The organism is Heterorhizobium halophytocola (assembly GCF_017873095.1).
GTDB lineage: Bacteria > Pseudomonadota > Alphaproteobacteria > Rhizobiales > Rhizobiaceae > Allorhizobium > Allorhizobium halophytocola.
In genome coordinates, this window is the sequence record NZ_JAGGJU010000003.1 from 1 (window position 1) to 57,671 (window position 57,671).

Sequence of the window (57,671 nt, forward strand, 5' to 3'; positions counted from 1 at the left end):
CGACCCGATACGACAAAACACGGAAATCCTTCTCAGCATTCCTCGCTCTGGCCGCCGCAAAGATTTGGCTGCCATACTTTGTCAACAGGGCCTAGTCAATTTCTTAAGCCAACCCTCAGTCATGAATTCCCCCAGCTAGTGATCTGAAATCTATTGCTTACTGCCCAGCAACTTGTCTAGGGGGATTAGGTTGAGACTCGCTTGAACGGGCAGAATGGCAGCGGCCGGGTTGTTGCGACATGAAACATCCCAGGCAATTCCGACCAGCAGGCGCGCCGACGCGGCAAGAGCAGAAGCAGCAAGCCGATAAATGGCGAGGTAATGCCAGCGCACGCGGCTACAACAGCCGATGGTCAAAGGCTCGCATCACGCATCTGAGCCGAGATCCGATATGCCGAGGCTGTGAGGCCGAAGGCGTGATCGTCGCAGCCACTGTCGTCGACCACGTCGATCCTCACCACGGCGATCCCGATAAGTTCTGGGACACGAGCATGTGGCAGTCGTGCTGCAAGTGGCATCACGACAGCGTCAAGCAGCGCCTTGAGCAGCTCTACGCCCACCGCAAGGCGACACTGGATGACCTGTGGCTCGACAGCCCCATGGCCGTCAGGGTCGCGAGGGGCATACGGGCCGATGAGGCCTGACCCCCGGGGGGTGGGCAAAAGTCTGCAGCATGCCGGAAGGAGACCGGCGGCCTCACATGCAAAAAGTCGGCGCGGTATTTTCGGCGATATCTTTTTTTTCTGTACCCGCGAGGGTCTGTTTGACGCTGCCATCGAGGCGGGCGGTCTGGATGCGAGCGATCGGATATGGGACGGCGCAAGGATGATCCGCTGCTGCAGGCAGCCAAGGGGTTCCCCGGCCGCCGTAAAGGCAAGGTCGAAAAGGAAATCGAGGCCGCGGCGCAGGCCGCAGAGGCCATGCCGGCCACGTCTGACAACCCCTATCCGCTGCCGGCCGAGTTCAAGCGGGCGCCAGCCTATTGGTCGCGGGCCATCCAGATCTGGGGCGAGACTTCCGAGGTCCTGAAATCGGCCGGGCGCCGGCGGCCAGGCTACCGCAACGCGCTGACGCGCTATTGCATCTGGACCCAGCTCTACCTCGCCAGCGCCGAACAGGTCCGCAAGCAGGTGCCGAACGGTGGCACTACGGTAAAGGTGAAGCTCGGGCACGGCGAGTACGTCTACCGCACGCATCCGTCGATCGATTTCATGGCCAAGGCCGAGACGGCGCTGCGCCTGCTCGATGCGGAGTTCGGATTCACGCCGATGCGCGATGCTGACCTGGTCAAGACCGAAAGCTTCAATGCCGGGCAGGGACGTCTGCCGCTGGGTGGAAGCGCCACGGGCCAGAAACCGGAACAGCCGACGGCGGCCGGCAGTGACCCGATGGACCTGATGAACAGCGCTGACAGCCCGCCGCCCGGAGCCCTGCCAAACTGAGGACAGCCATGGCCGCGCAATATCCGCTGGCCGTGCCTTATCCAGACTGGCTGGCCGAGGTCGCCGACGATCCTGACTATGCCTGGGCCGTGTCCGGATGGGATCGGGCTGCAGCGGTCGAGGGGGCATGGTTCGATCACGCCAAGGCCGCCAAGGTCGTCGAGCGCTGGCCGAAGATCTTCCGGTTGACGAATGACCGCTTTCGCGGCGTGCCGTTCAAGCTGGTCAAGTGGCAGGCGATCACGGTTCGGCTTCTGGTCGGGTGGAAGAAGCCGATCGAGGTCATCGACCCGTCAACGCACCAGCCGTCGGTCGAGCACGTCAGAGTGTTTCGCCGGCTTGATCTGTGGATACCGCGCAAGAACGGGAAATCCGAATTCCTGGCCGCTCTCGGCGTGTTGTTCTTCGTGCTGGAGCGGGTCAATGGTGCCGAGGCCTATGTCTTCGGGCGCAATGAAGACCAGGGCAGGGTACCGTTCGGCAAGATGCAGGACATCATTCGGGAGGCCGACGGTCTTCTGGAGGATGCCCACGGAAATGAGCGGATCTCGTTGCACGACAAGAGCATCTTCCTGCGCGAGACCACGTCGCTCTGCCAGCTGCTGACAGGGGCGCCGGACGGAAAGCACGGACGTTCGCCGACCGTCATCGTCGGTGACGAGATTCACGAGTGGAAGACGCGCGAGCTCGCAGACACGCTGCGGCAGGGCACGGGCGCCAGGCTGCAGCCGATCGAGCTCTACGCTTCGACCTCTGGTCGGAAGCAGAACCGCACCGGCTTCGAGTGGTTCGAAGAGTCGATGTCGATCATGCGGGGCGAGATCGACGATCCCTCGACGCTGGTCGTGTTCTTCGGGATCGCCGAGGAAGACGATTGGACCGACGAGACGGTCTGGCGCAAGGCCAATCCGAGCCTCGGCCTGACGCCGACGCTCGACTACCTTCGAACCGAGTTCAAGAAGGCCAAGGGCCGTCCGGCGCAGGAAGCTGTTTTCCAGTGCTACCACCTGAACCGGTGGGTGGATCAGCTCTCCGGCTGGCTGCCCCGGTCGAAATGGGCCGAATGCACAGCGGACAAGCAGTCCTGGCCGCGCCTCTGGGACAAACACAAGGGTCGCAAGGCTTACCTGGCCTGCGATGTCTCCTCGACACGGGACCTGACCGCGCTGGTCGCGGTGCTTCCGCCCGACGATGAACACGAGAAGTGGGTGATCATCCCGCTTTTCTGGGTCCCGGAGGCCACGCTCGACGAGCGAGCCGAGCAGGATCGCAGGGTCGACTGGAAAAAATGGGTGAAGGACGGGGCGCTGCGCACGACACCGGGCGACAGCGTCGACCAGAGTTTCGTGCAGGTGGCGATCGCCGAGGCCTGCGGCCAGTTCGACGTGCAGGCCTTCGGCTTCGACCCGTGGAATGCCCGCAAGCTGGCCGGGGACCTGCAGCTCGACGGCATGGATGCCGAATTGCAGATCGAGATGCGGCAGGGGCACCAGACGCTCGGCGGGCCGACGAAGGAATTCGAGCGGTTGGTGTTCGCCGGCAAAGTCGAACACGGCGGACATCCGGTCCTGGCATGGATGGCCGGGCACTGCTCGGTCCGCTTCGACGCAAACCTGAACTATGTGCCGGACAAGAAGAACTCGCTCGACAAGATCGACGGCATGGTCGCCACGGTCATGGGTGTTGGGCTTGCCATGGCGACCGAAGACGAAGCTCAAGCCACAATCGAGGTGCTTTGAATGAACTGGCTCCGGGCTGTCTTTGGCGGCGGAACACCGAAGGCTGCAACCCAGAGCGCGAGCGGTGGTCAGTCCTACAGCGCGACCGATCCGGCCTTCCTGGAGGCGATCCGCCGCGGACTGGCGTCGGGAAAGTCTCCTGAGATCCTGCGCAATGGCGCGGTCAATCGGGCGGTGCGGCTGCACTGCGAGAGCATCGGCATGCTTCCGCTGCATCTGATGTTTGCGGACGATGCGAAAGGCAAGGCCACCGATCATCCGGTGTTCAAGGTGTTGCATCGCAAGCCGAACAACTGGCAGACGCCGTATGAGTTCAAGCGCCTGATGCAGGTCATGCTGCTCAAGAATGGTGCGGCCTATGCCCAGATCGTTCGTTCGCGTGATCGTGTCTATCAGTTGCAGCCGCTGGCGAAGTTTCGCGTCGAGCCGAAGCAAAATCGGGACTGGTCGATCAGCTACGAGGTGACCAATTCGAACGGCGTGAAGAGCACGCTGCGCCAGTCTGATGTTCTGGCCATCCGCGATCTGGATATTGAGGACGGAGTTTCAGGCTCGTCACGGATCGATCAGGCCCATGACGCGATCGGGATCACCTCCAGCATCAAGAAGGCAGTCCAGAAGCTATTCGACAATGGCCTGCACGCCGGCGGCGTATTTGAGAGTGGTGAAACCAAGCTCACGACCGAGCAAAGGCAACTGGCCAAGGACCAGATCGAGGAGCGCAGTGGGGCGGTCAATGCAGGGCGCTGGCTAATCCTCGAAAACATGAAGGCCAAGCAGTTCGAACTCAAGCTCGGCGACAACCAGCAGGTCGAGAACCTCGGGTTCCAGATCCAGGAGGTCGGCCGGATCTTCGGTGCGCCTCGGCCGCTGCTGATGATGGACGACACATCGTGGGGTTCCGGCATCGAGGCACTCGGGCAGTTCTTCGTCACTTACGGCCTGGCGCCGCAGTTCACCAACTGGGAACAGGCCATCAGCCGGGACCTTCTGACAGACGACGAGCGGGACGAATACGACCCCAAGTTCAATGAGCGGGCGCTGCTGCGCGGCTCGATGAAGGACCAAGCGGACTTCTTCACCAAGGCACTGGGCGCCGGCGGCGGTATGCCATGGATGACCGTGCCGGAAGTGCGCGGGCTTTCAGATCTTCCGAAGAAGGGCAGCGACGAACTGCCGGAGCGCCTGGGCGCCACAACAGGAGCGACCAATGACCCTCAGAAACCTGCCTGAAGCCAAGACGTTTCAGCGCCCGCAGAACTTCCAGTGGGATGCGCCGAGCGATGTCATGGCACGCTGGGCAACGACGCCGATGGCGGCCGACAGCTCCGGCGACAATGTCATTACGATCTTCGACGTGATCGGCGAGGACTATTGGTCCGGCGGCGGATTTACCGCAAAGCGCGCCTCCGCGGCGCTGCGGTCGATCGGCGAGCGGGACGTGCGGGTGCAGGTCAACTCGCCTGGCGGGGACATGTTCGAAGGCATCGCCATCTACAACATGCTGCGCGCCCACAAGGGCAAGGTGACGATCGAGGTCATGGGCTGGGCAGCCAGCGCGGCTTCCATCATAGCCATGGCCGGTGACGAGATCGTCATGGGCCTCGGTTCGTTCATGATGGTGCACAATGCCTGGGGCATGGTCGTTGGCAATCGCCACGACATGCGCGAGGCGGCCAGTATGTTCGACGGCTTCGACTCCGCAATCGCCGATATCTATGAGGCCCGTACCGGCGCCAAGCGAAATGATATTGAAAGCCTGATGGATGCGGAGACATTCATGGGGGCAGGCGATGCGGTGAAGTCGAAATTTGCGGACCGGGTCGACGAGAGCCTGAAGCTCGATCAGAGTGAGGCGAACAACAGCGTCGATCGCGACAGCATCAAGGCCCGCCGCCAGGTGGAAGCCGCGCTGGCGCGTTCCGGCTTTTCCAGAAATCAGCGCTCGGACCTCCTGTCCGAGCTTGGTGCAAATCCCGGGGCCCGGCGCGATGCAAGCCCCAATTCCGCCGCGCGCGATGCAGGCGAAGACGTCGCTGCCTATCAGCAGCTTATCGACATCCTCAAATCCTAAAGGAGCGAGCCATGAACATGGTTCTCAATACCCGCGCGCGTGGTCTGACCGGCATCGTGCGCGCCGAAGGCGATGCGGCCACGAAGATCCTCAATGAGCTGAAGAAGACCTTCGAGGACTTCAAGGCCGCACGCGACGAGGAACTGAAAGGCATCAATGCCAAGTTTGCCGACGTCGTACAGACGGAAAAAGTCGACCGGATCAACGCTGAGGTCGCCAATCTGCAGAAGGCACTCGATGACACCAATGCGCTGATCGCCGCTGCGCAGCTCGGCGGCGCCGGTGGCGATGCTCTCAGCCCTGCCGCCAAGGAACACGCACAGGCCTTCGACAAGTGGTTCCGTAAGGGCGTCGACAACGATCTCGCCGGACTGGAGGTCAAGGCTTCCCTGACGACACAGTCGGACCCCGATGGCGGTTTCCTTGTGCCGAAGGAAGTCGAAACCACGATCGACCGCGTGCTTGGTGTCATGTCTGTCATGCGTCAGATCGCGACCGTGATGCCGATCGGCACCGATACCTACACGAAATATGTCAGCATGGGCGGCGCCGGCGGTGGCTGGGTCGGCGAAGAAGAGGCGCGGCCGGAAACGGGCACGCCGACGCTGCGCGAAATCGTGCTGAACGTCATGGAATTGTACGCCAACCCGTTCACGACGCAGCGCATGCTCGACGACGGGATCATCGACATTGCCGCCTGGTTGGCCGACGAGGTCCAGATCACCTTTTCCGAACTCGAAGGAACGGCCTTCGTCTCCGGCGACGGTGTGAAGAAGCCGCGCGGCGTACTGGCCTACAACGCGGTCGCCAATGCCAACTGGGAATGGGGAAAGCTCGGCTACATCCCGACCGGTGCAGCCTCGGCCTTCGCGACTGAAGCGCCTGCGGACGTGTTCATCGACACCTATTACGGGCTGAAGCAGCAGATGCGCAACAATGCGAACTGGCTGATGAACGACGCCACCATGGGCACTGTCCGCAAGATGAAGGACGGCGATGGCAACTATCTGTGGGCGGCGCCTGCAACAACAGCCGACGTGCCGACGATCCTCGGCAAGCCTACCTACACTGACGACAACATGCCGGGCATCGGTGCCAACGCCTTCCCCGTCGCGTTCGGTGATTTCAAGCGCGGCTACATGATCGTCGACCGGATCGGTATTCGTGTCCTGCGCGATCCCTATACCAACAAGCCGAAGGTCGGTTTCTACACGACCAAGCGCGTTGGCGGTGGCGTCACGAATTTCCAGGCGATCAAGCTGGTCAAGGTCGCGACCTCCTGACCGGCGCCGCCGTCGCATCAACCGGCGGCTAAGCGGCCGCCGGATCTTCCATTTCAATTCCCGAAAAGGAGCGGTCCCATGAAGGATCTGCATTCTCACGTCCTGGTCGCAACCGCGATCGGCGCGGCGGTATTGTCCGCCGATAACACGCCTTCCGCCATCGATCTGCGGGACTACAATTCCGCCGAGATCATTCTCGCCATCGGTATCGGCGGCATCACGTTTTCCGGCACCAACAAGATCGAGTTCAAGCTCACCCATTCGGATGACGACGTCACCTACGACGCCGTCGAAACCGATGACATGCTCGGGGTCACGGTGGCCGACGGCGGCATCATCAAGTCGCTGGTCGCAGCGCACGCGGCGGCGGCGACCTACCGTGTCGGCTACAAGGGCGGGAAACGCTACCTGAAGCTGCTCGCCGACTTTTCCGGCACGCACGGCGCCGGCACCCCGATCGCAGCCATCGTGCTGAAGGGGAATGGTAGCGACAATCCGCAGGTCGACCAGGCCTGACGGCAGAACCGGACGGGACGACTGACCGGCCGTCCCGCCACTTCCTTTGATCGGAGACAATCCCATGCGTGCCAAGGTGACGAAAGAATTTCCGGGGCGTCCGGATGATGCAGTGATGACGCGACAGATCCTCGTCGACGAAGAGATCGTTGGCGATCTCGCTCGGGTGGCCATCGATAACGGTTGGGCCGAGTGCATCCATGCCGAATCCGTCGATCAGGATGGTGACGGCCTCGATGACCTGACCGTCGCGCAGTTGAAGGTGAAGGCGGCCGAGACGAAGGTCGATCTCGGTGACGCGTCGAAGAAGGCGGACATCATCGCCGTTCTTCGCGCCGTCCAGACGGCGGCCGAGTGAACCATGCATCGTCCTGTCCTCATCACGCCGCCGGCGCCGATCGTGACCGTCGAGCAGGCCATGGCGCAGTGCCGGATCTCGGCGGATGCGCTGGATGCCACGGCGCAAGCCGAGGTGGCGGCGCTGTTGACCGGCTATATTGCGTCGGCGACGGAGATGCTGGACGGGTATGGCGGCCTCCTCGGCGGGCGGTGCCTGGGCGTGCAGACATGGCGAGAGGATTTCGATTGCTTCTCGCGCTGCATCCCGCTCGCGCTTGGGCCGGTCAAGGAAATCACGTCGGTGACATTGCGCAACAGCACCGGCGTTGAAGAAACCGTCGATACAGGCGATTTCAGCCTGCGGACGGATGGCGGTGGCCGGGCGTTCTGCCGTTTCCGGAACGATTATTCCATCCCCGGCGATCTCGATGAGGTCGGCGCTGTCAGCGTGACCTATGAGGCCGGCTCGGACATCGTGCCCTATCGAGCGATGCAGGCTATCCTGCTGATGGTCGGCGCCTGGTACGAGAACCGTGAAGACACCGTCATCGGTGTTTCGGTGGCATCCCTCCCAGTCTCGGCCAGTTTCGACAACCTGGTCGGTCAGCTGCGGCGGAGTGGTCTCTGATGCGGGCGGGAAAGCTCGATCGGCGGCTGTCTCTGCTGGAATGGCGCGAGACAGGCCGCGATGAACTCAATCAGCCGATCGAGGATTGGGTGGCGGTCAAGACGGTCTGGGGCCAACAGCGGCCGGAGCGCGGCGCGGAGCGCTTCAGCGCCGCGCAGATCGCCGGCTCGACGGTGCTGACCTTCCATATCCGCTATTTCGGGACGATTAGCGTGCAGGACCGCATCCGGTACGAGGGCAAGGACTATGAAGTCAGTGCCCCAGCGCGCGAGCTCGGCCGCCACGTTGGTCTTGAGATCGATTGCATTGCGGTCGCGGAGTAGCCGACGTGTCCAGGGTCAAGGTCAAGGTTGAGGGGCTGCGCGAGCTTGAAAAGGCGCTGAAGGAACTGCCCAAAGCGACAGCAAAGAATGTCGTCCGAAAGGTGCTGAAGGCTGCAGCTGAGCCGATCGCAGAGGCGGGTCGCGCAAACGCACAGGTCAGGGAAGGGAACCTGAAAGCATCGTATGGGGTAGGCACGAAGCTCACAAGGCGCCAGCGTAAGACCAGCAAGAAGGAAAGCCCGGTCGAAGTGTACGCCGGGCCAAATGATCCTGCCGCTATTCAGACCGAGTTCGGCAACGAGCACCAGGCGGCAGAGCCGCATCTGCGGCCGGCCTGGGATGCCAACAAGGCGAAGGCCTTGCAGCTCATCAGCGACGGACTGGCGCTCGAGATCCAGAAAAGTACCGACAGGCTGGCACGCAAAGCGGCGCGTGAAGCCCGGCGCATCGCGCGAGGCAGATGATCCATGGAAGAGGCTGTTACGGAGCTGCTGCTCTCTGACGCAGGACTGCGATCTCTCGTGTCCGATAACGTGTTTTGGGGGCGGTTGCCACAGAGTATCAAGGCGCCGGATTATTGCATCTTCCAGCTTGTTGGCGGTGGCCCGGACTACGTCTCTTCCGGCCGGTCGGGGCTGGAGCAGAGCCGCCTGCAGATCGATGGCTACTCAAAACAAGCGTTCAAATGCCGCGACATCGCCAATGCCGCAGCGCGCGTGCTGGATCTTCATCGGGGCACAGTCCTCGGTGTGCGTTTTCAAGGCGGATTCATCGACACCCCGAGAGATTTTCAGCCTGAGACGGCTGGTAATGCGAGCGCTCTTTTCCGGCGTTCGCTCGACATTTTGCTCTGGCACTCATCCTAAGGAGACAATCCCATGCCGGATACCGAAGCCCGTATTGGTTACGGGATCACTTTCGAGATGGCGGACATCGAAACGCCGACGGTCTTCGTCTATCTGGCGGAGGTGTTCGACGTCACGCCGCCATCCGACAGCACCGACACGCCGGACGCCACCCATATGCAGTCGCCGAACAAGACGATGGAATTCATCGACGGCCTGACCGATCCCGGCGAGGCGTCGTTCTCGATGAACTATGTGCCCAATTCGCCGTCGGACAAGGCGCTGAGGGCGGCAAAGGGCAGACGGAAATGGTGCCGCACCACATTCCCGAACGGCGTTCAGTTGCTGTTCCGGGGGACGCGCAGCGGATACGAGATCAGCGCCCCGACCGACGACAAGATGACCGCCGATGTGACTTTCAAGGTCTCCGGTGAACCGGTGATGACCGAGCCGACTGCCCCGCGCAACCTGGTGGTGCCTGTCGTCGCCGGCACCCCCGTCGTCGGCGCCCCCCTCGTACTCGATCCCGGGGTCTGGGCCGGCGCGCTGGAATTGGAATACCAGTGGCAGGTGGACGGCGCCGATGTCGTCGGCGCAACGGGCTCCAGCTATGTGCCGGTGACCGCCGATATCGGCAGCGCCGTGACCTGCATTGTCACCGGCATCAACGACGACTTCGATACGGATGCGACGACCGTCGCGACCGCAAACGTCGCGACGTGAGGTGATCCATGACGAACCAGGTGCGAGGCATTATCACCCGCGAGGTGGCCGGCGAGACGCTTTCCTTCCGGATCTCGGCCAATGAATGGTGCGAGCTGGAAGACGAGCTCGGCAAAACGACCGACCAGCTGCTGAAGGACTTCTTCGAGAAGGCGCAGGCCGAGCAGCTCGATATGCGCTATCTGCGCGGCTATTTCCGAGCCGCACTTTCCGGACACCGGCCTGACATCACCGATCGGGAGGCCGGCGAGATCATGGCAGACATGGGCATGATCGACGCGGTCAAGACGCTCGGCGAAGTGATCATGGCCTCCGTTCCGCAGCCCGAGCCGAAAAAGGCGCCGAAAGCGGGAAACGCGAAGAGGACGGCGGCACGCGTATAGCCGACTTGCTGTCGTCCTGGATCGAATTCGGTCAGCCCCGTGCGGATTTCTGGGGGTTGACGCTTCGGGAAATCAAGCTGGTGCTCGATGCCTGTGCCGAGAAGGCTAGGCGTGAACACGACGAACGTGCCTGGCTTGCCTGGCACACGGCCCGGCTGACGGCCTATGCGCCGGAAAAGCCGCGAAACTTCATCAAGCTGGAAAAGCTCTTCTGGCGAAAATCCTCCAAGAACCAATCCAGCGGCCACGACTGGCGAGCGGTGCTTGCCAAGGTACAGGGCTGGGTCAACCGGTAGATCATCATGGCAGGTAATGCAGTCATCGGTGCCCTTCGCGTCGTTCTCGGCCTTGACACCAGCGCCTTTGAGGACGGGTCTAAGTCCGCGAGCGCGAGCGTCGCCAAACTTGGGAAGGGGTTACAGAAGGCAGGCGTTTCGCTTTCGACCTACCTGACCGCTCCATTGGCTGCGGCAGGCGCCGGGCTCGCCGCCGCGATGAAGGGCGTCGCGGAGGGCGTGCAGGAGACGGTCAAGCAAGCGCAGGTTTCGAATGCGGGATTCGAAACCTTCCAGCGTCTGGCGTATGCTGCCAAGAGCGTCGGTGTCGAGAGCGACAAGCTCGCCGACATCTTTAAGGATGTGAATGAACGGGTCGGCGAATTCAGCCAGACCGGCGGCGGTGCGATGAAGGATTTCTTCGACAACATCGCGCCGAAGGTCGGGCTGGCTGCTAATGCCTTCAAGGATCTGTCCGGCCCGCAGGCGCTGCAGCTCTACTACGACAGCCTGAAGAAGGCAGGCGCCAGCCAGCAGGAAATGACCTTCTATCTGGAAGCTCTTTCCTCGGATGCCACGCAGCTGATCCCGCTGCTTGAAAATAGCGGCGAAGGGTTTCGCAAGCTCGGCGAGGGCGCCGCGGTCATTACCGAAGACAAGGCGTCGGGCCTGAAGGCTTATAACGACGCGATGCGCCAGTTGAGCGAGGCGGTGAAGGGCGTTGCGATTGCACTGGCAACCAGCGGCCTGATCGATTTCGTGACGCAGGTGGCCACCAAGGCCTCCGAATGGATAGCGATGCTTTCGCAGACCAATCCCGAGATCCTGAAATGGGGGACTGTGGTTGCTGGTCTTACCGCTGCGCTTGGTCCCGTTGTTGTCGGCCTAGGGCTCGCAGTGTCCGCGATCGCCGCAATAGGTCTACCCGTGGCAGCTGCTATCGCTGGCGTCGCCGCATTGACCGCCGCGGTCATCGCCTTCTGGCCGGAGATCCAGCAGGCGGGGACAGTTGTCGCGGACTTCGTGTCCGGAGCTTGGGCAAGCTTCGTCTCGGCCTGGGACGGGATGGTCGAGAAGCTCGGCCGCGTCTCCACCGCGGTCAAGGAATTTTCCCGCGACATCTACCAGGCCTTCGCCGACCTGCCGGGCAAGATGCTGGAAATCGGCGGTCAGATCATCGAAGGGCTGTGGAATGGGATCAAGGCCAAGTGGGATTCTGTGAAATCGGGCGTATCCAACATCGCCGGCAGCATCACGTCGAGTATCAAGTCGACGCTGGGTATTCACTCGCCATCACAGGTCATGCACGAGGTTGGCGTCAACGTGATGCAGGGTCTGCAGAACGGCATGGACAGCCTGCAGGGCAATGTCGTGGCGTCGGCCACCACAACGGCGGAAGGTGTACGCGGGGCGTTCAGTGGTCTGAAGGATGTCGGGTCCGATGTGGGGCAGGGCATTCAAGACGCGTTTGAAGGTATCGGCTCGTCGATCGCCGGGGTGATCGATGGCACGAAGACGTGGCGCGACGTCGCGCTCGACGCGCTGAAGAGCATCACCCAGAACCTGCTTTCGAGCGCCAACTTCGGTGGCGGTGCCTTTGGCGGGATTTTCAAGGGGCTGCTCGGCGGGTTGTTCGGCTTTGCCAATGGCGGATCGTTCAATGTCGGCGGCGCTGGCGGTGTCGACAGCCAGATCGTGGCGTTCAAGGCCTCGCCAAAGGAAAATGTCAGCATCACAAAGCCGGGGCAGGAAGCCGCGAGCCACAGCGGCGGCATTGCGGGGATCCGGGTTTACGTCGACGAGGATGGCAACTGGCGGGCGGCGGTCCAGAACGAAGCCTATGGGGTGGCGCAACGCGTCACCAAGGCCGGCATCCAGAAATATGATAGCGGGCTGGCCGGTCGCATGCAGCAGGTCACGGAGCGCAACGGCTGATGGCGGTTTTTCTCGATTTCCCGGTCTCCAGCCTGAAGATCCAGAACCCGGCGGTGGCGTTGACCTACAACACCCGTCCCGGCCAGGAGGCGACAAACGGAATGCGCCGGTCGCGCGGCTATTCCGGCGCACAATGGCGTATGAAATTCGACGTGCTGGTGCATGACGAGCAGAGCGTGCGGGCGATCCGCGCATTCCTGTTCAGCATGGAGGCGGATAGCCAGCTGGTGCGCATCCCGATGCCGGACAGATACGCCATAGACGGCCCTTTCGCGGAGGCTACGGCTGATGCGAGGGCGCAATATCCGGGTGGTATCCCGTTCGCCACAGACGCGATGTTCGCGACGGGCGTTGGTCACGCCGTGCCGACGCTGGAGACGTATTTCAGTGAGGCAGCAGCGCTCAGCGATCGCATTCTTTACGTCAGCCAGGCCGATGAAGTGCCGGCGGGATGTGCGATCTCCATCGACGAGTTTTGCTATGGGGTCGCGGGGTCCTGGATCGAGGATGGACAGCAGCGGATTAGGATCAGCCCGACACTGCGCAAGCCGGCAGCCAGGGGGGACACAATCTCGCTGGCTCCCGTGTTTGTCGGTTACTGCGTGACCGAGAACCCAGGCTATGACGCGCTGGTGGCGGGCTATTACGGGACGCATACACTCGAATTCGTCGAGGATCTGACACGTCTTGTCGAGGATGTGGACTGATGCTCTCAGAAACGATGCGGCTCCATGCCCGCGGCCATCGGGTGCATTGCGTCTATCTGTGCGAAATGCGGTTCAAGTCGACGACGATGTATCTGCATAACGAAGGCGGTGTGCTGCGCAGCCGAAAAGCCAGCGGCGAAATCGAGACAATTCGCTGGCTGGGACTTCAGGGGCTGGCGAATGTCTCGAATCTCGGTGCGTCGAAGGTCGGCAGCTCCAGGCAGGTGACGTGCTCGCTCGACATGGACGACGGGAAGATCAAGGAGTTCTTCTTCGAGAGCGATCAGCGGGAAATCAAGGGCCAAAAGTTCATCTTCTGGCGCCAGTTCTATGACGATGATGGAAACCCGCTCGACTACCGGACTCATGTCTATACCGGGATCGGAGACAAGCTGCGGATGTCGAAGTCCGGCCCTTCGTCCCGTTCGATCGAGCTTCTGCTGGAAGACAAGATTGTTCGCCGCAGGCGTTCCGCCAATTCGATGGTGACCCATAGCGACCAGCAGAGACGCGATCCCACCTCAACCGGATTCATCTACGTGCAAAAGATGGTCGATCAGAAACTCAACCTGTTCGATGCGCGAAACTGACGAGCTCGACGACTATCTCGCGCAAGAGCGGGCGCAGGCCTTCGAGTGGACTGGCCAGCGCAACGGCGATTGCCAGCTTTTCCCGATCGGGTGGGCGGAGCGGATCGGGTGGCCGCTGGCCGGCGCCAGCTGGCGAGGCAGATATTCCAGCGAGGAGGAGGCGAGGGCACTCGTCGATCGTCGTGGCGGCCTTGTTTCGGCCGGATGCGAGCTCTTCGGGCCTCCGCGCATCGGCAGTGCGGCCCAGCGCGGCGATGTGGGGCTGCTGGCCGCCGAAGGCTGGCATCTCGGCATGATCTGCACGGGATCGATGTGGGTCATTCGCGCGGGCGACCGTGGCATTCGATTTTGCCGGCGCGAGCCGGACATCATCTGGGATCTGAGGTTTCGAGCTTGAAACGTGGTTTCTACTTCATCGGCGAAAACCGCATCGGCGCGCGCAAAATGCGGATGCCGCAGGCCATCGCCGGCTTCATTCTGGCTTATCTGACGCCTGTATCGGTCGGCCTGACGCTTGGTCTGGCGGCAAACACGATCGCGCTCGGGATCGGCTATGCGGTGACCGCCGCTGGTGCGTTTCTTCTGAACAAAGCCCTACAGGAAAAGCCGGCTTCGCCGAAGCCGTCGGATGTGCAATCCAACATCAAGCAGGAGATCAGTCCGCGCCGGCGGTATTACCACCGCAACCTGGCCGGATCGGTCATTGTCTTCGGTTTCCGGCGGGGCGAAAAAAGCTATCTGCTCCACTATATCTGCGAGGGGCCGATCGAGGGCTTTGTGTCCTTCAGGCTCGACAGCAAGCCAGTCACCCTCGACGCGAACGGCTTCGTTACCACCAATCAATATGTCTACAAGGGTCGTTCGCGGGTTCAGCTGCTGACAACGCTTGGCACCATGTTGGACGAGCCATTTGCGGAACTGCTGGCCGCATTTCCCGAGCTTGATACACCTCTGACGCCTTTTCGCCATCGCGGTTGCGCCATGGTGCTGCAGATTGTCGAGCAGGTGCCGCAATCGAAGCTTGCCGATGTCTACCCGAACAATATGCCGACCCTGCAGGTCGTGATCGATGGGTGGCGGGAGGTATATGACCCACGGAGCCACACCTTTGGCTTTAGCGGCAATGCCGGCAGCTGCCTGCTGACTGAAGTTGCAGACGTCTACGGTCTGAACCCGGATGACGAAGACGAAATCAATCTTCGGAGCTTTGCGGATTTTGCCGACCACTGCGATGAGAACGTGGCGCTGAGAGGGGGCGGTACGGAAAAGCGCTATCGCTGTGCCGGCATGCTGTCGCTTGATGCGGAGAACGAAGCGCGGCTGCTGGAAATCGCCAAGATCTGCAATGCCGATGTCTATCTCGACGAGCAGGGCCGGTTTGCCGTCCGCGAAAAGATGCGCTCGACGCCAGGGATTGCCCTGCGCGCGCGAAACGGTGACCATCTGTCGATCCAGATGGAGGGCGGCCGGTCGCTGCAGCAGCTCTTCAATACGGCAAAATTCCAGTACACGGAGCCGGCGCTGAACTACAAGGCGAACGAGGTCCGCTGGCAGCATGCGGGTCTGCTCGACGAGGACGGAACGGAGTATTCGGATACGGTCTCCGGATTTCTCTGCCCCTCCGGCACGCAGGCGCAGCGCCTCGCCAAACTCGCACTCTATGAGAGCAACCCGGATTTCATTGGGTCGCTGACCTCGGGGCCGCAGGCGCTGGACCTGATCGAAGACTATGTCTTCACCCTCGACCTTGCGCCGGAAGACGCCTTCGAGCGCGTGGCGTGTGCCTCCGGCGTCATCGAATATGATGGTGAGGCGATGACGGTGACCTCGCCGTTTGTCATCTTCCGGGAAGGCGCGACGGACTGGAACCCGGTGGTCGACGAGCAGAACGAGCTGATCGTGCCGCCCGATTTGCCATCGAATGTCGACGACGTGCTTCTGACCGTGACCGTCGCCGTCGAGCTGCAGGCGAATAGCGCGCCTGTCTTGCGGTTTTCCTGGACGGCTGCCGGCGGAGCGAGCCTGCCCGACAGCTATTCGCAGCAGGTGCAGGTGTCTGCGGCCGATGCCAATGACTGGCACGACGCCAGCGTGAACCAGAACAACAACACCGCAATCTATGCGCCCGTCGCGGACGGTGGTGCCTATGACTGGCAGATCCGCAACATCTCCGGCGGCAAGACCTTCGACTACCAGGGTTCCAGCGTGCCGGTGACGGTGGTGGTCGACCAGACGGCCCCGCAGGCGCTGATCAGCTTTTCCGCCAGCGACGGCTCGGGCCAGTTCATCGCCAATTTCGGGACGGCGAATGACGGCCATCTCGATACGGTCGCGGTCTTCAGGGTGCCGGCCGGCGGCAGCCTGAACGAGGGGGCGCACGAGGTCGGACGCTACGCCGTCTCGCGCGGCATCTCCTATGCGCTGCCGATCCTCTCGGACCCCGGAACATTCGACATCTACGCGCGGCCGTTCAACCGGTCGAGTATTCCCGGGCCGCTCGCAGGGCCCGACACGGCAATCATTTCCTGAACATCGAGGGCATTTCATGGGCCAGATCAAAGACCTCGGCCGCTGGGCTTGGCGGAAATACGCGCAGAATGGCAATTCGGCGTCGGGCTTCAATCAGACGAAGCATGAGGACATCTTTGCCTTCGTCGACGCGACGGAGGCCGCTCTGAGCTCCGCCGTCAATGGATTGATGGTCGGCAATGCCGCCGTTTTCGCGACCCGATCCGCATTGTTCGGCGACCTCGCGCATCCCTCGCAGACGCTCGGCGTCGTCTACAATGACGGAAACGCGGCCTATAACGGCGTCTATGTCAAAAGTGGATCGTCGGGCTCCGGATCCTGGTCCTTGACGGGGCTGGTGCTGCCCTCGGCCTTCTCTGCCGCGCTCGCCGATGTCGAGACCAAGACAGTACCGCTCTGGGGTCACATGACCAATATCGCCTCCGCCGCCTCGACCGATCTCGCCAGCGTGTCGAGTGACGCCGTGTCGGTGACCGGCGGCACCACCATTACCTCGTTCGGCATTGCTAACGACGGCGTGGAAAAGCTGGTGCGCTTCAACCAGGCGCTGACCCTGACCTACAACGCGACATCGATGATCCTACCGGGAGGCGCAAACATGGCGGTGGCCGCCGGCGACATCGGCATATTCCGATCAATCGGATCTGGTAACTGGCGCTGCATTTCCTTCCTTCGCAACAGCGGCAAGGCGCTCGCCGCGCCGGCCCGCTCGGAGATCGCCGAGCTTGCGACCGTCTGGACCTATGGCAGCAATATCGCCTCCGCTGCGACCATGGATCTTGCTGCCGCCGAGTTCTTCAACGTTACCGGGACGGCGGTGGTCGCGTCGCTGGGACCGGCGCCTCTCGGAACGCGCCGCACCCTTTACTTTACCAGTGTCGGCCTGACGCTGACCCACAATGCGACGTCGCTGCTGCTGCCGGGTGGCGCGAATATCGTCACGACATCGGGGGATGTCGCCGAGTTCGTGTGCGTCAATGCCGCCGGCAACTGGCGCTGCGTCTCCTATCAGAGATCCTCCGGCAAACCCCTTGTGCTTCCCAATGCGGCCGACGTAGGTCTTGGCAATATTGACAATACCGCTGATGCGGAGAAGCCGGTCTCGACCGCGCAGGCGGCGGCGATCGGGACAGCCAGCGCCGGTGCTGCCGCCGACATTAGTCTTTCAAGCGGCCAGGCGCTCGTGCCGATCGATGCCATCATCGGCATTCTGACCCGTGCCGGCATTGACGTCTCGGATTCGGATAAGGCGGCTCTGCTAGCGGCTCCGCCGGTCCTGGCGCTCGACTTTGCCAATGGCGCCTCGCTGGCGGTAGCCCGGGCGGACACGGGCACGCTGACAGGCAAGAACCGGCGGCTGAAGCCGGGCGTGATTGGGATCGGCCGCAGCACCTGCGATCCGCTGACCGGCGAACTGGTCGGCCTCCTGCTGGAGAACAACAGGGGCAATCTGTGGAGCTATTCCGACGATGTCAGCGCCGGCCAGTGGTCGAAGGGAAACTGCGCGGTTGAGCAGGGCACGGCAGAGGTTGTTGATCCGTCCGGCGGCCACGAGGCGGCCAAGTGGACCGAGAACATCGCGACCGGCAATCACCAGATCTTTCGTTCAGCGCCCGCCTTTGCGGCCCTGGAGGCGGACACGGTCTTTACCGAATGGCGGATCTACAAGGCGGGTACGCGCAGCCGCGTCATGCTTACGGCTGCCGGCAAGCAGGCGGTGTTCGACCTGACGACCGGCAATGTGCACGGCATCTACACCACGACCTCGGCCTATTGCCGCAAACTCCGCGACGGGTGGGTGCTCTGTGCGATGATTTTCCCCGTTCCGGCCGGCAGCACCACGTACACGATCTATGAGCGCATGGTGACCACGGCGCAGGTCACGAGCTATGCCGGCGATGGCGCAAGTTACCTCTATCGATACCACGCCGACGGCGGTCAACGCGGTTATGTCCAGCAACTGGTGAAGACCGGGTCTGCGGCGGCGGCACTGGCGGACGAACAGGCGGCGATCGATGTCGGCGGTTGGTTGCGGAAGGGAGCGGCGAGCCTGGTGGTCACCGCCCGGGCGCCGCTCGGCACGGACTGCACCGTTCTGCAACTCGACGACGGCACCGAGAGCAACCGCATCCGCCTCTACCGCATGGTGGACAGCACATGCCGCCTGCTGGTGACGGCAGGGGGCGTGCAGATCGCCAATCTCGATCTCGGCGCCTGGGCGGATGATACCGATCGAAGTCTGGCGCTGAGCTTCAGAACCGGAGGACTGGCCTGGGCGGTCAACGGCAAGGCTGTGGTAACGGCGGCCCTGTCCGGGTTTCCGGCCGGAATCGAGACGCTGCGGCTCGGTCGCAACAGCGCCTCCGGTTCCGGCGCTGTCATCATCCGCACTATCGAGGGGCATGCGCGCGGACTGTCCGACGGCGAACTGGTCGCCCGTGCAACGAGGCGGCCGGACGGGCGCATTGCCGCCTATGGCGACAGCATCACGGCCGGCAATGCGACGGGGGTGACGGACGGCTATGACTATCCGGCTATCCTGGAGCGGTTGCTGCAGCGGCCGGTGTTCAACGGGGGGGTGGGCGGCGAGACGTCGGCCCAGATCAAGACGCGGCTGCTGGCGGATGATGATCGCAAGAACTGGGTGTTCGTCATCGGTGCCGGGCGTAACGACGGCAATGCCCAGGCGGCGATCCTCGCCAACATCGCCGCCATGGTGGCAGACCTGCCTTATGGCGGTCGCTACCTAATTCTGTCGGTGCCCTATGCAGCCGACGCCAGTCAGGCGGAGATCGACTATGTCGGGGCGATCAATGCCGCCCTGGCATCTGCCTATGGCAACCGCTTCGTTGCCATCGACTGGTCGACGGTGACGCGCGTCAGCGATCATCTGCATCCCGACGATGCAGGCAATGCTGTGATTGCGGCGGCGCTGGCCTCGAAGGTGGGCCTGTTTGGCTTCTGACCAATCGGGCGCTCCGGAAATTCCAGAGACCAGAGGACAATTCCATGCTGATCGCCCATTGGCGGCAGGTGCAGATCCGCGCCTGGTCCGGGCGATCGGCCGTTCCCTCACAACAGAAAAGGATGATGATGATGATCGTCGATAACTGGCGGCGTGTAGTCGCGCTCTCTATCAGCTTCTGGATGCAGGTGGCCGGCCTTGTCGTGCTGATCTGGCCGGAGGCAAAATTCGTGCTGACGGGGGTAGATTCCGATCCCGTCTTTTTCTGGTGGGTGGGCGTGCTGCTGCTTGTCGTCGGCATTACCGGCCGCCTCTACGAGCAAAAGCTGTCCAAGTGGCGGGAATGGTTGCGCATCTGCGCGATCGTCGCGCTTGTCTTCGTACTTGCCTGGCTTTTCACCTCCGCTGCCCATGCCGCCCCCCCGACGGAGGCTGAGACGCTGGACATTGCGGTGCCCTTCATCGCTCAGGAGGAGGGAGAGGTGCTGGTTGCCTATCTCGACATTGTCGGCGTGCCGACGATCTGCTCGGGCTCGACGCGTGGCGTGAAGCTGGGAATGAAGAAGACCCGAGCAGAATGCCGGGCGCTGCTGCGGTCAGAGGTCGCGGAATTTCGCAACAAGCTGCACGGCTACTTCACGCCCGCAACTCTGAATTACCGTCTCACCCCGTCGCGTGACACCGCCTATACCTCGACGGCGTTCAACTGCGGGATCGAGGCGATCGGCAAAAGCACTGCGACCAAGCGTCTGAACGCCGGCGACATTGCCGGCGGGTGCGAGGCGCTGAGCTGGTGGAACAAGGCGGGCGGCCGTGTGATCCGCGGGCTTGCCGCCCGGCGCGAGCGGGAACGAGCCCTCTGCCTGAAGGGTCTCTGATGTTCTCGAACCTCTCCAACATCATCAAGATCCCGGCCGCCCTGCTGATCGGCATGACGATCGCGGCTCTGGTGCTGATCCTTCTCTATGAGGGTATCAGCCTGCCGGTGATCGGTCAGGTCATCAACGGGCGGGTGGCGAATGCGGTCGACGCCGCGACCTCGACGATGGCCACGCAGGCCGAGCTCGATGCGGCGAGGGCGGTGATCGAGCGTGAGCGAGCGCTGCGGAACGCGGCGACCAGCGCGGCGACGGAAGCCAGGAGGCGAGCCGAGGCGGCGGCGCAGCTTGCCGGCGATCGGCAGATCGAGATCGAGCGGCTGGCCGGCGAGGCGAGGGCGGCCGGCAATCTTTCCACGCCATCGGAGGAGGACCTGAAATGGTACGGCTCGCATCCTTGATTCTCGTGCCGGCGGTGTTGCTCGCGATCGGCGCCAGCGGCAGAGCCTGCCAGACGACGCAGGACCGTCTCTCCAGCGCAAAAGTGACCGAGGCCGTCGCCAAGGTGAGGATAGAACTTCCAGAGCTTCCCGAGGCCTGTGTGGCGGAAATGGAGCGGGCCTATCCTAAAGCTGGTGAGCCGTGGGTGATCTTGCAGAAGCGGTGGGAGATCCTGGCCGCAAACCGCGATCAGATGTCGGCGGACTGCAAGACCTGGTGGGACGATTATCGCAATCGGCTTGCTGCTGAATAGTGACCTTCAGGGGCGATCGAAGGGGCAGACCGCCCCTGAAAGTCTGGCGGATCGCATCGATCTCGCCCTGCGCTGGTCTAGGGGCATTCACGTGAATGGCGTCTGAACGCCAGATCTAGCGGCAGATCAAAAAGGGGTGGCCCGCGCATTTGTGTGATGGGAACAACAGGGGGCGCGGGCCGGGGCAACGTGCGTCCACACGTTGACTTGGAGATTACGCCTAGCAGCAGCGGTGACAACCCTGAAAAGCGATGGGTTCAGCGGGCGCGTGAACGGAAAACTACGACAAGGGCAGTGGGGTAGATGGCATCTGGAGAACTGCAGGACATGACAACCTCAAACGGCTTCGATCCCATGGCCCAATACGCTCGTCTGAGCGAGCGGGTAGAAAATCAGGGCAAGGATATCGTCGATCTCCGGTCCAACATGAACACCGGGTTTCAGACGATCAACTCTGCGATTTCGCAGCTCTCCAACGAGCTCCGGAATAATAGCAAGACGCAATGGCCGGTGATCTGGTCGGCCGCCGGCGTCTGCTCGGCAATGCTGATTGCCGCCGGCACCTTCGTCTACGGCACATTGAGCAACCGGCAGGATCGGATGGATGTCGGGCTCGCCGAGTTCACCAAGGCGGCAATCACGCGGCAGGAGATGGAATGGCGCCAGGCGCGCGCGGCCGAGGACCGGGCGCGCATGGATTCATCGATCAAGGAAGTGCGAGACGCCCAGGTGCCGCGCGAGGAGCTCGATCGCGTCTGGCAGAGCTACGATCAGCGCTTTTCCGATCAGCAGCGGCAGGTTGACGACATCAAGCAGGCGCAGGGGAGCGTGTATGGGGCGCGGGATGTCTTGCTGGATCTTCGGGATCGGATCGACCGGATAGAGCAGCAGAGGCTCTCACGGGCGGAATAGGTGCTCAAAAAAGGCCCGCGCTCGCGGAGGGAAGGGGGGCGAACACGGGCTAGGCTGCGCCAAAGACGGCTGTATGGAGGATTGATATGAACCTAGGGCGGGATAATGGCACTTCAAGCTGATGCCGGCTTGTTATTTGCCGTATCCATCGTCGGTACAAGGTCGAAAACCTGCTCACAAAGGCATTGAAACGACCCGATATCGGGTTTTATATCAGCGCATGATTGAGAAGCACGCGAACATGTCGGGGATGCTGGCGCCCGATGACCTGCAAGTCCTGCAGAAGATCTTCGATATTATCTGCGAAAAGCGGCATATTGCGAAGAATTCTATCGAGGCAAAGCGCGAGGCGAGGATTCTGCTCGATATCTACATGGCCGGCATACGGTCCGAAAGCCAACTGCTGGGCATGCTCGTGTAAGGCAGTTTCCGAATTTCGTCTCGTGATCACTCCCGGTCGTGACTACAATTGCGTTTACCGCGGCTGATTGGTTGTCTGAATGACATTACGCACCTTATCGTAATCATGTCCGCTGGTCGACAGGAAGCGTCCAGACATTGCCCTGCGTAAGATGTAGAAATAGAAGGTCTCGTATTTCCACATAGACCGGGGTGTCTTTGGCGAGATCGTCCGGTCCTATATTGCGGCAAATCGCTAATGAGGCGTGATCTGGGTCCTTTCCTCCTTCGGCATCGATTATGCAGTCATCGTACGCATGGAGAGCCTGCGCCGCAGGGCTACTTGGTGCCCTTATCTCTCTAAGCGTTTCTGCTGTACATGAGAAAATATCCCAGAGAGAATTGCGAGGCGGTGCATTGTCGCTGAGAATTTCGCGAATTTTTTCTAAATTATCCCTAGTCTCAGGCATGCGCCAAACTGACAGGCATCCCGCCAGGAGATCCCTGTCATTGATAAATTTAGGTTTCACCCCGGCACTGTTGTAGTGAGACGATTTCCCGAACGCGCCTCGGCATAGCAGTTCCTCTCCCGCGATTGGTCCTGGAGAAGCTTCGTCCTGCTGAACGCTCTCATCGGGGCAAGTCGAGCAAGGCATTATGATTGTATAAGTCTCGCTACCGAAATTTCTGCAAACTTGTTGTTAAGCCGGCCATACTCGCTCACCGCCATTTTCCAGGCAGAGAGGGCGGACGTTGATGCAAAACCGGTAACATATCCTTTTCCGAGAAAAGTTAGCGTAAAAGACCCTGTCCCCGCCTTATCTAGCCAACGCAAGACAACGGATCCATCGTCGGGGTCAACTTCTGCTTCCGGTTGCGAGACATTAGAAGGAAGACAGGACGCAACATGGAGGATGTCCTGAATTACCGCATCTGGTGGAGGGACAGTGTCGGGCCCTGCCCAACCCACCTGCAGTCGAGCAAGCTCTTTCGTTAAGTTTTGTGCCATCGGCGGATGTACGGTTGCGTCATCAACCCGATTTCTCGCTGCGGCGCTCGCTGAAGATCTTTTGATCTGTGGTACGGCAGCTGTGCCATGATCAACATAGGCCTGGTTCAGATAAACCACATTTCCATATGCTCGATGGGCACGAACCGCTCGCTTTTGAAGATTTGTATGTGAAGATAGCTTTTCCATCGCTTCGAAATCGGACAGATCACTGTCATCCTCATCAAAGAGATCCAAATCAGCGGCGAGATATTCACTTGCCCACAAGGTTTCACCGTAGGCACTAAGTCTTTGATTGGTGATGTCAAAAGTGCTCATGGTCGCTGCTAAGCCCTATCCTTTGCCCCATTTTTTTAGTTATTAACTCGCTCATTATGTTCTTGTTCACATCATGCAAATTATTGAACATTACGTCGAGCTGTGCAAGATTACTATCGATTAGTTCTTGAACCTTTAAGTCGGTACCCGTGTTTCTGAGCTGGTAATGGGTTACTTTGATATAGGTCTCACTCTCTCTCGGAACAACGTCGGCGTTCAGATTGTGAAGCGTGCGGGAGCGCTCGGCGAAGTCACCCATCCAACCTATGTGTGAATGCCAGCTGCGACCGGCTTTGAACGCCCACTCGGGCACGAATCGGCATCGATTCATTAGTTGGTCGAGAGCGTAGTCCGGATCTTGAGTGATAAACGTATCTCTTACCGCCAGCTCCACTGAGCTTATAAGCAAATTGTCTTTAAGCGCGCTAATCGCAGACAGAGCGTTTTGTAGAATTCGGAGCACCGAATTCCAAACTCGCTGCCATCGGGAATATAAGAAGCATTCAATTTCGATCTTATTGCCGCCGACGGTCATTGACCAAGTCGGGTTTCCGTCAGGCTTCATGAACGAAAAGACCAAGCCGGGAAGTTTGACTTCTCGGCCACCAACGTCAATCTCGACTTCCAATGGTGTTCTCGCCGGCAAGGAATCGCGCCATTTTTCATGCGACTGATCAATAGCGACGATTGCATTGGGGCTAAGCGCGGTGGTGAACATCACCGAAAACTTAATACTCTCAATGGCGTGATCATCGTTGATAGGGCGGAAAACCAAAGTTTCGTCCACGCATCTCTCCAATTTCGCGACTCGTGGGCCGGCGAGCAGTTTTCATGTAGTGGACCAAAAACACCAATCTGCTGAAAACTGCAATCGCTCGCCGCAAATAACGTTGCCAGCCGCCTCTATTGGGCGAGCTGCTGAATTCTTGAACCAAGTGTCGCCGCTCATTTGGCTGGAGTTGTCGGGGTGTTTACCGCAGTTGGTTGGTAGTCTCATCACATTGTTGCTGGGATTGCCGCAGGCAGAGCATACCATTTTGCCGTCGATAGTGCGCAGGTCGTTTTCCATCCCAAATCGCCTTTGAAGCCCCCACCGATTTAGCAGTGCCCGCCTACTAATTGGTTCGGGCTTACCAGTCGGCCAGAGCATCCCTGGCTCAAAAAACATTCTTGCAAAGCGCGAACGGATAGGGAACAAAGGGCGGGTTTTTCTCACCGTTATCCAAAGAGTGTGCCATGCGCGAGAAACCCGTTTCGGCGGAATTGCAAAGCTGCATCTGGATCCGGCTCAACTGTCTTCGCAGGCCGATCAGGAATGCTTTTGGCGGAACCGGGCAGAGCCGACGGCGAGAGCCTGATTTGGTTCCGTCGATCGCGACAGAGATCGCGCAAGGCGTGCAGCGCCAATTCGATGTGACACTCGGGCGGGAGGCGGCGAGTGAAGCCGATGTCATCGCCGAGACGAAGGCGGCGCTCTTGTTCATAAGTGATGAGATGGCCAAGCAGTGGGCGGGGCGCGAGCCGAAGGTGGCCGATAAAGCCGGCCATGACATTGCAGCCTTGCTGCAGCTGGCGCTGATGGATCGGTTCACCTTCGTCGCCAAGCCGCTGGCGCCAGTCAAGCCGGGGGCTCAGATGTGGTGCGGACTGGCGGAAGATTGACGGTGGCTAGCGGATATCCCTGTCGGGCCGATGTTCGAGGCAGAACCAGTCCGTGCGGCTCTTCCGGTCATAGCCGAACGATCCCCACTTCCTGCAGCGGTCGTGCTGGCAATAGTGCTCTTCGTGGACCTGGTCGGATGTCTTCGTCTCGTCGGGCATGGTGCGTTCCATTCGTCTTTTGCCGCTCGTCTCAATAGCTTGGCGGCAGTGAACGAAAATAGAACAAACGGGTGCATCAAAGCAAGCATCTGCTGGTGGAAACCGTTTACACGAGTTTGAGATTGTTCAATGAGAGGCAGGGCTGCCACTGTAAACGGATGGCAAGAGACAGCCTGCAAATCCTGAGGTCGGCCTTGGCCTTCTAAGCCGATGCTCTTAGTGCGCTACGGAGGCCCACCGTTGAAGACGATTATGACGCCACTAGCCGCGGCGCCCACTGCGAATATGAAAATCGAACTGTAGATCAACCCGTTGGCAACCTTCACCCGTGGTTCCAGATGCCGCCTGAGGTATCTTGAGATCGCATATAGCTTCGCATGACGGATGTGACCGACGAAAACCCCTCTGATCCTGGACGTCACCTCATTCATTGTGATTGCCCCAAGGAGGTGACCTGACCCGTTGATCAATATGCTTAATATCGAAAAAAGCAGCATCACTTTTGCTGCAAGCACGGCTGACTGCGTCGGCGCCGCAATCTGTCCTGATAAAAGTGTCAGCGACGCTAATATGGCTGCTCCGTTAAGAAGTATCATGCTTCGTAACGCTTCCAAGGAAAGTTGTATCATCGCGCCAGTGCGTTGTTCGTACCATTCCCTCCACATCGTCACGAGGCCCTCATTAAGAGCTCTGCGATTTCTCACGAAATCCATTTGACGGTCGTGGAAAAGCTTTGCTTCAATCCAATCCTCATCCCAGTCGAATTCGGCGCTTTCGACTTTCCTTTTTTCCAGCTGTAGCCTTTCGCTCTCGACATAATTTTCGAGGCCCAGAATGCCGGTCTCTTCGTGCCAACCAGACTGCCAGTTTTTGATGATGCGTGCCCATTCAGCCTTGACGGTTGCAACTGTGCTCAATTCCTCTGGCGGGGCAATTTTCTTCTTGGGAGGCTGCTCGTTCATCCGCTTACTCCAATCCGGGCGTCGGCAATGCAAATGAGAGCATTGGGGCTTCGCTGCTACCGTCGACTAAATATTCATCATGCGGCCGAGCAAGATAACTCGTCAACGCTGGTATTCAGCGTGGCACTTGCAGGCACAGGGTGAGGGGAGTGATCCTAAATGGGTTTTGTTTTCAATAGGGCTCATCACCCTCACTTTATAAGTTAAGTGCCTGAAATTGCCGCGATCTAGGACAATTGGCGGGGGCACCATCTTCTTTTCCGGTATCGGATCTCTCTGAATTTGTAGGTGCTTGTCGGTCGCGGTGCGGCGGGGCAGATGTCTGCCGAACGCGGCTTCGGTCTCGTGCGCGCCTGGCACGCCTGGAGAATCGGCTCGCGCTCTTCGCGGCGGCGGAAGCGCTTCGGGGGAGCCGACACAGGGTTAGCCGGCGCACCACTCCTGCGCCATCCTGTTCGCCCCCCGCGCCTTCAGCGCCCGTCAGTGATGGCCCTTGCCTTTACCGTGCGCGCCCTTGCCATGCCCGGTGCCCTTGCCGTGGCCATGTCCCTGATCGCCGCCATGGGCGCTTGCATGGCCCTTGCCATGGTCGCCGTGCTTTCCTTGACCCTCGCCGTGACCTTTTCCATGGCCATGCTTGCCCCGTCCGTGGCCTTTGCCATGACCCTTTCCATGATCGCCATGACCGGAGTTTTCGGCATCCTTGCCGTGGTCGCCATGCTTGCCATCGCCGTTGCCACTGTTATTCCCGTTCCCGTTCCCGTTCCCGTTCCCGTTCCCGTTCCCGTTCCCGTTCCCGTTCCCGTTCCCGTTCCCGTTCCCGTTCCCGTTCCCGTTCCCGTTGCCGTTGCCGTTGCCGTTGCCGTTGCCGTTGTCATTGCCAGTTCCATTGCCCGCATTGGAGTCATCCCGGCCGCCATCGTTCTGGTTGGCGCCATTGCCGTCCCCGGTTCCATTGCCGATGCCGCTGTTGGAGGACGGCGAGGAGGCGCGGCTGCCATCGTTAGCGTCGTCATTGCCGGTAGCGGACGCGCTGCTGGCGGAGGGGACGGAGACGGAAGCCAGGGGGGCGGATGTGGGGGAGACCTGGGAAATCGTCGGCACCGACGATATTCCCGCGACGCTCATGCCTGTCTTCGCATCGACATTGGCGCTCTGGCCCGGCCGCAGGCTGGTTCTTTGTCCGCTGGCAAAGGCGGTCACCTGGACCAGGCCGCGGTTCACCGAGACGGAGGCTGTGCGCTTGCCGACCTTCACGGTGAAATGGGTGCCCTTGACCACGGCGGCGAGATAGGGCGTCTGCACGGTGGTATGCGGCCGACTGCGCTTTTCCACTTCGAGTTCGATGCTGCCGGTCTGTTGAAGGACTTCGGTCGTCCTGTTGCCGGCGGTGCTGAACAGGCCGATCATCGTTTGCGGCTGCAACGCGATCATCTCGACGCCGCGGGTCAGTTCGACGCGTCCACGCCGCCCGGTCGAGATCCAGGCCTTGTTCGGGATCGTCACGCCTTGATGCACCGGGCGCCAGTTCCTGTTGTCGATGCTGAAGCTGACCTGGCGCGTGGTTTTCGCCACATACCAGTCCTCTACCGCCGCCAGCGCCTGAAGGGGAAAGAGGCAGCATAAGGCAGCGACCAGAAGAGACCGGATGGGGGACATTGCATAGAACTCCGCGTTTGATTACGGCGAAGCTACACAATGAAGCTCTTAATTTAGCGTTGAAAACCCCTGATAATTTATTGTAATTTATAGCGATTTTCGTCCGGAAAGTCGTCTTCGACATAGGAACCGGGGCACTACGGCGATTGCGTCGCTGCCGGTATCAGCCCGAGACGCAGGTCCTCTCGTCGGCCATCAGCGTGGCGCAGGACCGCGTCGCCGGCGCACCCTTGGCAGGGGTTGGACGTGCCCGAATGGCTCGCACCCCCCGCAGTTCCGGGGGAGAAGCGCAGCGACCCGCTCCACGAGCAAGCCTTGGCACGGGCTGTGCGGCCGGCTTTGGGGGATGATCCCCTCTGTTTCGCTAAATGATAAGCCTACTAACAGCTTCTGATTGCACATGGTCTGAAAATACAGCGAATAAAATATATTCATCATCTCTAAACTATTAAGTTTTATGGATAATGAAAGCTTAAGTTCGCTCAGGTGCACCCATGTCGTTTCCGACCCTTCCTTCCGTCCTGCAATCCGCTCTGGCGCTCTCGCTGCTGGCGGGATGCACCACGACGAAGGCGCCGGAAGCACGGATCGCTCTGCCGGAGAAGTTCACCACGGGATCGGTACGACCGATGACAGAGGGCGTCAATGCGCTGGCCTGGTGGCAGGGGTTCGGCGACGACACGCTGAGCGCGCTCGTGCGCCTGGGTCTGGAGGAAAACCTGTCGCTGCGGCAGGCGGGCGAGCGACTTGATATCGCTCGCATCCGGGCCGTCGCATCGGGTGCCGCCTGGATGCCGGGTCTGACGGCGAGCGCGCAGGCGGGGCGTTACGGCAGCGGCCGGACGGACGATGTCGCGGTCGGCAACAATGCCGGTGCCGGGCTGCAATTCTCCTGGCTGATCGACCTCTTCGGCCGCCGCAAAATGACCCGGCAGGCCGCATTTGCCGAACAGCAGGCGGCGGTTGCCGATGTCGAGGCAGTGCGGCTTGCCTATGTCACCGACATCGTCTCGACCTATATCGATCTGCAATATTACCGCAGGGCGATCGCGATCAGCGGCGAGAACCTGGCATCCTATCGCAACACGCTTGCTCTGACGCAGACGATGCGCGATTCCGGCGTGGCCAGCAATCTCGACATCGCCCAGGCGCAAGCGCTGGTCGATGCCGCGGCGGCAGAGATGCCGGCCCTTCAGATCCAGTTGCACCGAAGCGCGAACCATCTGGCGACCCTGCTTGGCAGGACCGCCACCGATTTCCTCAAGACCGTTCCGGGCAAGGGCGGGCAGCCGCGGCTGACGCGCCCGCTGGATGTCGGCATTCCGGCAGACCTGCTGCGCAACCGTCCCGACATCCGGCGCGAGGAACGGTTGCTGGCGGCCTCCGCCGCCCGGATCGGAATTGCCGAAAGCCAGCTTTATCCCTCCCTGTCTCTGACCGGCAATATCGACGTGACCCGGATACTGGCCTCCGGCCTGACATCGACGGGCGTCGCCTGGAGTTTCGGGCCGGCGCTTATCGCCCCGATCCTCGATGGCGGACGCCTGAGGGCCGAAGTCGATGTCGCCGCCGCCCGCAGCCGCATCCAGTATCTGCGTTGGCGGGAAAACGTCTTGCGCGCCGTCGAGGAGGTCGAAAATGCGCTGGTGGCCGTCCATCGCGGCAATGCCGAGACCGCGGCGCTCAACCGCAAGGTCTCGTCGTCCAGGCGCGCTCTGAAACTGGCGCGTGACAGCTATGCCGGCGGCGCCAGCGTCGTCCTCGACGTGCTCGAGGCAAATCGTTCGCTGGGTTCGGCAAGGCTCGATCTCGCGCAAAGCCAGCGCGGCACGGCCATCGCCTATGTCAGCCTCTATGTGGCGGTCGGCGGCGGCGCCGCGGTCCTGCCGGTGCAAGGCCCGTCGCGCGATATCTGAGCGCTCGACGGGCATTCCCGCGCGCTGCTCTCAGGTTCCGCATCTTCGGCTTGGCGGATATGCTGGCCCCCAGGCAGCGGGACGCCGTTGTCGCCCATCACAACTGTTTGTCCGGCCGGCCGCCGGACCGGATCAGCCGGTATTCCGGACCGGTGCCGCTGCCGTTTCCGCCATCCGGTTGTCGATCTGCTTCAGGGTCGCGGCAAAGGCCTGATCCATCTTCTGCAACAGGGCGGAAAGCTCCGTTTGGCCAATGCCCTTGCCGGTGCGCAGCCGTGTTTCCATGCTTTCGGCCAGCGCCGACAGGCCGGAGGCCCCGACCATGCGGCTGGAACTCTTGATCGTATGGGCCGGCAGGATCGCATCCTGCACATTGCCGGTCGCAAACGCGCCGCGGATGGCTTCCAGATAATCCTTGGTGTCGTTGCGGTAGAAGGAGATCAGCGTGTCGAACTTCTTCATCGCGCTTCTGGTCCGCTCGAATTCCGGCCAATCCATCAGCGACACCTTTCTGGCTTCCGGCGCTGCTGCCGCGCCCACCGGCTTGGCCGCAGGAGGCCTTGCCGAGGCAAGGGGGGAGGGCGCTCCCGCCTGCGCGCGCGGCGGTGTCTCGGAGGAGGGCGGCGTTGGCGCGGGAGAATTTTTCCGAGTGTCCGACGCCTGCAGCGGCGCGGGCGTCCTTTCCGCCACCGGTGCCGGTTCGCCGACCGGTGCGCCCGCTGCCGCCGGTGCCGCCTGCAGCATCGGCCGCGGCGGGGCTGCCGACGCTTCGGCCGCTGTCGGCGCAACCTGTTCAATCGCCTCGGCCGGCTCCGCCGGCTGCCGCAAACCGATGAATTCGTCGCGCTCGGCCAGCCTGGAGAACAGGTCGTTCAGGCTCTGCACCTGCAGCGGCTTCGGCAGGAATTCGTCCATCCCGGCATCGAGGCATCGTTCCCGGTCGCCCTTCAGCGCATTGGCCGTCAGCGCCACGATCGGCGCCCGCTTGATCTTTCCGGAGGCCATCTCCACACGCAGGATGCCGCCGGCCTCGTAGCCGTCCATCACCGGCATCTGGCAATCCATGAAAATGATGTCGTAGTCCTGCTCGGACGCCTTGTGGATCGCCTTCTTGCCATCGGTTGCGGTATCGATGACAAAGCCGAAATCGGCGAGAAATTCGTCCGCGATCAACAGGTTGACGTGGTTGTCATCGACCAGCAGCAGCTTCTTGCCGGAAAAATGGTGGGGTGTGGCTTGCGCGGGGACTGCCCCCGGGGCGCGCGGTTCGGACTGCAGATCCAGCGCCTGCGCCACCGCGTCCGCCAGCTGGTTGCCGAGAAACGGCTTGACCAGCACGTGATCGAAGGCCTTGTAGTTCCGGTTCAGGGCCATGTCGCCGAGGATCATCGATTTGGCGTTGGGAACGATCTTGTCCTTGATCAGGTGCCAGTGATTTTTCGCGTTGTGCACATCGCCGTTGCAGTCGAACATCAACAGGTCGAAATCGCCGTTCGTCTCGCAATCCCGCAGGATCTCCGTCTCCAGGTAGTCGCTATAGCCGAAATGGCGCACGCGGGTATCGCTGGCGGCAAAGGCCGCATCGACGATCTTGCGCACGGATTTGGACGTCGCGATCAGCGCGATGCGGCCCCTGGCGATACGGTCCTGCTTTTCGGCCGGGATTACCGTCACCGGCAGGGTGAAGGTGAAGGTCGAGCCCTTTCCGGATACGCTGGCAACCGAGATCGTTCCGCCCATGGCCGCGCAGAGCTGCCTGCAGATCGACAGGCCGAGCCCCGTTCCGCCGTAGGTCCTGGTGGTGCCGGTATTGGCCTGGGCGAAGCGTTCAAACAGGCCCTTCAATTCCGCATCCGTCATGCCGATGCCGTGATCGATAACGGAGATGGATACCGAGCCGTCGCATTCGGACTTGGCGTCGTCGGAGGCAACGAATTTGGCCGAAACGATCACTTCACCCCTATTGGTGAACTTGATCGCGTTCGACACCAGGTTGCCGACGACCTGTCTCAACCGCATCGGGTCGAGTTTTACAAAGCGCGGCAGCGAGGCATCGATGTCCAGCAGCAGCGAGATCCCCTTGTCGTTGGCATTGGCGAGATAGAAGGCGACCGCTTCCTGCAATTGCGCGGGAAGGTCGATGCGCACGGGATCGATCGCCAGCTTGCCGCTTTCCAGCTTGGACATGTCTAGGATGTCGTTGAGGATCGTGAGCAAGGTCGACCCGGAACGCCTGATCTGCTCGGTATAGCGCCGTTGCGTCTGTGTCAGGTCGCTCCTGCCCAGCAGTTCGACCATGCCGAGCACGCCGTTCAGGGGCGTGCGGATTTCGTGGCTCATATTGGCGAGGAATTCGGACTTGGCGTTGTTGGCATCGCGTTCCTTCTGCGCGGCAAGCTTCAGGCTGCGATTTGTGGCCCGGCTGCGCGTCTCGAACAGGATGAACAGGGTGGCCGCACCGAGGGACACCAGCAGCAGTCCGCCAATGAAAAAGGCCAGGGTCGCCACCTGATCGAAAACCTCCCGGAAATTGAGGGTCACCGCCACATTGGTCGCAAGGGTCGCCGGAACGGTCGACCTGTTGACAAACAGCGCACCACTGTCCGTCCCGGCGGCAGGATCGATCGCCAGCTTTTGCAGGGATATACCATCGAAATAGCGGGCATCGGCAAGGTCGGCAGAGGTAAGGTTTTCGGAGACGTCTTTGAGGACCTGGGCGAGGTCCAGAACGGCATAGGTGACGACATATCTCTGTCGATCCGCCCCCAGCCGCAGCCGCAGCGGGTCCGGCAGAACAAGGCTTTGCGCAAAGACGATATCGGTGCTGCCGAGCCCGCCCAGAAAGCCCGGATAGGATTTGGCCCCAAACGCCATCACAAGGCCGGGCTTGCTGTTCAACCGGGCGAGTGTCTTGGCGAAGTCCGCTGCATCGGGATCCAGGCTGCTTCCGTCCGTCAGGTAGACCTTGTGATAGGCGCGCTGGTCGGAATAGAAAAAGCCCAATTCCTTGAGATAAAGGGAATTGCGGCTGGCCTGGCTGAGCTTGGTATTCACCGCGTCCTCCTGACCTGCGGCGATGAAGCCTTGCAGATCCTTGACGCGGATGATGGCGATGTCGGCCTGTTGCCGCAGGATACGCGCCGAGGCCTTGGCCTCCTGCTTAAAGCGCGCCTTGTGGGTCGCCAGTGTCTGCTGGGCGTACCACGCCACAAGACCGACCGTCAGAAGCAGGATTGCAGCCACCAGAAAATAATGCAGGCGGAAGGTCGCGTTTTTTTCAGGTGCCGGTTTCATAGCGTCATCACCACTTCGTCTTCTTGTCGAGCTGCAGGATCGCCGTGACTTCGTTGCCGGTCTGGTTGTAGGCGATCCTGTCGAAGATCAGCGTGTTGGCCCGCGAAATGCCACGCCCGCACAGGGCCGAGGCGCGTGACGGGTCGGCGCCCAGATAGGGCCGCCACTTGAACCCGGGCCCCGGGTCCTTGACCGTCAGGATCAGCGCATTGGCCTGCCGGATCATCGTCGCCTCGACCTGGCCCTGCTGGTAGGCGGGGTCGCGGCTGCGGGTCATCAGCGCCTGCTGCCACTGGCCGGTCGCCAGAAACTTGGCCTTGGCCTCCAGCCCGAAGCGCAGCAGGCCGTGTTCGACGGCGTTCTGCACCAGTTCGAAGATTCCCTGGACGATCTTTTCCGGCTGATGGTGCAAGCTTGCCAGGAGGCCGCAGACCGGCTCGGTCTCCTCCGGCCGCGACAGGGTCATGCGCAGGATCTGGACGTTCTGGAAGGCCGCCTGGTTGGTGCCGAGCTTGTCGGCGAGGTCGCGCCGCCGCCCGACCTCCCTCATCGCCGATTCCAGCACCGTGGTGACCAGATGCTGATCCGCCGGCTTGGCCAGATAGTAGAAGGCGCCGGCCTCGATTCCGGCGCTGATATCGTCGGCCGCCGATGCCCCGGTCAACAGAACCACGGGAATCGCCGCGGTCTGCGCATCGCGCTTCAGCCTGCGCGTCAGGGCCAGGCCGTCCATAACCGGCATCATCCGGTCGGTGACGACGAGATCCGCCCGGCCGGGATCTTCGCGCAGCAATGTGTAGGCCTCGGCTCCGTTGACCGCGGTTTCCACTTCGTAGTGCAATGCCTCGAGCATGGATTTCAGCATGGCCAGGCCGACGCGGTCGTCGTCCACCAGCAGGATGCGGCCTGCCGCCCGGGCCTTGGGTGTTTCGGTCGCGACCGGTGCCAGTAATCGCATTATCTCTCTCCGAATGCTGAGCTGAAGGTGCGCTGGAGCGGGGTCAGAAGATATTGCAGGACCGTTTTCTGGCCGGTGATGATGTCGGCCGTCAGGTCCATGCCCGGCAGGATCGGGGCATCCCGGGCTTTCGACAAATGGGTTTCGTCCAGCGCCAGCTTCACCGTGTAGTAGGAACCCTGGCCCTGCTGCTGGAAGGAGGAGGGCGATATTCCGGCGATGCGGGCCGACAACCAGCCATAGCGCGTGAAGTCGTAGGCCGTCAGCTTGACATGCGCCTCCTGGCCGACCTTCAGGTAGCCGATCTGGCTTGCCCGCACCCGGGTTTCGGCGAGGAGCGGCTTGTCGAGCGGCACGATGGTCGCCAGCGCCTGTCCGCCTTCCACGACTTCGCCGCTGCCGCGCACTTCGACGGACTTGACGATGCCGCGGATCGGCGCGGTGACGATCAGGCGCTCCTTGCGGCCGTCCTTCTTGCGGATCGTGCCGTCGAGCGCGGTATAGGCGTTTTCGAGTTCGAGGATGCGCTGCCGGACCTTGGCGCGGAAATTGGCCTGGAAACTGGCTTTCTGCTGCTCGACTTCGGCCAGTCTCTCGATCGCCGCGCCCTGCCGGTTCGTCAGCGTCGCCACGTCGGCCTCCGCCCGGGCACGAAGCCGCCGCCGCTCCGAGACCTGCACATCGGTCGCCACGCCCTTTTTCTGCAGATCGCTGTAGCGCTTCTCCTCGTTGAGGGCATGCTCCACCTCGTCCTGGGCCTGCGCCAGCTGTGCCCGCAGCGCCTCCAGTGCGAAGCCGGCCTGGGAGATCTGGCTGTCGAATTCGCGCCGCTGCGACAGCAGGGTGGCGTGCGACGCCTCATAGGCATTGCGGTTGTCGCCGAGCGCGGCGACATAAAGGGCAGGCACGAAGCTGAAGTCGGGCGCGCGATCTTCCACCAGCGCCCGCTGGGTCTCCAGCTGCGCCAGGAGGTCCGTCTTCTGGTGGTCCAGGGTCTCGCTGTCCTCCAGCGTCGAGGCATCGCGCAGTTCGAACAGTGGCGTACCGGTGTCGACGATGTCCCCGGCGCGCACCAGCACGGAGCGGACGATGCCACCCTCCAGATGCTGGACGGTCTGTTCGAAACCGAGCGGCACCAGCGATCCTGCGGCCACCGCGACTTCGTTCACCCGGGCAAAGGTGGCCCAGACCACGGCCGAAAGCACCGCCATCGATGCGCCGAGCCCCACCGCCTTGGCGAACCGTCCCGGCATGCGCTCGTTGACCAGGGTCGGCATGCCCAGTGTCTGCGTCAGAGTGGTGGTGCCGGGCAGGATATCCGCCCAGAAGCGCTGAAGGTGCTTGACGCGTTTCTTCACAGGGCTCTCTCCATCAGCAGGCTCGGCTGGGTGACGATCGGCACCTTGCCGTAGCGCAGGGCGATCACACGATTGGCCTCGCGCAGGAAATCGGACCGGTGGGACACGAAGAGGATGGTCCGCTTGCCGCGGAATTTGCGGAACAGGCCCTGGATGAATTCGCCGACCTCGCCATCGAGCAACGAGTTGGGGATCTCGTCGATCAGGATCAGCTTGCTGTTGATCATCAGGGCGCGGGCAAAAGCGAACCGGTAGCGGAAGCTGGTCGAAAGCCGCTCCTCGTCCGAACCGGTGATCTGGTAGTCGAGGCCGTTTGGCAGGGCCCGGACCTGTTCGGTCAGGCCGACGGTCTCGATCACGCCGGCGATCTGCGCCGCACTCGCCAGCGGATTGGCATAGGCTAGGTTCTGGCGCAGGGTGCCGGGAAAGATGCGCGGCCGCTGGGGGACGTAGGAGACGCGACGGCGCAGCTCGTGCAGCGGCAGCTGGCGCAGGTCCACGCCATCGATGCGCACGGTGCCGAGCGCGATGTCGACCATGCCGAGCAGCATCTTGAAGACGGTGGTCTTGCCGGTGCCGTTGGCGCCGTAGATGCCGATGATCTCGCCCGGTTCCACCTCCAGGTCGAGGCCGACAAAGACCGGCCGGGTGTCGGCCGCCTTGAAGCCGACATTGACGAGGCTGAGCCGCCCGGTCAGCGGCTCGATATTGTTCCTGTCCCGGCCTTTCCGGCTTTCCAGCGGCAGATCCATCAGCTGGTTGATCTGCCGGAGGCTGCGGCGGACCTGCTCGAAACGCTGCACGGACAGGCAGAGCGTGTGGAACGGCATGAAGATCCGCAGGCCGAGAATGGTCAGCGCCAGCAAGGTCGCACCGCTGATCTCGCCGGCCCAGACGAGCGACGCGCCCTCGGCCATCAGGCCGATCACAGCGACTGTATAGATGATCGACGAGACCGTTTCGGTGATCAGGCCGGTAAACCGCAGTCGCATCTGCGCATTCTGTTCCCGGTCGCAGGCCCGCGAGAGCCGCTCCGACCAGACGTCCTGCATGCCGGCATTGCGGATCAGCTCCAGCTTGTCGAGGGTTTCGATGGCGAGCCGCTGCATCTCCGTGGCCTCGTCGGCGACGATGCTCGTCAGCGTGCTGGTCTTGTACCAGGAAATGGCAAAGACGATGAGGAAGAGCGAGATGCTGCCGGCGACGATCAACAGTTCGGAGAGCGACAGCAGGGCGACTGCGACCAGCGAAAGCATCGACACCGGGATATCGAGCAGCGACGCGAAGGTTGGGCCGCTGACGAAATCGCGAATGCTTTCGAAGGAGCGCAACCGTGCGGCCTGGTTGGTCGGGGCCGCGCGTTCCGAGAGGAAAGGCGAGATCTTCAGGATGCGCGCGAAGGACGAGGTGTTGACCAGATATTCGAGCCGGCTTGCGACCCAGGCAACGATATTGGAGCGCTGGATGATGAACAGCGTTTCGAACAGCACGATCAGCACCAGCCCGACCACGAGATAGGGCAGGGAGGAGAAGGAGGAGAGCCGGATCACCTGGCCGAAAAACAGCGAAATCGCCACCGGCAGCATGATGCCGGTGAGGGCCAGCATGACGCTGGCCAGTGTCGTGGTCCAGCCGAGATGCGGGAAATGCGACAGCATCGCCCGGGCCCAGCTATAGCCCGTGTGTCCGCGGGAGACGTCGGAAAACGGGTTGAGAGCACTGTCATATCCGAATTTCCAGACATTCAGGCCGTTCATGCTGCGGTCGGAAAGGTCGAACGGGCGGATGGATGACTTGCCGTCATAGATCAGTCCGCCATCGCCCGACGGCGACGCAATCAGCAGGAACATCTGGTCGTCGTTCCAGAACAGCGCCGGTTTCTTCAGGACGCTCCAGCGCGCCACGTCGAAGGACTTCTGCGAGGCGTAGAAACCCAGATTGGCCATCGCCGCGATGATGCCTTCCGGCCGCGCCCTGAAACCCTTGTGCGGAACGGCACCGAGAAGGGTCTTGATCGGCAGTTCGTCGTCGCAGGACAGCACCAGCGCGCAGAACATCCGGCTGTGCAGCGCCTCGTTGCCGGCGGCGACGAACAGGGTGGCGATCCGCTCGACGGCCGAAATCCGCTGTTCGAACGCCTGCTGGCGCAGCCGTGCCGTCGGCGTCTTCGCCGTGCCGGTGGCGTCCTGCAGGGCCTGGTGCAGATCGGTCTGCATGCGGATCACGGTGTTCATAGCTTCAGGCTCCGATAGGCGGTGATCCGTCGCTCGTTGCGGGCAAGGTCCTGGCGCAGCCCGTCCTCGGACAGCAGCAGCTGGCGCTGCGCGCCGGCCGTCAGATTGAGGTCATCGGATACCATGACGATCGCCGCCTGGCCCTGGATGCTGGCGATGAACCGCTGCAGACGGGCATAGCCCTGCCGGTCGAGACCGCGATCCACATTGTTCATCAGGATCAGCCGGGGACGGAAGACCAGTGCCCGAAGGATGGCGAGCTGCTGGCAAAGGCCGGTCGGGATGTTCTCGTTGACCGAGCCGGTGACCTTTGTATCCAATCCGCTCGGCAATTCGTTGATCGCGCCCTGCAGGTCCATGATCGCTGCAACGCTCATCGTGTCTTCGATCGAAACCTCTCCGAAGCGGGTGATGTTGTCGCGGATGGTGCCGTTGAACATCAGCGCATCGCTGCTGACATAGGCGACGGCGTGGTTGAGCTGGTCCTGCGGAAAGGCATCGATCGGCGCATCGTCGAGCAGGATCGATCCTGTGGCCGGCTTGATGATCCCGGCCATGATGCGCAGCAATTCGGTCTTGGCCGCATCCGAGCCGCCGGAGATCGCCACCGTCTCGCCGGGAAAAGCCTTGAGGTCGACCCCGGAAAACCGGTTGACCTTGCCTTCCTCCCGGACCTCGAAGGCCAGATCGGAAATGTCGATGCGGCCTTGCCTTGCCGGTTCCGCCATGCGGGTGGCCGGGCGCGTCGGCCGGTGTGCCATGGCCTCGCCGAGCACGGCTTCGGCCTCGCAGACATCGCGCGACTGGATGAAGATGAAGACCGCGCGCTGCAGCGGGGCCATCAGGCGGCCGCCGAGGAGCACGATGGCGGAGACGGCGCCGAGCGTCAGCTCTCCGCGGTTGACCGCATAGGCGCCATAGACCAGCGATGTTGCGATGATCGTCTGGTTGGTGACCAGCACCCCGTTCAGCAGGCGGCTGGAACCACGCGCCGTCTTCAGGCTGGTGATGGCGATGCCGCTTTGGATATGCTCGTAGCGCCTGAGCAGGAAATCCTCGATGCCGAGTGCCTTCAGGGGATGCACGGCCGTCAGGATGCTGAGCAGGAAGCGGTAGCGACGCTCCGCCTGACGGGCGAGCAGCAGCGTGTTCAGCTGCAGGCCCGTGGCGTTCTTGACGGTAACGTAAAGACCGGCGGCCAGGACAAGGCAGATGAGCAGCGCCGCACCAGTTGAGATGTAGAAGATCAGCGTCAGGATGATGGGCAGGAACATCAATTCGGCAACGCCGACCAGATGCTTGCCGCACTGTTTTTCGGCAACCTGGGCAATGCGGCTGAAATAGTCGATGCTGCGGGCCGAGCCGCGGCTGCCGGCGGAATAGTCGCTTCTGACGATCCCTGTCAGAAGCCGCTTCGTCAGATGGCCGGCGACCACCTTGTTGCTTTCAAGCAGAAGGAAGGATCGTGACAGGCGGATCAGGCCTTCGGCGAGGGCGATGACGGTGACGCCCAGGACGACCAGCGGAAGTGTCGGCGAATCCGGCGTCGGCAGGATCCGGTTGAAGATCAGTTGAGCGGCGAGCGGGATGCTGAGGCTCAACACGTTCAGCGCCAAGGTCATCACCAGGAGGCTGACGACCGGCGCCGCAAAGGGCGTTTCCATCGCATATGGCCGGTCGGGACCGCCGCGCCCCGACGCGTGCCGCCATCCCCTGTTAGCCAAAGCCGAATAACCCTCCGCCGAGTTTCGACGACACGACCGCATCGAGAACGCTGTGGCTGCCGGCATCCGCGCTCGGCACCAGGTCGGCTGTCACCGACGGCAAGGTGCTGTCGAGCGACCCCATCGAAGAGCTCGCATCGAGCATCAGCAGATCGTTGAGGCTCAGATTGCCACCATCCAGAATGTCGAGGCCGCTGCCCATCAGATCCAGATTGTCATTGGCCAGCTGCAGGTCATTGGCCGCCCCGTCCAGTTGCAGCAGCGCGCCGTCGAGATCGGCCAGCAGGGCGATATCGAGATCGATATCCGTGCCCAGCAGGTTTTCGACCGGATCGAGCCCGATATCAATATCGGCGATGACGGGATCGAGGATCGGCAGGTCCACGAGAGCATCAATGGTGATGTCGGTGTCGCCATCTTCGGGCGCTGCCGCAAGAGGGTTAGCGTCACCGCCAAGCAGATCGCCGGGTCCACCGAGACCGCCGGTGAGCTCGTCGACCGGGTCCGTGATCGCCGCCGTCAGGTCGCCGGCATCTCCGCTGCCGTCGCCAGCGCCAGGCGCTCCGCCCAGCAGGTCGCCGCCGGAAAGGTCGCCATCGGTGAGGCCTGCAAGATCGACGACGCCGTCGATGTCCACGTCGATATCGGTCCCCAGCAGGTTTTCGACCGGGTCGAGCCCGACATCGATATCGGTGATAATGGGATCGAGGATCGGCAGGTCGACCACGGTGTCGATGGTGATGTCCGTGTCGCCATCCTGATGGGGCGCGCCGCCGAGAAGATCGCCTTCTCCACCAAGGAGATCGCCGAGGCCGCCCGTCAGGTCTTCGGCAACGGCGGTCACCGGTGCGGTGACATCGCCGAGATCGTCGATGACGTCATCGACGAGATCGCTTGCGTCGTTCGTCAGGGCATCGAGATCCGCGACCGCATCGACATCCACGTCGATATCCGTGCCCAGCAGGTTCTCGATCGGGTCGAGCCCGATATCGATGTCGCCAAGGATGGGATCGAGGATCGGCAGGTCCACTACCGTGTCGACGGTGATGTCGCTATCGCCATCCTGATCAGGCGCGCTGCCGAGCAGCCCACCATCGCCGCCGAGCAGATCGCCGTCTCCACCGAGGAGATCGCCGAGGCCGTCCGTCAGGTCTTCGGCAATGGCCGTTACCGGTGCGGTGACATCGCCGAGCTCGTCGATGACGTCATCGACGAGATCGCTGGTGTCGTTTGTCAGGGCATCGAGATCCGCGACCGCATCGATATCCACGTCGATATCGGTGCCCAGCAGGTCTTCGACCGGATCAAGACCGATATCGATGTCGCTAATGACGGGATCGAGGATCGGCAGGTCGACCACGGTGTCGACGGTGATATCGGTATCGCCATCCTGATCGGGCGCGCCGCCGAGCAGCCCACCATCGCCGCCGAGCAGTCCGCCGTTTCCACCGAGGAGATCGCCGAGGCCGCCCGTCAGGTCTTCGGCAATGGCCGTCACCGGTGCGGTGACATCGACGAGATCGTCGATGACGTCATCGACGAGGTCGCTCACGTCGGTCGTCAGGGCATCGAGATCCGCGACCGCATCGATGTCCACGTCGATATCCGTGCCCAGCAGGTTCTCGACGGGATCGAGCCCGACATCGATGTCGCCAATGACTGGATCCAGGATCGGCAGGTCGACCACGGTGTCGACGGTGATGTCGCTATCGCCATCCTGATCGGGCGCGCCGCCGAGTAGCCCGCCGTCGCCGTCGAGAAGATCGCCGAGGCCGCCCGTCAGGTCTTCGGCAATGGCCGTCACCGGTGCGGTGACGTCGCTGAGATCGCCGATGACGTCATCGACGAGGTCGCTCACGTCGGTCGTCAGGGCATCGAGATCCGCGACCGCATCGATATCCACGTCGATATCGGTGCCAAGCAGGTTCTCGATCGGGTCGAGCCCGACATCGATATCGGTGATAATGGGATCGAGGATCGGCAGGTCTACCACGGTATCGATGGTGATATCCGTGTCGCCATCCTGATCGGGCGCGCTGCCGAGAAGGTCGTCCAGATCGTCGACAATATTATCGACAACATCGGTGACGTCATCGATCAGGTCGTCCACGGTATCGGTGACATCATCGACTACGTCGTCGACGGTGTCGGTTACGTCATCCACCGTCTCGGTGACGGTATCCGTGACGTCGTCGGCAAGGTCATCGACGGTATCCGTGACGTCATCGACCAGATCATCGACGGTGTCAGTCACGTCATCCACCGTCTCGGTGACGGTATCCGTGACGTCGTCGGCAAGGTCATCGACGGTATCCGTGACGTCATCGACCAGATCATCGACGGTGTCAGTCACGTCATCCAAAGTCTCGGTGACGGTATCCGTGACGTCGTCGGTCAGGTCATCGACTATATCCGTGACGTCATCGACCACGTCGTCGACGGTGTCGGTGACGGTGTCCGTCACGTTATCGGCAAGGTCGTCGACGGTATCGGTGACATCCTCGACCACGCCGTCCACGGTCTCCGTGACGTCGGTCGGCGTGTCGACGACGTCGTCTACCTCCTCATCGCCAGTCTCCGTTTCGTCGGTCTTATCCTCCACCGTGTCGGTCACGTCGGTGATCGGGGTGGGGCCGGTCTCCGGTTCTGTCGGGCCTTCGGCCGGGTTGTCGCCGTCGGCGTCATTGTCGGTCTCGGGGGCGGCGTTTGGAGTGGCGGGGGGCTGGTCTGCGGTGTTTTGAGACGGCGGGATGACATGCTCGGCCAAAGGCGCCTCAGCCGGGTTGGGCGAAGGGTCAAAAGTCTCCGGGACACTGTTGTCGACGCCCGGTCCGCCGCCGCGTGCGGCAATCCCCTTCGACGCGATATCCGTCTCGGTCACGCCTGTCGGTCCCTGTTCGAACGCGGCCTGCTGCGGTCCGGACGATCCGCTTGGCGTCGAGGTCGTGGCGCTCGACAGGACGGAAGAGCCTTGCGACAAGGGCGAGTCCGCGCGCAGGTCCGACGAATTCAGTTTGTCGACGTCGCTCTGGACGATAGTGCCTTCGTCCGTGCGGGCACCGGCCAGACCGTTGATGGCACTGAATTGATCGATGGCCTCGTAGAGCTTGGCTTCCAGGCCGGAGGATTCGACTTTGTCATCCATGTTTTTTCTCCCTTTAAGGAAAGATAATTCGAATATACAAATGAAACATTAAATGGCAGAATACTAACTAACAATTCAAAGTTGTCTTGCCTGTGCGTCAAATGCCCTGTTGCTAAAGCGAAAACGGTAGAGAAAACCAGGCGAAGTAACTGGATATTCTTTGTTTTATTCGAGATTTCTCGGAGATTGATGCGGTGCCGCTCTGAGCCATACGGGATTGAAAAAAACTGGAGACGCAGGTTGCTCAGGGCCCGGGAAATCGGTGATTCTACCCTCATCGCCAACCGGGTGCCGATGTTGGGGGTGCTTTCATCGGTCCGCGATCACCACCTTGACGCGCACCATTGGAAGGTTGTTTGCTCATAAAATGACGCGCCGGGCCAATTGGGACCACGTTCCTGCCCTAAGGATGGATCGAAGGCGCGGAGATGAGTGCGCCGCTGGCCCGGCCAACACCGCCTCTAGTGACAGGACTGAAGCGTGCCGAATGTCGACGACGAACTGCGGGAGGCCAAACGTCTCCTCGCGCTCAAGAACCTGAACGTCCAGGATGACGCTCCCGAAATGGAGTTCGAGGCCCTGGCCAGGGTCGCGGCCATCGTCTGCGGCACACCGATCTCGCTGATCAGTCTGATCGATCACGAGCGGCAATGGTTCAAGGCCAATATCGGCCTGGAGGGCATCAGCGAGACATCCCGCGAGATCTCGTTTTGTGCGCACACCATCCTCGGCGATCGGCTGGTGGAGGTGCAGGACGCCAGCGAAGATCCGCTGTTTCAGGATAACCCCATGGTGACGGCCGGACCGGAGGTCCGGTTTTACGCCGGCGTCCCGCTTACCCTGACAAGCGGCGACAATGTGGGAACGCTGTGCGTTGTCGGCCGCGAGCCAAAGGCGCTCAGCGCAGACCAGAAGGAGGTGCTGCAACACCTGGCCCATGCCGCGGCCCGCGCGCTGGAAGCCCGCGTGGCGTTCCAGCGCGAGCGGTCGCTGGCGGCGCTGGAATCGCAGTCGAAATCCATTCTCCAGCACAGCCTCGACGCGATCCTGACGATGAACGCCGCCGGCGTGATCGAACAGTGGAATGCGGCCGCCGAAAGCCTGTTCGGCTATACGGCCGAAGAGGCAAGGGGCCAGCCGCTGCAGCTGATTCTCGCAGCGGACCGTCAGGTCGATGAGGCCGATCTTGCAGCCCGGTTGCGCAATGTCGCGGGCATGCGGTCGATGGAGACCGTGCGGCGGCACAAGGATGGTTTCCTGGTTCCGGTCTCCGTGTCGATCGGCCCGGTCGTCTCCGCCGCCGGCGAGACGGTCGGGGCAACCGAGATCATCCGCGACAATACGGAGGCGATCCGGGTGCGTGAGGATCTGATCGAGGCGGAGCAGCGGGTGAGCCGCCTTTACCAGGCCACTCCGGCCATGCTGCACTCCATCGATTCGGCAGGCCGGATCCTGAGCGTCAGCGATCGCTGGCTCCAGGTCATGGGCTATCGGCGCGAGGAGGTGATCGGGAGGCTCTCGTCCAGCTATCTGACGGAGGCATCGCGCGCCTATGCGCTGGCGACGGCGCTGCCGGCCTTCTTCAAGGCCGGCCATTGCGAAAATATCGAATACGAGATGGTGACCAGGTCCGGCGCGGTGATCGACGTGCTTCTGTCCGCCATCCTGGAGCGGGCCGCCGACGGCACGCCGCTGCGCACCATGGCGGTGATCGAGAACATCAGCGACCGGCGCGCCATCGAGCGGGCACTGCGTGACGAGCGGCGGCGGCTCCAGCAGATCATCGAGGGCACGCAGGCCGGCACCTGGGAGTGGAACGTGCAGACCGGCGAGATGCGGATCAACAGCGGTTGGACGGCTGTCGTCGGCTATACGCTGGAAGAGCTGGAGCCGGTCGATCTGCAGACCTGGCAGCAGCGGGTCCATCCCGATGACATCAAGGAAAACTGGAAGCGGCTGGAGGCGCATTTTGCCGGCGAGACCGATTATTACGCCTGCGAGACGCGGCTGCGGCACAAGGACGGCCGCTGGGTCTGGGTTATCGATCGCGGGCGCGTGCTGACATGGACGGATGACGGCAGACCCGAATGGATGTTCGGCACCCATCAGGACATCACCCAGCGCAAGAAGGAAGAGGACGAGCTGCGCAAGAGCCAGGATTTCCTCGACCGCACGGGCCGGATCGCCGGCGTCGGCGGCTGGGAGGTCGACCTGGCCGCGGGTACCGTCGTCTGGTCGGACGAGACCTGCCGCATCCACGGTGTGGCGCCGGGCCACAGGCCGACCACGGAGGAAGCGCTCGGCTTCTACCCGCCCGAGGCGCGCCCGCTGATCGAGGCGGCCATCCGGAAAAGCATGGACACCGGGGCGAACTGGGATCTCGTAACGCCGTTCATCACGAAGAGCGGGCGAAACCTCTGGGTGCGCACCGCCGGTTCGACCCATTTCGAAAACGGCATGTCGGTGCGGATGAGCGGAGCGTTCCAGGACGTGACCGAACAGGTCGAGCAGCGCATTGCGCTCGAAGAGGTCAACGAGCGCATCGCGGTCGCCACCGAGAACGGCCTTGTCGGCATCTGGGACGCCAATCTGGAAACCGGCAAGTCCTTCTATTCCGACATCTGGTGCAGGCTGATCGGCTATACGCGGGACGAGCTGTCCGATTCGGGCATGCAATGGCTGGAATTCGTCCATCCCGATGACCGGCAGCGCGCGCAAAATGCCGACATCGCCCATGTGCGCGGCGAGACACCCTATTTCGAAGAACAGTTCCGCATGCGCCACAAGGATGGCCACTGGGTCTGGATTCTCGACCGTGGCCGGGTAACGGCGCGCAACGCGGCCGGTGAACCGACCCGCATGATCGGCACGCATACCGACATCACCCGCCAGAAGCAGGCCGAGGAGGAGCGGCTGTTGATGGGCGAGCGCATGGCGATCGCCACCGACAGCGGCGGCATCGGCATCTGGGACGTGGGGATCGCCGACCGGGTCATGCGCTGGGATGCCTGGATGTACAGGCTCTACGGCTTGCCGGAACGGGCAGGGCTGCCGGTGCGCGACCTCTGGCGCCGGGCGCTTCTTCCGGAAGACCGGCAGCGCATGGAGACGGCCGTTCTCGACGCGATCGGCAAGAGCCGGCAGCTCGACGAGGAATTCCGCATCGTCTGGCCGGACCGTTCGATCCATCACATCCGCGTTTCGGCCAAGGTCGTGACGGACCAGGCCGAGGGACCGGGCCGCCTGATCGGGGCTGCCTGGGACGTCACCGAGCAGCGCCGGATGGCGATCGAACTCGCCGAGCAGCATGAATTGATGCGGGTGACGCTGCATTCGATCGGCGACGCCGTCATCACCACGAACGCCGAGGGGATCGTGCAGTGGCTGAACCCGGTCGCCGAGCGGATGACCGGCTGGACGGCGCAGGAGGCCAAGGGCCAGCCGTCAAGCGCGGTCTTCCATATCGTCGAGGAGGAGAGCCGCGCACCCGCCGCCGATCCGATCCGCGCCTGTCTCGATCTCGGCGAAGTCGTCGGGCTTGCCGAGGATACCCTGCTGATCTCCCGCGACGGCGGCGAATTCGGCATCGAGGATTCGGCAGCTCCGATCCGCAATGCGAGTGGCCGGATCCTGGGTGTCGTGCTGGTCTTCCACGATGTCAGCGAGCAGCGGCGCCTGTCGCGCGAAATGTCCTACCGCGCCAGCCACGATCCGCTGACCGGGCTGATCAACCGGCTGGAATTCGACCGCCGCCTGAACCGGATCTTCGAAAAGGCCAAGCTCGAGCGCAGCCGCAGCGCGCTGCTCTACATCGACCTCGACCAGTTCAAGATCGTCAACGACACCTGCGGCCATTCGGTCGGCGATACCCTGCTGAAACAGGTCAGCGGACTGATGGCCGACAGCATCCGCTCGGGCGACATCCTGGCGCGGCTCGGCGGCGACGAATTTGCCGTCATTCTCGATCATTGCCCGATCGAGATGGCAGAGCGGATCGCCCAGAAGATCTGCGACCGGATGGCCGACTTCCATTTCGTCCACGCGGATAAGGCGTTCCGCGTCGGCACCAGCATCGGGCTTGTGCCGATCGACGCGGACTCGCTGAGTGTGGCGGCTGTTTTGCAGGCGGCGGACGCCTCCTGCTATCTGGCCAAGAATGCCGGGCGCAACCGGGTCCATCTCTGGGTCGACAGCGACGAGGTGATCGAGACGCGCTCGGGCGAAACACGCTGGGCCTCGCGCATCGAGCAGGCGCTGCGCGACGACCGCTTCGCGCTGACCGTGCAGCCGATCGTGCCGCTGGGCCAGACGGCGACCGGCCGGCAACAGGAGATTATCGTCAACATGGTGGACGAGGATGGGACGGCTGTCGCACCGCTCGCCTTCCTGCCCCATGCGCGGCGCTTCAATCTTGCGACCCGCATCGACCGCTGGCAGCTGGCGCATGTGCTCGAATGGATGGCCGCCAACGAGACGGCCGGCGACAGCGGCCGGATATGCGTCAGTCTGTCCGGCCAGTCGCTCGGCGATCGCGCCTTCCACAAGTTTGTCGCCGACAGTCTGGAAACCGCGGGCGAGGCCGTCTGCCGGCGCCTCTGCTTCGAGATCGGCGAAAGTGCTGCGATCGCCAACATGGCCGATGCCCCGGCCTTCATCGCCAGCGCGCGGGGCCGCGGCGTTGCGGTTGCCATCGACGATTTCGTCGGCGGCGCCTCTTCGTTCGGATATCTGAAGCGCTTCCCCGTCGATTATCTGCGCATCGATGCACAGTTCATTCGCGGCCTTCTCGATGATCCGCTCAGTGAAGCGACGGTCAAATGCTTCGTCGAGGTCGCGGGCATCCTTGGGCTGAAGACGATCGCCAAGCAGGTGCCGGACGCCACCACGGCCGACCGGCTGCGGGCGCACGGCGTCGATTTCGGGCAGGGCGATCCGCTCGGAAAGCCGGTGCCGCTGGCGACCATCGGCTAACCGCGGTCAAAGGCTCAGCGGCGCACGGCTGCCGTCGATTGCCGCTCGACGATATGGCAGGCAAGTTCGATCCGGCGCGCCGGGCCGGACATGTTGCCGAGGGTGTCGAACAGCAGGTCGAGCGCGGCGCCGCCGATTTCCTGCATCGGGACATGGATGGAGGTCAGCGGCGGATTGCAGAAGGCCGCCTGCGGCAGGTCGTCGATACCGAGCACCGAAACGTCCTGCGGGACCGCATGACCGGCCTGCTGCAACCCGATCAGCGCGCCGGCGGCCAGGCTTTCGCCGGCCGTCAGCAAGGCGGTGAAGTCGAGGCCGCGCTCGCCGAGCCGCGCGGCAATCGCCTGCGTTGCCAGGTCCGGCAGCCAGTCCTCCACCTCGACGACGAGATCATCGATATCGGCGTGGCCGCGCACGATCATCGCGTCGCGCCAGCCCTCGTAGCGTCGCTCGATCGTGCGCCGGCCGCGATGCATCAGAAAGAGGATCCGGTGATGGCCGAGGCGCTGCAGATATTCGGTGCCCATCCGGGCCGCCGAGCGATTGCAGGGGGTGACGCTTGACAGCCGCATCAACGGATCGTCGCCGTTGACCAGCACAACCGGCTTGGAGAAATTGCGGGTCAGCGCCAGCACGTCCTCGTCGTCGAGCGTCAGGAACAGGAAGCCCGCGACGCTGTCGTCTTCAAGTGCTGCCTGCAGCGCGCCAATGTCGCCCGTGCCGCTCGCCAGCGGCTGGGTGATGATCTCGACGCCGAGCGTCTCGGCGCGCTGGTGCAGGCCGTGCAGCACCTGCGCGGTAAACTGGTTGCGGACATAGTCGATCATGGCCGCGCCGCTGGCCGCAAGGATCGCCTTCTTTCCCGCGACGGCCCGCGGCACGACATAGTTCAGCGCCTTCGCCGTCTCCAGCACCTGCGCGCGGATATCCGGGCGCACGCCCTTTTCGCCCGCCAGCGCCCGGGATGCCGTACTCAGCGACACGCCGCAGCGTTCGGCCACATCCTCCAGCCGGATCTTTCGGCTCGGCTTGCCCTTCTTGCCTGTCACGCGGCCACCTTTCCTGTGTTTGAACCCCAAACTGCAAGAAATTTTCACATTGCGCAAGTTGAATTGCTGTGCCACCAATCGTCGCAAGCCGCCGGTATCCTGGCGATCCGGCGGCACGCAACTTGGGAGGAGATGCGACATGCTGCCAGATGGACGCGCCCTGCGTGAGCGCCTGAAGCCGCTCGTCGCCGGCATGACGAACCTGCGTCATGACGGCGCCTATGACGAGCCCAATCTGGATGGGACGCCCGGCGACTACATCAGCTTCAATTCCTGGGAATGGCCCCAGGGCGTCGGCCTTTACGGACTGGTGCAGCTGTGGCGCGAGACCGGCGATGCAAGCCTGAAGGCGCTGCTGGAAAACTGGTATGCCGAGCGCATTTCCGCCGGACTTCCGGAACTCAACATCAACACCACAGCGCCGATGCTGGCACTCTCGCTCCTGTGGCGCGAGACGAGGGATCCGCGCTGGGTCCCGGTGATGAACGACTGGGCGGACCGCGTGCTCGCCATGCCGCGCACGGCCGAGGGCGGCCTGCCGCATATCGTCTCCGACAAGGTCAACGACCAGGAACTGTGGGACGACACGCTCGTCATGGTCGGTCTCTTTCTGGCATCCTTCGGCCAGGCCAGCGGTCGCCGCGAACTGGTCGACGAGGCCTGCCACCAGTTCCTGCTGCACACCCGTTATCTCGCCGATCCGAAATCCGGCCTCTGGTATCACGGCTGGACCTTTGACGGCCGGCACAATTTCGCCCGCGCGCTCTGGGGTCGCGGCAATGCCTGGATCACGCTCGGCATTCTCGATCTCTTTGAGCTTGCCGATATTCCAGCCGCGGTGCGCACCTTCCTGCGCGGCGTGCTGGAAGCCCAGATCGACACGCTGCTGAAGCTGCAGGCGCCGTCCGGGGCCTGGCACACGCTGCTCGACGACCCCTCGTCCTATGAGGAGATTTCCGCGACCGCCGGTTTCGGCTACGGCCTGCTGAAGGCGGCGCGGCTTGGCGTCGGGCCTGCGGGCTGCCGCGCGGCGGGGCTTCGCGCCCTGAATGTGGTGCTTGCCAATATCGATGACAGCGGCACGGTCGACAATGTCTCCTATGGCACGCGGATGGGCGACAGCCTGCAATTCTACCGCGACATCCCGATCCAGCCGACCGGCTACGGCCAGGCGCTGGCGATCCTCTGCCTCGTCGAGGGGCTGAAGCATGTGGATGGCGCAAGCGAGGTGGCGGCATGAGCATGCGCGTACTCTACGGCGTCTCGCCGAACGACATTCCCGCTTTTGACACGAAACGCCTGCGCGCGGAGTTTCTCGTCGAGGGGCTCTATTCACCGGGCAAGATCGAGTTTGCCTATACCCATGTCGACCGGATGATCGTCGGGGCTGCCTGCCCGGCGGCAGAACCGCTCGTCTTCGGCGACGGTGTGGATGTCGGCACGCCGCTGTTTTTCACCGCGCGTGAAATGGGCATCGCCAATCTGGGCGCGCCCGGCCGCATCACCGTCGACGGCGAAAGCTTCGCGCTGGCCAATCGCGACATCCTTTATGTCGGGCGCGGGGCAGGGAAGGTGACGCTCGAAAGCGACGACCCGGCCGATCCCGCCCGTTTCTACATGAATTCGGTGCCGGCCGGCCGCGACATCCCCCACCGGCTGATCCGCCAGGCGGAGTCCAAGCCGCTCGATCTCGGCGAGGATGCCCGTGCCAACAAGCGCCGCCTGCGAATGTATATCCATCCCGAGGTTTCCCCCTCCTGCCTGCTTCTGATGGGGATCACCGACCTGGCGCCCGGCAGCATCTGGAACACCATGCCGCCGCATCTGCACGAGCGGCGGATGGAAGCCTATTGCTATTTCGATCTCGACGTCGCCGATCGCGTCGTCCACCTGATGGGCCGGCCGGACGAGACGCGCAGCCTGATCGTTGCCAATGGCGACGTTGTGCTGTCGCCGGCCTGGTCGATCCACATGGGCGCCGGCACCGGCCCCTACGCCTTCGTCTGGGGCATGACCGGCGAAAACCAGGCCTATACCGATGTCGATCCAGTTTCCGTGGCGGACCTGAAATGACCATAGCGATGACCATGACCCAAGATACCCAGTTCCTCTGCCGGCCGCTGGTGCCGGACATGCCGATCACCTACTGGCAGCTCGGCGCGACCGCCAACGCGCGCTATGACGTGCCGGACCAGCCGATGAAGGGAGAGATGGATCCCTTCTTCTTCATGACCAAGCACAAGAACTTCATCCCGCACGAATATCCCTGCCGCACCGCCTTTGCCGAAGAGCGACGCGGCAAGCGCCCGGACGTGCAGGGTGCTTTCGCGCTGTCACGCTTCTGGCTGCCCTTCGGCTCGCCGCGTGTCGATCTCTCCGGCTTCTGGTTCCGCCCGACGGTGATCGGCACCTGGGCGCGCACCATGATCCTGTCCGGGGCCGCCGGAAAGGCAAGGCTGAGGCTCGGCACCTGCGGCGGCGCGGTCCTGTTCGTCAATGGCCGCGAAATCGGCTGGATGGCCGATTACGTCCGCAATCTGGAGGCGAAGCAGGAGTTCGAGGTCGATCTGCAGGCCGGCGAAAACGAGATCGCGATCTTCTTCGACGACCTTGCCGAACGCGATGCGCGCTATTTCTTCCAGCTGGACTATCTCAGCGGTCCTTCCGCCGAACAGGCTTTGCCGGTTTCGATCAAGGACGACATCGCTGCGGAGATCGAGGCGGCGCTCGACGACATGCATTTCGAGCGGCCGGCCTATCGCTCCGGCGAGGTGGCGCTGGTCACGCTTGCGCCGCTGTCGGTTGCCGCCACCGCGCATGTCACGATTGCCGGTGATTTCATGTCGCGCGAGGAGCCGATGCGGGTCGAGGTGGCGCTCGGCGCCGGCAAGGACCGCATCGCCATCGGCGACACCGGCACCCTGCCGCCGGACTTCCGCCATTTCCATGTCGATCTGACCGTCGGCGACTTCACCGCAAGCCGCGTCTTCGGCGTCGAGATCTGCCATGCCAAGCGGCAGGGGCAGGCGCCCGCCAGCCTGGCGGACCGCATCAGGGCGACGCTCGACGAAGTCTCGCATTATGGCGAACCGGACAATGTCACCGCCCTAGCACGCCTTGCCTCCGGTCGCAGCGGGCCCGAGACAGACCGGATGATCGCCGACACGCTGCCGACGATCCTCGACTGTCATGACTGCGCCGATTTTGCCTTGGTGCCGCTGCTCTGGTGCCGCACCGCCTATGCCACCAGCATTGCCCCTGAGATCGTTGCCCGCATCGACGAGACGATCCTTGCCTATCGCTACTGGATGGACGAGCCCGGCAATGACGTGCAGTGGTATTTTTCCGAAAACCATGCGCTGCTGTTCCACACGGCTGCCTATCTTGCCGGCGCCCTGCTGCCGGAGGCCCGTTTTCAGCGCTCCGGTCGTATCGGACGCGAACAGTCGGCCGTCGGGCTGTCCCGGGTCCGCGCCTGGCTCGATCACTTCGAGCAATGGGAAATGGCGGAATTCAACTCCGCCCCCTATTTCCCCATCGACCTCAAGGGCCTGACGGCGCTCTATGCGCTAGCGCCCGATGCGGATGTGCGTGACCGTGCCGGCAGGGCAATCCTGCGGCTGGTCACCATCGTTGCCCGTTCGGCCCATCACGGCATCCTCACCGGTGCGCAGGGCCGCTCCTACGAGCATACGCTGCGTGCCGCAGGCTCGCTCGAACTCTCGGGCATCGCCCGGCTGATCTGGGGCACGGGCAATTACGGTCGGCGGGTGCATGCGCTGCCGCAGATGGCGATCTGCCTGCGTGACCATGGTCTTGAAATCCTGGAAAACCTGGGCCCGATGGCCGACTGGCAGGGCGAGGGCGCGCAGGAATGGGTCTTTGCCCAGGGGCAGGACCGGGTGGCGCGGCTCTATCACTACAAGACCCGCGACTATGCAATCGGCACGGCCGCGCATTATCGCTGGAACGAATGGGGCTATCAGGAGACCGTGCTGCATGTCCGGCTGGGTCCCAAGGCCGATGCGCAGGTCTGGATCAACCACCCCGGCGAGACCATCCATTCCGGCTACGGTCGTCCCTCCTATTGGGGCGGGTCCGGCAGCCTGCCAAGGCTCTGGCATTACCGCGATCTGGCGGTCATGATGTTCGAGGCGGCGCCCGAGCAGCCCGGCTTCACCCATGCCTGGTTCCCGTGCGCGGTATTCGACAGTTCGACGGTCGCCGGAGAGGTCGCGACGGCCCGGGCGGGCGACGGGCTGCTGCTGCTGAAGGGCAGTTCCGCGCTCCAGGCGGTGGATGCCGGTCCGACCAGCGGCAACGAACTGCGCCTGCCGGGTCACAGGGGCACCTGGATCGTTCGGCTCGGAGGCAGTGGCCGGCACGGCACGGAGGCTGAATTTGCCAACCGTTTCCGCAGCCTTGCCCTACGCGACGGCGAGGGGGACGATCTGATCGTCGACGATCCGGAATACGGGCCGGTCACACTGCATGCCGACGGTCGCATTTCCGCCGAGGGGCGGGTGCTGGATCCGGCCGCATGGAGCGTCGAGGGCGAGGCCAGAGAGTTCGAGACCGGACCCTTGTCGTCCGGCCGGTAGAAAATGCGGTAGCGGCCGGGAAGGAGGGCCGTTGCCGGATGCAACCGACGGAAAAACCGTCCATCGAAGGAGGAGACGATGTTGAAGAAGAAGGCAATTTTCGCAGCCGCCGGTCTGGCGCTGCTATCGACCACGGCCTGGGCCGGCAATGTGCGGATCATGTGGTATTCGGACGGCGTCGAAGGCGAGGTGTTCAAGGACCTCATCAGCCGGTTCGAGAAGGACAATCCGGATATCCACGTCACCGTCGACGAGGTGGCCTATTCGACGATCAAGGAACAGCTGCCGGTGCAGCTGGCCGCCGGCCAGGGCCCGGACATCGCCCGCGTCACCAATCTGAAATCGCTGTCGCAATACTGGCTGGATCTCACGCCCTACCTGAAGGACGTCGACTTCTGGAAGAAAAACTACGGCGACCAGCTCGACTGGATGCGTCCTGACGGCACCGACATCATTCCGGGCTTCATGACCCAGATCACCCTGACCGGCGGCTTTGCCAACAAGACGCTGTTCGAACAGGCCGGCGTCGCGCTGCCCGGCAAGGATGCCACCTGGGACGACTGGGTCAAGGCGGCCAAGCAGGTGGCCGACAGCCAGCAGATTCCCTATCCGTTCGCCATCGACCGCTCCGGCCACCGCATCACCGGTCCGGCGATCTCCTATGGCGCCAATTATATCGGCGCGGACGGCAAGCCGGCACCGCTCGATGACGGGGCCAAGAAATACATCTCCGAACTGGTGACCTGGACCAAGGACGGCGTCGCTGAAAAGGATGTCTGGGTCTCGGCCGCCGGCACGACCTACCGCGCCGCTGCCGACGATTTCATCAATGCCCAGGTCGCGCTCTACTATGCCGGCTCCTGGCAGATCCCCAACTTCATGACCAAGATCGGCACCGATTTCGACTGGGTGGCGATCGGCAGCCCCTGCGGTCCGGCCGCCTGCACCGGCATGCCGGGCGGTGCCGGCCTCGTCGCGATGAAGTCGACGAAGAATCCCGAGGACGTGGCCAAGGTGATGGATTATCTCGCCTCGACCCCGATCGCCAAGGAGTTTGCCGAGCGGACGCTGTTCCTGCCCTCCAACAAGGAGGTGATCGACGGCGGGCTTGACTACAAGACCGACAATCCGCTGGCCAAGGCGGCGCTCGACACCTTCGTCGAGGCCTCCAAGACGACGGCGCCCGAAGCGCAGAAACTGCCCGGCTGGGGCTGGTCCGACACCTATTACGGGGCGCTCGTCAGCCGCATCAGCCAGGTCATGGCCGGCGAGATGAGCCTGGAGGATGCCTACACGCGCATCGATCAGGACATCGCCGAAAAGGTCAAGCAAGCACAATAGGCCGTCACCCAAGCGGCCAGGCCGGTGCGCATCAGCGCATCGGCCCCTGGAGACGATATCAATGGCGAACGAAAAGACAGGCATCCGCTCCATGGCCGGCGCGCTGGTCCTTGGCGCTGTCGGCAAGGTCATGGGGCTGATCGACATCCCGTTGCGGGCGCTGCAGAAGATCGGCGGCCAGGGCGGCATGGCGGCCTTTTTCCTGCTGCCCAACATGGCCGTCTTCCTGGTCTTCGTGCTGATCCCCTTCGTCATCAACTTCATCTATTCGATGACCGGCGGCGCACAGATCTTCCTCGACAAGCGCCCCTTTGTCGGGCTCGATCAGTACCGGCAGATCTTTTCCTGCACCAATTATCTCGACCCCAACAGCTGCATCCAGGACGGCTTCTGGACGGCTGCGGGCAATACCGCGCTGTTCGTCGTCATCCAGGTTGCGCTGATGATCGTCGTGTCGCTGATCACCGCCGTCATCCTCAACCGCGAAATCATCGGCCGCAGCTTCTGGCGCGCCGTCTTCTTCTTTCCCGTGCTTTTGTCGCCGGTCGTCGTCGGGCTGATCTGGCGCTGGATATTGCAGCGCCAGGGCCTGCTGAACTACATCACCTACGAGCTGTTCGGCGCCGAGCAGTTCAACTGGCTGACGGACCGCACAACGGCATTTGCCGCAACCATCGGGGTTTCGATCTGGGCCCATATGGGGTTCTACACGCTGATTCTGCTGGCCGGCCTGCAGGCGATCCCCAAGGATCTCTATGAGGCCGCCGAGATGGACGGAACCTCGCATGGCCGGGTGTTCTGGCGCATCACGCTGCCGCTGTTGATGCCCAACCTGATCGTCGTCCTGGTGCTGGCCCTGATCCGCGCCGTGCAGGTGTTCGACGAGGTCTTCGTGCTGACCGGCGGCGGCCCGGGCACCAGCACCATGTATCTGATCCAGTATATCTACGAGAAGGGCTTCGCCTCCGAACTGCGCGATCCCGGTCTGGCGGCGGCCGCCTCGATCCTGATGGGCGCCGTGCTCGTGGTCCTTACCCTGATGCAGATGGCGGCCTCGCGCCGCAACGAGAAGAAGGGGGAACGCTGATGACCCGCATCGTCGCATTCATCACCCGCAGGCGTGGCGGCGACCGCTGGCACTGGACCGATGTCGCCACCTGGGTCTGGCTGATCGGCGGCCTGATCATCATGTTCGGTCCGGCGCTCTGGCTCACCCTGTCCTCGTTCAAGTCGCCGGCAGCGCTTGCCAAGTTCCCGCCCACCATCCTGCCCTATGTCACCCAGGAGGTGAAGGTCGACGGCTTCGACAAGCCGCTGCCGCTGTTCGAGGTGACCTTGCCCGATGGCAGCTCGGCCAAGCTTGCGGAAAAGCGCCGCATCGGCATCATCGCCCAGATGATCGATCCGAAGGACCCGTCCAAGGTCTACAAGGTCAACATCAACGACCGCACCCCGGTCGACATGGTGGATTTCGCCACCTCGAACTACACCGAGCCCTTCGTTCAGTTCGACTTCCTGCGTTATCTCTGGAATTCCGTCTTCGTCACGGTGACGGCGACGTTGATCACGCTGGCGATCAACTCGATGGCGGCGTTTGCGCTGTCGAAATACCAGTTCCGGGCCAAGAACCTGATCCTGCTGATCATCGTCGGCACGCTGATGGTGCCGCTGGGTGTGATCATGGTGCCGCTCTATTCGATCGTTTCCTCGCTCGGACTGTTCAACAGTCTGTGGGGCGTCATCCTGCCGACGGTCGCCACGCCGACCGGCGTCTTTCTGCTCCGGCAATACATGCTGACGATCCCGGACGAACTGATCGACGCGGCGCGCATGGACAAGGCGTCCGAATGGCAGATCTACTGGCGCATCGTCCTGCCGCTCGCCGCACCCGCGCTTGCGGTGCTGGCGATCTTCTCGGTGGTCTGGCGTTGGAACGACTTCCTCTGGCCGCTGATCGTGCTCAGCCGGTCATCGCTCTACACCCTGCAGGTCGGGCTCAACGTCTATGCCGGCCAGCTCAACGTGCAGTGGCAATACATTCTCGCCATGACGGTCGTGACCATGATCCCGGTGATCCTCGTCTTCGTCTTCCTGCAGCGGTTTATTACCCGGGGCATCGCCACCTCGGGCTTGAAGTAAGGAGTGCGACATGGGCCGCATCACACTGGAAAAGATCACCAAATCCTTCGGCGCGGTCAAGGTGCTTCACGGCATCGACCTGGATATCGCAGATGGTGAATTCGTCGTCTTCGTCGGTCCGTCGGGCTGCGGAAAATCGACTCTGCTGCGCCAGATCGCCGGCCTCGACAAGCCGACCAGCGGCACCATCGACATCGATGGCGCCCGGGTCACGGATGTGCCGGCCTCCGACCGGGGGCTGGCCATGGTGTTCCAGTCCTACGCGCTCTATCCGCACATGAGCGTCAAGCAGAACCTCGCCTTCGGTCTGGAGAATGCCCGCCTGCCGCGCCCCGAGATCGAGGCGCGCATTGCCGAAGCCGCGCGCATGCTGGAGATCGGCGACTATCTGCAGCGCCGGCCGGGCCAGCTCTCCGGCGGCCAGCGCCAGCGCGTGGCGATCGGCCGGGCGATCGTGCGCAATCCGACCGCCTTCCTGCTCGACGAGCCGCTGTCGAACCTCGATGCGGAACTGCGCATCTCCATGCGCGCCGAACTGTCGGCGCTGCACAAGCGGCTGAAGACGACGATGATCTACGTCACCCACGACCAGACGGAGGCGATGACGCTTGCCGATCGCATCGTCGTGTTGCGCAAGGGCAAGGTCGAGCAGATCGGCACGCCGCTCGACCTCTACAATCGCCCCGCCAACCGCTTCGTCGCCGGCTTCATCGGTGCGCCGAGCATGAACTTCCTCTCGGGCAACATCGTCTCTGCAGAGGCGTCGGGAACCACGGTGACGGTGCTGGGCGAGGAGACGCTGACGGTGCCGCGCCCTGCCGAGGGCACCACCGCCGGCCAGCCGGTCACCGTCGGCGTGCGCCCGCAGCACATCCGGCTGAGTGCCGATGGCGAGCGCGGCATCAAGGTGACGATCGATCTCGTCGAGGGGCTCGGCTCCGAGACCGTCGTTCATGGCAAGGTTGCGACCGGTGAGCAGCTTCTGGCCGTCCT

At 62.5% G+C, this 57,671-nt stretch carries 49 protein-coding genes and 1 pseudogene (1 of these 50 running past the window's edge); 37 read left to right on the forward strand and 13 right to left on the reverse strand.

The genetic code is table 11. The annotated features are described in order from the left end of the window. From J2Z17_RS25595 to J2Z17_RS05620, 27 genes and pseudogenes are all read left to right on the forward strand, one after another. Positions 1–95, forward strand: a pseudogene (locus tag J2Z17_RS25595) (IS5 family transposase); the annotation flags it as partial. A gap of 144 nt (positions 96–239) precedes the next feature. Then, entirely contained in the window at positions 240–644 is a 405-nt protein-coding gene (locus J2Z17_RS05495) for an HNH endonuclease (RefSeq protein WP_209943004.1), read from the forward strand. 165 nt (positions 645–809) lie between these two features. Beyond that, positions 810–1,442: a P27 family phage terminase small subunit gene (locus tag J2Z17_RS05500; RefSeq protein WP_209943006.1), complete on the forward strand. Its 633-nt coding sequence runs from the start codon at positions 810–812 to the stop codon at positions 1,440–1,442. Positions 1,443–1,450: 8 nt separating this feature from the next. Next, the gene (locus tag J2Z17_RS05505; RefSeq protein ID WP_209943008.1) at positions 1,451–3,181 is read left to right on the forward strand and encodes a terminase large subunit; all 1,731 of its coding nucleotides are present in this window, start codon (positions 1,451–1,453) and stop codon (positions 3,179–3,181) included. After that, complete coding sequence (locus J2Z17_RS05510) at positions 3,182–4,414, forward strand: phage portal protein (protein WP_209943009.1); 1,233 nt, start codon at positions 3,182–3,184, stop codon at positions 4,412–4,414. Continuing rightward, positions 4,392–5,255: a head maturation protease, ClpP-related gene (locus J2Z17_RS05515; protein ID WP_209943011.1), complete on the forward strand. Its 864-nt coding sequence runs from the start codon at positions 4,392–4,394 to the stop codon at positions 5,253–5,255. The genes J2Z17_RS05510 and J2Z17_RS05515 overlap by 23 nt, the downstream gene beginning before the upstream one ends. Positions 5,256–5,266: 11 nt before the next feature. Next, positions 5,267–6,538: a phage major capsid protein gene (locus tag J2Z17_RS05520; protein WP_209943013.1), complete on the forward strand. Its 1,272-nt coding sequence runs from the start codon at positions 5,267–5,269 to the stop codon at positions 6,536–6,538. 78 nt (positions 6,539–6,616) lie between these two features. Then, positions 6,617–7,054, forward strand: a complete 438-nt coding sequence (locus J2Z17_RS05525; RefSeq protein ID WP_209943015.1) for a hypothetical protein — start codon at positions 6,617–6,619, stop codon at positions 7,052–7,054. Positions 7,055–7,169: 115 nt separating this feature from the next. Further along, positions 7,170–7,412 (forward strand): hypothetical protein, encoded by a 243-nt coding sequence (locus J2Z17_RS05530; protein WP_209943018.1) that lies wholly within the window; start codon positions 7,170–7,172, stop codon positions 7,410–7,412. A gap of 3 nt (positions 7,413–7,415) precedes the next feature. Next, positions 7,416–8,021 carry a head-tail connector protein gene (locus J2Z17_RS05535; protein ID WP_209943020.1) on the forward strand — a complete coding sequence of 202 codons (606 nt, stop codon included), beginning with the start codon at positions 7,416–7,418 and terminating at the stop codon, positions 8,019–8,021. Then, the gene (locus tag J2Z17_RS05540) at positions 8,021–8,344 is read left to right on the forward strand and encodes a phage head closure protein (RefSeq protein WP_209943023.1); all 324 of its coding nucleotides are present in this window, start codon (positions 8,021–8,023) and stop codon (positions 8,342–8,344) included. The genes J2Z17_RS05535 and J2Z17_RS05540 overlap by 1 nt, the downstream gene beginning before the upstream one ends. A gap of 5 nt (positions 8,345–8,349) precedes the next feature. Beyond that, positions 8,350–8,808, forward strand: a complete 459-nt coding sequence (locus J2Z17_RS05545; protein ID WP_209943025.1) for an HK97-gp10 family putative phage morphogenesis protein — start codon at positions 8,350–8,352, stop codon at positions 8,806–8,808. A 3-nt stretch (positions 8,809–8,811) separates the two neighbouring features. After that, positions 8,812–9,210, forward strand: coding sequence for a tail completion protein gp17 (gp17, locus tag J2Z17_RS05550; RefSeq protein ID WP_209943027.1), 399 nt, complete (start codon positions 8,812–8,814; stop codon positions 9,208–9,210). A 12-nt stretch (positions 9,211–9,222) separates the two neighbouring features. Continuing rightward, the gene (locus J2Z17_RS05555; protein ID WP_209943029.1) at positions 9,223–9,912 is read left to right on the forward strand and encodes a phage tail tube protein; all 690 of its coding nucleotides are present in this window, start codon (positions 9,223–9,225) and stop codon (positions 9,910–9,912) included. 8 nt (positions 9,913–9,920) lie between these two features. Continuing rightward, positions 9,921–10,295 (forward strand): hypothetical protein, encoded by a 375-nt coding sequence (locus J2Z17_RS05560; protein WP_209943031.1) that lies wholly within the window; start codon positions 9,921–9,923, stop codon positions 10,293–10,295. A gap of 56 nt (positions 10,296–10,351) precedes the next feature. Next, positions 10,352–10,591, forward strand: a complete 240-nt coding sequence (locus J2Z17_RS05565; RefSeq protein ID WP_209943033.1) for a hypothetical protein — start codon at positions 10,352–10,354, stop codon at positions 10,589–10,591. Between the two features lie 6 nt (positions 10,592–10,597). After that, the gene (locus J2Z17_RS05570) at positions 10,598–12,505 is read left to right on the forward strand and encodes a hypothetical protein (protein ID WP_209943035.1); all 1,908 of its coding nucleotides are present in this window, start codon (positions 10,598–10,600) and stop codon (positions 12,503–12,505) included. Beyond that, a complete protein-coding gene (locus tag J2Z17_RS05575; protein WP_209943037.1) occupies positions 12,505–13,212 on the forward strand; it encodes a hypothetical protein in 708 nt (235 codons plus the stop codon). The genes J2Z17_RS05570 and J2Z17_RS05575 overlap by 1 nt, the downstream gene beginning before the upstream one ends. Further along, positions 13,212–13,802, forward strand: coding sequence for a hypothetical protein (locus J2Z17_RS05580; RefSeq protein WP_209943038.1), 591 nt, complete (start codon positions 13,212–13,214; stop codon positions 13,800–13,802). Before J2Z17_RS05575 ends, J2Z17_RS05580 begins: the two co-directional genes overlap by 1 nt. Beyond that, positions 13,789–14,199: a DUF6950 family protein gene (locus J2Z17_RS05585; protein ID WP_209943040.1), complete on the forward strand. Its 411-nt coding sequence runs from the start codon at positions 13,789–13,791 to the stop codon at positions 14,197–14,199. The genes J2Z17_RS05580 and J2Z17_RS05585 overlap by 14 nt, the downstream gene beginning before the upstream one ends. Then, positions 14,196–16,331 (forward strand): phage tail protein, encoded by a 2,136-nt coding sequence (locus J2Z17_RS05590; protein ID WP_209943042.1) that lies wholly within the window; start codon positions 14,196–14,198, stop codon positions 16,329–16,331. The genes J2Z17_RS05585 and J2Z17_RS05590 overlap by 4 nt, the downstream gene beginning before the upstream one ends. Positions 16,332–16,347: 16 nt before the next feature. After that, positions 16,348–19,296, forward strand: a complete 2,949-nt coding sequence (locus J2Z17_RS05595) for an SGNH/GDSL hydrolase family protein (protein ID WP_209943044.1) — start codon at positions 16,348–16,350, stop codon at positions 19,294–19,296. Positions 19,297–19,340: 44 nt separating this feature from the next. Then, the gene (locus J2Z17_RS05600) at positions 19,341–20,174 is read left to right on the forward strand and encodes a lysozyme (RefSeq protein ID WP_209943046.1); all 834 of its coding nucleotides are present in this window, start codon (positions 19,341–19,343) and stop codon (positions 20,172–20,174) included. Further along, positions 20,174–20,575: a hypothetical protein gene (locus J2Z17_RS05605; RefSeq protein ID WP_209943048.1), complete on the forward strand. Its 402-nt coding sequence runs from the start codon at positions 20,174–20,176 to the stop codon at positions 20,573–20,575. Before J2Z17_RS05600 ends, J2Z17_RS05605 begins: the two co-directional genes overlap by 1 nt. After that, the gene (locus J2Z17_RS05610) at positions 20,554–20,868 is read left to right on the forward strand and encodes a hypothetical protein (RefSeq protein WP_209943050.1); all 315 of its coding nucleotides are present in this window, start codon (positions 20,554–20,556) and stop codon (positions 20,866–20,868) included. The genes J2Z17_RS05605 and J2Z17_RS05610 overlap by 22 nt, the downstream gene beginning before the upstream one ends. A gap of 327 nt (positions 20,869–21,195) precedes the next feature. After that, positions 21,196–21,780, forward strand: a complete 585-nt coding sequence (locus J2Z17_RS05615) for a hypothetical protein (protein ID WP_209943052.1) — start codon at positions 21,196–21,198, stop codon at positions 21,778–21,780. 220 nt (positions 21,781–22,000) lie between these two features. Continuing rightward, positions 22,001–22,201, forward strand: a complete 201-nt coding sequence (locus J2Z17_RS05620; RefSeq protein ID WP_209943054.1) for a hypothetical protein — start codon at positions 22,001–22,003, stop codon at positions 22,199–22,201. A 633-nt stretch (positions 22,202–22,834) separates the two neighbouring features. On the opposite strand, the gene J2Z17_RS05625 is transcribed toward J2Z17_RS05620, so the two are convergent. From J2Z17_RS05625 to J2Z17_RS05635, 3 genes are read right to left on the reverse strand one after another with little or no spacing between them, the layout of a single operon-like run. Further along, positions 22,835–23,506, reverse strand: coding sequence for a hypothetical protein (locus tag J2Z17_RS05625; protein WP_209943057.1), 672 nt, complete (start codon positions 23,504–23,506; stop codon positions 22,835–22,837). Continuing rightward, on the reverse strand, positions 23,493–24,293 hold the full coding sequence (locus J2Z17_RS05630) for a TIGR04255 family protein (RefSeq protein WP_209943059.1): 801 nt from the start codon (positions 24,291–24,293) through the stop codon (positions 23,493–23,495). Before J2Z17_RS05630 ends, J2Z17_RS05625 begins: the two co-directional genes overlap by 14 nt. Before the next feature lie 42 nt (positions 24,294–24,335). After that, positions 24,336–24,575 (reverse strand): hypothetical protein, encoded by a 240-nt coding sequence (locus J2Z17_RS05635; RefSeq protein ID WP_209943060.1) that lies wholly within the window; start codon positions 24,573–24,575, stop codon positions 24,336–24,338. A gap of 167 nt (positions 24,576–24,742) precedes the next feature. Here J2Z17_RS05635 and J2Z17_RS05640 point away from each other — a divergent pair, with 167 nt between their 5' ends. After that, positions 24,743–25,168, forward strand: coding sequence for a hypothetical protein (locus J2Z17_RS05640; RefSeq protein WP_209943061.1), 426 nt, complete (start codon positions 24,743–24,745; stop codon positions 25,166–25,168). Positions 25,169–25,174: 6 nt separating this feature from the next. On the opposite strand, the gene J2Z17_RS05645 is transcribed toward J2Z17_RS05640, so the two are convergent. The 3 genes from J2Z17_RS05645 to J2Z17_RS05655 form a co-directional block, all read right to left on the reverse strand. Then, complete coding sequence (locus J2Z17_RS05645; protein ID WP_209943062.1) at positions 25,175–25,327, reverse strand: hypothetical protein; 153 nt, start codon at positions 25,325–25,327, stop codon at positions 25,175–25,177. Between the two features lie 224 nt (positions 25,328–25,551). Further along, on the reverse strand, positions 25,552–26,289 hold the full coding sequence (locus J2Z17_RS05650; protein ID WP_209943063.1) for a hypothetical protein: 738 nt from the start codon (positions 26,287–26,289) through the stop codon (positions 25,552–25,554). A 480-nt stretch (positions 26,290–26,769) separates the two neighbouring features. After that, the gene (locus J2Z17_RS05655) at positions 26,770–27,864 is read right to left on the reverse strand and encodes a FecR domain-containing protein (RefSeq protein WP_342454376.1); all 1,095 of its coding nucleotides are present in this window, start codon (positions 27,862–27,864) and stop codon (positions 26,770–26,772) included. A 578-nt stretch (positions 27,865–28,442) separates the two neighbouring features. Here J2Z17_RS05655 and J2Z17_RS05660 point away from each other — a divergent pair. After that, entirely contained in the window at positions 28,443–29,864 is a 1,422-nt protein-coding gene (locus tag J2Z17_RS05660; RefSeq protein ID WP_209943065.1) for an efflux transporter outer membrane subunit, read from the forward strand. A gap of 132 nt (positions 29,865–29,996) precedes the next feature. Here J2Z17_RS05660 and J2Z17_RS25365 read toward each other — a convergent pair whose 3' ends face one another. The 6 genes from J2Z17_RS25365 to J2Z17_RS05690 are packed head-to-tail and all read right to left on the reverse strand — an operon-like array spanning position 29,997 to position 42,577. Continuing rightward, positions 29,997–33,158, reverse strand: a complete 3,162-nt coding sequence (locus J2Z17_RS25365; protein WP_209943067.1) for a hybrid sensor histidine kinase/response regulator — start codon at positions 33,156–33,158, stop codon at positions 29,997–29,999. 7 nt (positions 33,159–33,165) lie between these two features. After that, positions 33,166–34,116, reverse strand: a complete 951-nt coding sequence (locus tag J2Z17_RS05670) for a response regulator (protein ID WP_209943069.1) — start codon at positions 34,114–34,116, stop codon at positions 33,166–33,168. Then, the gene (locus J2Z17_RS05675; protein ID WP_209943071.1) at positions 34,116–35,474 is read right to left on the reverse strand and encodes an HlyD family type I secretion periplasmic adaptor subunit; all 1,359 of its coding nucleotides are present in this window, start codon (positions 35,472–35,474) and stop codon (positions 34,116–34,118) included. Before J2Z17_RS05675 ends, J2Z17_RS05670 begins: the two co-directional genes overlap by 1 nt. Beyond that, entirely contained in the window at positions 35,471–37,708 is a 2,238-nt protein-coding gene (locus tag J2Z17_RS05680) for a peptidase domain-containing ABC transporter (RefSeq protein ID WP_209943073.1), read from the reverse strand. Before J2Z17_RS05680 ends, J2Z17_RS05675 begins: the two co-directional genes overlap by 4 nt. Then, a complete protein-coding gene (locus J2Z17_RS05685; RefSeq protein WP_209943075.1) occupies positions 37,705–39,372 on the reverse strand; it encodes an ATP-binding cassette domain-containing protein in 1,668 nt (555 codons plus the stop codon). The genes J2Z17_RS05680 and J2Z17_RS05685 overlap by 4 nt, the downstream gene beginning before the upstream one ends. A 52-nt stretch (positions 39,373–39,424) precedes the next feature. Continuing rightward, positions 39,425–42,577 (reverse strand): prolipoprotein diacylglyceryl transferase, encoded by a 3,153-nt coding sequence (locus J2Z17_RS05690; protein WP_209943076.1) that lies wholly within the window; start codon positions 42,575–42,577, stop codon positions 39,425–39,427. A 480-nt stretch (positions 42,578–43,057) separates the two neighbouring features. On the opposite strand from J2Z17_RS05690, the gene J2Z17_RS05695 reads away from it, so the two are divergent. After that, positions 43,058–47,548 (forward strand): PAS domain-containing protein, encoded by a 4,491-nt coding sequence (locus J2Z17_RS05695; RefSeq protein ID WP_209943077.1) that lies wholly within the window; start codon positions 43,058–43,060, stop codon positions 47,546–47,548. A 14-nt stretch (positions 47,549–47,562) separates the two neighbouring features. Here J2Z17_RS05695 and J2Z17_RS05700 read toward each other — a convergent pair whose 3' ends face one another. Further along, positions 47,563–48,597, reverse strand: a complete 1,035-nt coding sequence (locus J2Z17_RS05700) for a LacI family DNA-binding transcriptional regulator (protein ID WP_342454377.1) — start codon at positions 48,595–48,597, stop codon at positions 47,563–47,565. A 139-nt stretch (positions 48,598–48,736) separates the two neighbouring features. Here J2Z17_RS05700 and bglB point away from each other — a divergent pair, with 139 nt between their 5' ends. The 7 genes from bglB to J2Z17_RS05735 form a co-directional block, all read left to right on the forward strand. Continuing rightward, positions 48,737–49,837 (forward strand): beta-galactosidase BglB, encoded by a 1,101-nt coding sequence (gene bglB / locus J2Z17_RS05705; protein WP_209943079.1) that lies wholly within the window; start codon positions 48,737–48,739, stop codon positions 49,835–49,837. Further along, positions 49,834–50,670 carry a 5-dehydro-4-deoxy-D-glucuronate isomerase gene (gene kduI, locus J2Z17_RS05710; RefSeq protein WP_209943080.1) on the forward strand — a complete coding sequence of 279 codons (837 nt, stop codon included), beginning with the start codon at positions 49,834–49,836 and terminating at the stop codon, positions 50,668–50,670. Before bglB ends, kduI begins: the two co-directional genes overlap by 4 nt. A 14-nt stretch (positions 50,671–50,684) precedes the next feature. Continuing rightward, a complete protein-coding gene (locus J2Z17_RS05715; RefSeq protein WP_209943745.1) occupies positions 50,685–53,198 on the forward strand; it encodes a hypothetical protein in 2,514 nt (837 codons plus the stop codon). Between the two features lie 78 nt (positions 53,199–53,276). Further along, on the forward strand, positions 53,277–54,539 hold the full coding sequence (locus J2Z17_RS05720; protein ID WP_209943081.1) for an ABC transporter substrate-binding protein: 1,263 nt from the start codon (positions 53,277–53,279) through the stop codon (positions 54,537–54,539). A gap of 91 nt (positions 54,540–54,630) precedes the next feature. Next, positions 54,631–55,626, forward strand: a complete 996-nt coding sequence (locus tag J2Z17_RS05725; RefSeq protein WP_209943746.1) for a carbohydrate ABC transporter permease — start codon at positions 54,631–54,633, stop codon at positions 55,624–55,626. Further along, positions 55,626–56,678 carry a carbohydrate ABC transporter permease gene (locus tag J2Z17_RS05730; protein ID WP_209943082.1) on the forward strand — a complete coding sequence of 351 codons (1,053 nt, stop codon included), beginning with the start codon at positions 55,626–55,628 and terminating at the stop codon, positions 56,676–56,678. Before J2Z17_RS05725 ends, J2Z17_RS05730 begins: the two co-directional genes overlap by 1 nt. A gap of 10 nt (positions 56,679–56,688) precedes the next feature. After that, positions 56,689–57,671, forward strand: partial view of an ABC transporter ATP-binding protein gene (locus J2Z17_RS05735; RefSeq protein ID WP_209943085.1) — the 5' portion only. The gene runs 106 nt beyond the window's last position; 983 of the gene's 1,089 nt are visible here — the first part of the coding sequence; its start codon is at positions 56,689–56,691; its stop codon lies off the right edge, out of view.

Coding starts and splice junctions, on each gene's coding strand:
- J2Z17_RS05495 (WP_209943004.1), top strand. CDS start 240: ATGAAACATCCCAGGCAATTCCGACCAGCAGGCGCGCCGACGCGGCAA.
- J2Z17_RS05500 (WP_209943006.1), top strand. CDS start 810: ATGGGACGGCGCAAGGATGATCCGCTGCTGCAGGCAGCCAAGGGGTTC.
- J2Z17_RS05505 (WP_209943008.1), top strand. CDS start 1,451: ATGGCCGCGCAATATCCGCTGGCCGTGCCTTATCCAGACTGGCTGGCC.
- J2Z17_RS05510 (WP_209943009.1), top strand. CDS start 3,182: ATGAACTGGCTCCGGGCTGTCTTTGGCGGCGGAACACCGAAGGCTGCA.
- J2Z17_RS05515 (WP_209943011.1), top strand. CDS start 4,392: ATGACCCTCAGAAACCTGCCTGAAGCCAAGACGTTTCAGCGCCCGCAG.
- J2Z17_RS05520 (WP_209943013.1), top strand. CDS start 5,267: ATGAACATGGTTCTCAATACCCGCGCGCGTGGTCTGACCGGCATCGTG.
- J2Z17_RS05525 (WP_209943015.1), top strand. CDS start 6,617: ATGAAGGATCTGCATTCTCACGTCCTGGTCGCAACCGCGATCGGCGCG.
- J2Z17_RS05530 (WP_209943018.1), top strand. CDS start 7,170: ATGACGCGACAGATCCTCGTCGACGAAGAGATCGTTGGCGATCTCGCT.
- J2Z17_RS05535 (WP_209943020.1), top strand. CDS start 7,416: ATGCATCGTCCTGTCCTCATCACGCCGCCGGCGCCGATCGTGACCGTC.
- J2Z17_RS05540 (WP_209943023.1), top strand. CDS start 8,021: ATGCGGGCGGGAAAGCTCGATCGGCGGCTGTCTCTGCTGGAATGGCGC.
- gp17 (WP_209943027.1), top strand. CDS start 8,812: ATGGAAGAGGCTGTTACGGAGCTGCTGCTCTCTGACGCAGGACTGCGA.
- J2Z17_RS05555 (WP_209943029.1), top strand. CDS start 9,223: ATGCCGGATACCGAAGCCCGTATTGGTTACGGGATCACTTTCGAGATG.
- J2Z17_RS05560 (WP_209943031.1), top strand. CDS start 9,921: ATGACGAACCAGGTGCGAGGCATTATCACCCGCGAGGTGGCCGGCGAG.
- J2Z17_RS05570 (WP_209943035.1), top strand. CDS start 10,598: ATGGCAGGTAATGCAGTCATCGGTGCCCTTCGCGTCGTTCTCGGCCTT.
- J2Z17_RS05575 (WP_209943037.1), top strand. CDS start 12,505: ATGGCGGTTTTTCTCGATTTCCCGGTCTCCAGCCTGAAGATCCAGAAC.
- J2Z17_RS05580 (WP_209943038.1), top strand. CDS start 13,212: ATGCTCTCAGAAACGATGCGGCTCCATGCCCGCGGCCATCGGGTGCAT.
- J2Z17_RS05585 (WP_209943040.1), top strand. CDS start 13,789: ATGCGCGAAACTGACGAGCTCGACGACTATCTCGCGCAAGAGCGGGCG.
- J2Z17_RS05595 (WP_209943044.1), top strand. CDS start 16,348: ATGGGCCAGATCAAAGACCTCGGCCGCTGGGCTTGGCGGAAATACGCG.
- J2Z17_RS05600 (WP_209943046.1), top strand. CDS start 19,341: ATGCTGATCGCCCATTGGCGGCAGGTGCAGATCCGCGCCTGGTCCGGG.
- J2Z17_RS05605 (WP_209943048.1), top strand. CDS start 20,174: ATGTTCTCGAACCTCTCCAACATCATCAAGATCCCGGCCGCCCTGCTG.
- J2Z17_RS05610 (WP_209943050.1), top strand. CDS start 20,554: ATGGTACGGCTCGCATCCTTGATTCTCGTGCCGGCGGTGTTGCTCGCG.
- J2Z17_RS05615 (WP_209943052.1), top strand. CDS start 21,196: ATGACAACCTCAAACGGCTTCGATCCCATGGCCCAATACGCTCGTCTG.
- J2Z17_RS05620 (WP_209943054.1), top strand. CDS start 22,001: ATGATTGAGAAGCACGCGAACATGTCGGGGATGCTGGCGCCCGATGAC.
- J2Z17_RS05625 (WP_209943057.1), bottom strand. CDS start 23,506: ATGAGCACTTTTGACATCACCAATCAAAGACTTAGTGCCTACGGTGAA.
- J2Z17_RS05635 (WP_209943060.1), bottom strand. CDS start 24,575: ATGGAAAACGACCTGCGCACTATCGACGGCAAAATGGTATGCTCTGCC.
- J2Z17_RS05640 (WP_209943061.1), top strand. CDS start 24,743: ATGCGCGAGAAACCCGTTTCGGCGGAATTGCAAAGCTGCATCTGGATC.
- J2Z17_RS05645 (WP_209943062.1), bottom strand. CDS start 25,327: ATGCCCGACGAGACGAAGACATCCGACCAGGTCCACGAAGAGCACTAT.
- J2Z17_RS05650 (WP_209943063.1), bottom strand. CDS start 26,289: ATGAACGAGCAGCCTCCCAAGAAGAAAATTGCCCCGCCAGAGGAATTG.
- J2Z17_RS05660 (WP_209943065.1), top strand. CDS start 28,443: ATGTCGTTTCCGACCCTTCCTTCCGTCCTGCAATCCGCTCTGGCGCTC.
- J2Z17_RS25365 (WP_209943067.1), bottom strand. CDS start 33,158: ATGAAACCGGCACCTGAAAAAAACGCGACCTTCCGCCTGCATTATTTT.
- J2Z17_RS05670 (WP_209943069.1), bottom strand. CDS start 34,116: ATGCGATTACTGGCACCGGTCGCGACCGAAACACCCAAGGCCCGGGCG.
- J2Z17_RS05680 (WP_209943073.1), bottom strand. CDS start 37,708: ATGAACACCGTGATCCGCATGCAGACCGATCTGCACCAGGCCCTGCAG.
- J2Z17_RS05685 (WP_209943075.1), bottom strand. CDS start 39,372: ATGGAAACGCCCTTTGCGGCGCCGGTCGTCAGCCTCCTGGTGATGACC.
- J2Z17_RS05690 (WP_209943076.1), bottom strand. CDS start 42,577: ATGGATGACAAAGTCGAATCCTCCGGCCTGGAAGCCAAGCTCTACGAG.
- bglB (WP_209943079.1), top strand. CDS start 48,737: ATGCTGCCAGATGGACGCGCCCTGCGTGAGCGCCTGAAGCCGCTCGTC.
- kduI (WP_209943080.1), top strand. CDS start 49,834: ATGAGCATGCGCGTACTCTACGGCGTCTCGCCGAACGACATTCCCGCT.
- J2Z17_RS05715 (WP_209943745.1), top strand. CDS start 50,685: ATGACCCAAGATACCCAGTTCCTCTGCCGGCCGCTGGTGCCGGACATG.
- J2Z17_RS05720 (WP_209943081.1), top strand. CDS start 53,277: ATGTTGAAGAAGAAGGCAATTTTCGCAGCCGCCGGTCTGGCGCTGCTA.
- J2Z17_RS05725 (WP_209943746.1), top strand. CDS start 54,631: ATGGCCGGCGCGCTGGTCCTTGGCGCTGTCGGCAAGGTCATGGGGCTG.
- J2Z17_RS05730 (WP_209943082.1), top strand. CDS start 55,626: ATGACCCGCATCGTCGCATTCATCACCCGCAGGCGTGGCGGCGACCGC.